This window comes from Arsenicibacter rosenii (assembly GCF_001870735.1).
GTDB classification, from domain to species: domain Bacteria; phylum Bacteroidota; class Bacteroidia; order Cytophagales; family Spirosomataceae; genus Arsenicibacter; species Arsenicibacter rosenii.
This window is the reverse complement of record NZ_MORL01000027.1, coordinates 1-57,671: the sequence shown is the minus strand read 5'-3', so window position 1 is coordinate 57,671 and position 57,671 is coordinate 1. Positions and strand designations below refer to the sequence as shown.

Genomic DNA, 57,671 nt, shown 5'->3' with positions numbered 1-57,671 from the left:
TCCGGATTCCGGTGAAATACATTGGCGTCGGCGAAAAAATCGAAGATTTACAAACATTCAACAAGATGGAGTTTGTGGATTCGTTTTTTAAGAAGTGATGTAAACAGACTGATTATGGCGACTGTAGTGGATATTAATTCCATCAATAGCGACGTGACTCATATGCTGAAACAACTCTACGGAGACCGGTTAGCCAGCATCATACTGTATGGTTCGTACGCAAGGGGCGATTTTCAGGAAGACTCAGATGTAGATTATCTGGTTCTTCTGGAAGATCACACTGTCTCTCCTCATAAAGAAGTCAGCCGATACTCCTCTGTACTTAGCCATTATGTCGAAAACACGTCGGTTGATGTATCCATTGTCGTTATGGCCTATACCCAATTCATGAATACAAACCGGCTTTTTCATCGTCAGGTAAAAAAAGACGGGCTGGCAATCTATGAGCGAAGACCTCATTTTCAGCATACGTAAGGCCGAGGGATATCTTGAAAACGCCAAAGTCCTTGCGGCAACGCCATTTCCGAATGGTGCAATAAGCTCCAGTTACTATTGCTTCTTCTGGCTGGTTCGTGGTTTGCTGGCAGACAAGAACATTGTTACCAAAAGACATTCCTCTGCGCGTGAGATGTTTTCGCTTCACTTCATAAAGACCCGTGAAATCGCTGAGCGTTACAAAGATGACTTCAATGAGCTGTTTAACCACCGGCAAATTGTTGACTATGATGTAGATGGTGAATTTCCGCAAGAAGAGATCAATATGTGCATTCAAAAAGCTGAGGATTTTCTGAACTTCGTTAAAAGCAACTATGCATAACACCTGCCCGTCCCGTTGGGCCTGCAATCTGTCGGCCTGGCTTATTTTATTGGGTTTACTGGCAGGACTGGCCTGGACGGCCTCTGCTCAGACAACCGCCAAACCAACACGCAAACCGCTACAGGGTATTTGCGGTACAGTTACCGAACTGACCGGCAACCAGATGCCACGGATTACGGAAGACGGAAAAGATCCGAAAACCGGCAACGGCAAACGGGTAGTCCGTGACGTACTGATCTATCCGGTGCTGACTATACAACAGGCTCCAGCCAACAGCGAGGGGTTTATTGATTCGGTGCCCGGCATTAAACCGGTCAAAACCATAAAATCCGACGGTAGCGGTACATTCTGCGCCTATGGCTTAGCGCCTGGCCTCTACTCCCTCCTGGTCCGTGAACCAAAGGGCTTATACGCCAATCAGTTCGATGATAAAAACCGGATTTTTCCTGTACGCGTAACGAAACGCAAGGTCACGCAAACAGAGATTACCATTTCACATCAGGCGGCCTTCTGAAAATAACTCCAGGAAGCCTGAAACTTCCTGGAGTTATTTTTCAGAAGCTACGCGTTCAGTTTCTTCACATTCTCAATACTGATTGCAATCGACTCCAGCGGCGGGCGTTTGCACACATCCTGTTCCACAAAGAAGTGCTTCATACCAGCCAGCTTGCTGTTATTCAGGATACGCTGAAAATCAATTGAGCCGGTACCGACTTCGGCAAATTCCCGCTTTTCGGTTTTCGCAACGTCTTTGAAGTGCAGCAACGGGAAACGGCCCGGATTCTGCTTAAACAGCTCAACCGGATCTTTACCGGCATATACTACCCAATACAGGTCCAGCTCCATTTGTACCAGCTTCTTGTCGGTGCTCAGCAGAATATCATACGGCATCTGCCCCTCAAGCGGCATGAACTCAAAATCGTGGTTGTGGTACCCGAACTGGATACCATGCTTTTTGCAGACTTCACCGGCTTTGTTGAACAACTCCGCGTAGCCCTTATAGTCATCCAGCTTCTTGCGTTCGTCGGGGAACAGATAGGCACACATCATGTACTTCTGGCCTAATTCAGCAGCATCGGCGACGGCACGCTCCCAGTCGTTTTTCAGGGTGCCTTTCATATTCGGCATCTGTACACCAGCCAGGTAATGACCGCTGACCGCCTTCAGGCCCAGACCGCTCAGAATCGTCTTAAATTCTTTAGGGCTCTTGTTAAAAAATTTCCCGTCGGAATAACCAAACGTTTCGACTTCTTTATACCCCAGGTCAGCCACTTTTCTGAGCGTTCCTTCCAGGTCTTTCGGCAGCTGGTCGCGCAGTGTATAGAGCTGCAAGCCAATATTCTCAGGCGCTTTGGCCTGCGCATCCAGCTTAAAAAGCAAAGGAGAAGCCAGGGCCAGGGCACCGGCTTTCAGGAAACTCTGTCGTGAAATTTTTTCTGTCAGCATCATAGTATGTTAAGGAATTTGATAATCGGGTCAAAAAAATCCTTGCAAGGTACAAAAAACAGCTTTACGTACTAGTAACGGTTTGCCGTAAACTGATATTTTCCGGACCCTACCTGCACAATCACATATCCTTTTTCCTGACCGATCTGCCTGACGCCTTCTGCCGCACTCAGGGGCTTGCCTCCCTCCTGCACGCCCTCGGCACCGGCGGCCGGTATGTATACCTTCGCCGTGGTATTTGCCGGAATGTCGATGTCCAGTGTCAGTTTGCCATTTTCCGTTTTCCAGCCTGAACTCGCCGGACCGTAAGGTGTCTGCAAGTCGGCTTTAGCGGCCGTGAGCTTGCCGCCGATATGCGGCTGAATCCGGATTTTGTGGTAGCCGGGGCCGTCGTCTTCTGTATCCAGACCGGCTACAACCCGATACATCCAGTCGCCGATGGCACCGTATGCATAGTGATTATACGAGTTCATGCTCGGTGTCTGGAACGTACTGTCCGGTTTGATACCGTCCCAGCGTTCCCAAATGGTGGTTGCGCCCATCTTTACCGGATACAGCCACGACGGGTAGCTTTCCTGCATCAGCAGGGCATACGCCACATCGTCGTGTCCGAACCGGCTCAGCACATGGCAGAGGTAAGGCGTCCCCAGAAAGCCTGTCGTCAGGTGATTGCCATAACTCTTTACGTTATCAACGAGGCGTTGTGCCGTCGACGCCCGTAGCTCTTCGGGCAGCATGTCAAAATTCAGGGCCAGCACATAGGCTGTCTGCGTACTGGATACCAGCCGGCCATTCGATGTCATGTATTCGCGCCGGAACGCATCTTTCACCTCCTGTAACAGCCGGGAGTAGGTCTGTACATCGTCTGTTTTGCCCAGCACTTTTGCCGTATTAATCAGCAACTGCGTTGAATGAGCAAAAAAGCATTGTGCGATCAGGTATTTATCCGTCACCGCCGCCCGGCCATCGTTATCATCGAACGGGCGGTAGAAAAGCCAGTCACCGAAATGGAAGCCGGAGGCCCAGACCGGCGCACCGGCCGCATCTTTTTTACTTTCTTTCTGCATGTAGCCGACCCATGCCTTCATACTGGGGTACTGTTGTTCCAGTATCCGTTTGTCGCCGTAAGCCAGATACATATTCCACGGTGCAATCGTGGCCACATCGGCCCAGCCGGTACTGCCCACGGCACCTTTACCCAGTACATTGGGCACCACAAACGGCACCGATCCGTTCGGCAGCTGATCGGCGGCAACGTCTTTCAGCCACTTGGCAAAGAAGTTTTCTACGCCAAAGTTGAACGCAGCCGTCCGTGAAAAGGCCTGAGCATCGCCTGTCCAGCCCAGCCGCTCATCACGCTGCGGACAGTCGGTTGGTACATCAAGGAAGTTGCCACGCTGCCCCCACTGGATATTTTTCTGCAACTGATTAATCAGCGGATTTGATGATGTAAACTGCCCCGTCAGGTTCATGTCGGAATACAGCACGACTGCCAGAAAGTTTTCCGGTTTCAGGTCGCCCATCCCTTCGACTTTGATATACCGGAAACCCTGCCACGTAAAGTGCGGCTCAAACTTTTCAAAACCATCAGCGGCTGGTTTTCCTTTCAGCACGTATTTGTTCTGACAAACGGCCGCCCGCAGGTTCTCGGTGTAGAAATTACCTTTTTTATCGAGCACTTCGGCATGCGAGAGCGTAATCGTATCACCCGCCTTCCCATTGACACGGACAACAACCCAGCCCACCAGATTCTGGCCGAAATCAACGACCTGTTCACCCTTTGGTGTGCGTATGATGTTAACCGGCTGGAACGTTTCGCGTTTCCGGACCGGCTCGTTATAGGTAGCGACCAGGTGATTTTTAGCATAGTCATGCACCCGTACGCCCGACCAGTCTGCATCTTTATAGCCCGCGCGGTTCCAGCCATCCTTCTCCATCCGGGCATCATAAATTTCTCCGTTATAGATTTCCGACGACCGGATTGGCCCCGCCGAGGTTGATTTCCAGCTGTTGTCGGATACAATGCGCTCGGTTGTACCATCGGAATAGGTTATCTCTAGCTGACACAGCAAGGCCACATCGTTACCGAAGTAGTTTTTCTGGCCGCTAAATCCGATAAACCCGCGATACCAGCCATTACCCAGCGTTACCCCAATGGCGTTCGCCCCCTGTTTCAGCAGTTTTGTCACGTCGTAAACCTGATATTGCAGCCGTTTGCCGTAGGTTGTCCAGCCAGGTGTCAGAAACGCATCGCCGACCCGTTCGCCGTTGAGCTGGGCCCAGTACATGCCGTGAGCGGTCAGGTAGGCTGTGGCCTTCCGGATGGGCTTGCGGGCTGTAAACTCCTTGCGGAACATCGGACTCGGGCGCAGCGTACTGTCTTCGACATAGCCCGGCCCGATCCAGCTCGCTTTCCAGTCGGTTTCCTTCAGCAGTGCCATCTGAAACCAGGCCGGTGCGCTCCAGGCCGATGCCTGTCCGGTGTTGTCATAGACCCGTACCTGCCAATAGTACCGTTCGCCCGATTGCAGGGGCTTCCCGGCATAGGCAACGTGTACGGATGAATCCGAAGCCACCTTGCCTGTATTCCAGACGGCACCCTTCGCCAGCGCTTTGTCATCAGTACTTACCCGGATTTCATAGGCGGTTTGCAGTACATTACGGCGGGTCGACGTCAGCTGCCAGCTAAATCGCGGCTGTACCACATCCAGGCCGAGCGGATTAGACAGGTTTTCGCAGCGCAGGTTTTGTACGCCTGTTTGCGCCCATACGACCGTATGGACCACATAAAATAAAAGGGTGAAAAGGGATACTTTTTTCATTGGGGCTCGATTTAGGAAATCAATGAGAAAAGAACCATTTATTTCGCTCCTACTGCAAGCAAGAAAACCACGAAGACAGGAAGGCAGGAAGGAGCACGAAGTTTTCTTGATGCCCCCCTCCGGCTTATCCTTTGTGCTACTTACCGGCTTACCGGCTTCGTGGTTTACCGCTGAATCACAGCTTAAATTCTTCCGTAAAAGGCTGACTGTTAAAAAAAATCTGTACTTTTGCGGTCAATTTCTTAAATAAGTAACTGAAAAATTATGAAAATCGCAGTCGTAGGGGCTACCGGCCTGGTCGGTGGCGAGATGCTGAAGGTGTTGGAAGAACGTAACTTCCCCGTAACAGAACTTATTCCGGTCGCTTCGGAGCGGTCAGTAGGTAAACAGGTTACGTTTAAGGGTAAACAGTTTACGGTCGTTAGCTTTGAAGATGCCATCGCTGCCAAACCCGCGATTGCCATTTTTTCAGCCGGTGGCGGTACTTCACTGGCCCTGGCACCCAAATTTGCCGAAGCCGGTATTACCGTAATCGACAACTCATCGGCGTGGCGTATGGACCCGACCAAAAAACTGGTAGTGCCTGAAGTAAACGCCGACACGCTTACTGCCGAAGACAAAATCATTGCGAACCCCAACTGTTCGACCATTCAGATGGTAGTGGTCCTGAAACCACTCCACGAACAATATAAAATCAAGCGTGTTGTTGTATCAACCTACCAGTCGGTAACCGGTACCGGTAAGGCTGCCGTTGATCAGCTGTACGCTGAGCGTACAGGCGACGAAAGCGTGGCAAAAGTATATCCGCACCCGATCGACCTGAACGTGTTGCCGCACATCGACGTATTCCTCGACAATGGCTATACCAAAGAGGAAATGAAGATGGTGAAGGAAACCAACAAAATTATGGGCGACGATTCCATCCGCGTAACGGCGACAACGGTTCGTATCCCGACCATCGGCGGTCACTCAGAATCGGTGAATATCGAATTTGAAAACGATTTCGAACTGGATGAGGTACGTTCATTGCTGAGCTCAGCTGAAGGCGTAGTGTTGCAGGATGATCCGCAGAACAAAATTTACCCGATGCCGCTGACGGCTCATGGTAAAGATGAGGTTTTCGTAGGCCGTATCCGCCGCGATGAGAGCCAGCCAAACACCCTGAATCTGTGGATTGTAGCCGACAACCTCCGCAAAGGGGCCGCAACCAATGCCGTTCAGATTGCTGAATATCTGGTTAAACATGATCTGGTTAACTCAGCCGAAGCAGTGGCCTAAGTAAGCATGGTTCCGTATAGAAACGGCCCGTTACCGGATTGGTAACGGGCCGTTTTAGTTGTGCGTTTGGGTTTATTTCAGTTTTACCCGTACCGTGGCGCGGTTATAGCCGGCAAAACAGCCCAGACCACCATCAATATTTGATGGTATCGATACGGGTTCGGCAAAGGGATTACCGCTCGTAGCCGCTGCCAGATTAACCGCCTTCTGAAACCGGTAATAGGTCTCATCAATATGCAGCAGTACGGCCGTTAGCTGCGCCTGCCGGAAAGCCTTTGAGAACGTATTCATCTCCCCGCTGCCGGTCTGCGCCGGTTCGGTACTGATAAGTCCGTCTGCAGATTGCATCGCAGCAACTTTACCGGTCTGCCCACTCAGCAAATCGGCCGGACTTGCCTGCGTACCAAACTGCACCGGAACGCTTTCCCAGCTGGTGGCCGAAGCCGTGCTCTTGATGTACTGAAAAGCCCCGGCCGTCAGGTAGTAATGGGGTTGATCACCGGCATCCTGCCATTGATACCGGACCATGTACTGTTTTTGGCCGCCACTGGCTGCAGAGTCCAGCTGTACAGCCGATAAGGCAACCGGTTGCGGAATGGTGCAGGTACTCTGTACGCGTTGTCCCTCGGTGCTTGTTACGGTTACCGTATAAGTGCTTCCGGCTTTGACCGGCAGCTTGCGGGCACTTAGCTCATAATACATTTCTTTGCTGTTGTAGGTCAGTTTCGCCGATGTTTTTCCATCTGAAAGCATCACGGTAGCATTCGTCAGAATACTGCCGTTGAAGGTGCCACCCAACGGCGCCGAACGGCTCACCTTTACCGTTAACACCGAGTCCTGCGGCGACAAAAATCCGGTCACCACCAGCTTTGACGTCTGCTGATCCAGATTGCCCAGTACAACCTCTTCCTCAACCTGCGGCCGGCATCCGGTCAGAAACATGAATATACTGATGACAGAAATGATAACTCTCATTGGTCTTTTTTCATTTGCCACATAGATAAACTGATTTTCTCTTTGTGCTCTTATGCGGCTATGTGGTAAAAAATCAAAACTTAACCGAATAGCTCAGCGATGGCACAGCAGGAAACAATGAATACCGCCGGAGCACGGTTCTGGATACTTTGGTAACGGGATCTTTCTCGCTTTCCATGGCGTAGTAGAATGGATTTGCGCGGTTATAGGCATTGTACACCCCGATTTCCCAGGTCGATGTAAACCGTCGCCCCTGCCGCTGATACTGTAAACTCAGGTCGAGGCGATGATACGGCTCTGTCCGGAAGCTGTTCAGATCGCCGTAATCGCGGACAGTCACGTTTTTACTTAACCGGCTGGTCGATGATTCTGTACCAGTCGTTGGGCTCGGCACTACCTTGTTCGTATTCACGATGTAACGCGAAAGCGGTAAGGTCAGCGCCTGCCCGGTGCCATAAACCCAGATGGCCGATATCCGCAGGTGTTTGCTCAGATCGTACATACCTACTACCGACAGATTATGCCGGCGGTCGTAACGCGGGAAAAAGACGTTCCCGTTATTCAGCTCGTCAAACTGCCATTTCGTCCACGACAATGTGTAGCCCAGCCATCCCGACAACCGTCCGGTTTGCTTTTGCAGCATTACTTCGGTGCCATACGCCCAGCCCCGTCCAGGCGTCACATTTTGCTCCCAGTTGGCATTACCACTCAGGGGGTTCATAAATGTGGCTCCCTGACGCAGGCTGATGATCTGGTTCATGCGTTTATAATAGCCTTCAACGGTCAGCGTGAAGCCCCGCTGCCCCGATCTGGTACTGATGTCTTTGGCAAGGCCGGCCGCCACCTGCTCCGACTGCTGCGGGCTTACCTGTCTGGTGGTCGGTACCCAAAGGTCTGTCGGCAGGCCCGGACCGGTGTTCGACAGGATATGCACGTACTGATTCATGCGCGCATACGATGCCTTCAATGACCATTGGCGCGGCAACACATAGGCGACCGACAGCCGCGGTTCCGGCCGCAGATACCGTACGTCAGGATGGGCATAATGACTCAACCGCAACCCGGCCTGCACCCGCCATCGGGCATTGGGCGACCAGTTGTCTTCGGCATAAATACCGCTCTCCACGGCATTTGTCAGCTGCACGCCCCCCATAGCTTCATCGCCGGATGCATCCTGCACAACCGCCCCCGGCTTAAACCGATGCCAGGTACTTGCCGCCCCGAACCGGAGCTGATGCGTTGTTCCGGCCGACCAGTTCCAGTCGTATTTAAGCGTAATATCACGGATTGCCGAAAGATACTTCAGTTGAAACACCCGGCTGAGCGAGTCAAAGGCAACGCTCTCCTGATTAGCAACCTGCAATTGATAACTGCTGTAGGCCAGTGAAGCCGTTGACATAAGGCGCGCGGTATATTGGTGCTGCCACCGCAAGCTCCCAACTTTATTCCCCCAGTTGAGGGCCGATTTATAGGTGGTTGTATTCTGGAAACGGCTGCTGCTGAAATCATCATAGCCCGTATAGCCGCTCAGGCTTAGTTTGTCACGGTCTGTCAGTTGCCAGGTTAGCCTGGTGTTAATGTCGTAGAAATACGTTTTTGACACCATATTGCCCGGCTTTTGCTGCTGAATCAGGGACGACAGCAGACCATAGTAACTCCGGCGACCGGAGACCAGAAAAGTAGCGTTGCCCTTCGCAATCGGTCCGTCGAGCGTGAACCGCGAGGCAATCGCACCCACACTGCCCTGACCATGTATCCGGTCTTTGCTGCCCTCTTTCATGGTTGTTTCGATGACCGACGACAGCCGGCCGCCATAATTAGCCGGAAAGCCGCCTTTGGTCAGCGATACATGGCGGAGCACATCGCCATTAAATACGGAAAAAAAGCCGAACAGGTGACTGGGATTGTAGACAATGGCATCGTCGAGGAGAAACAGGTTCTGATCCGGTCCGCCACCTCTGACATACATATTGGTACTGCCTTCTGAGCTTTTCTGCACACCCGGCATGAGCTGAACCACCTTCAGTACATCCCGTTCGCCCAGTAACGCCGGAATTTTCGACAACTGATCGACCGGAACACTCAGCTGGCTCATGCCGGCCAGGTCACTGATTTTCGGAGCTGACACTGAACTTTTGACCACAATTTCCTGAAGCGTTTGCCCCGCCGTCAGCCAGACGTCTATAGCGGTTGTTCCAGAAACAGCCCTTGCCTGTGGTTCATAGCCTACTAAAGAAAACAGCAGCGTCAGCTCAGGACTCGTTGCCGGCTGGCTTTGTTTCAGATTGGCTTCGGCAAGCAGATCGGGCAGGTTGATACGGTAGTGGCCGTCGGCATCGGTCGTGGTTGCGTATTGCCGGCCACCCTTCGGCCGTCCATCCGGCTGCCGGGTGGCGGTTGTGTACACATTTACATTCGCCAGCGGCTTGTTGCTTTCGCGGTCGCGCACATACCCGCTCACGGTGCGGGGTGATTGCGCCATCGTTAATACACTGTAAAAGAGTATAATTACGGCAAAGAGCGTAGATTTTACACCCATTGTGTTTCTATTCTATATAGGACAAGTTACGTTTAGTAAAAATAATGAAAGATTTTGGAAACTAAATGCGCAAGTTCCGAACGGGTTACACTTTTTTATTCAACACTATATCAGCATATTAATATAATTCAGCAAGACTATTATATCAAGTCATTGGCCACGCGTAGAGACGCAATATATTGCGTCTCAGCCAGAGCAAACACAAAACCGTATGTAAAACGCAAGATGTTGCGTCTCTACGCGGGTATATCGAAAACAGAAGCCATATTTGTGCTTTATAACGTTCTACACGAGACGCAAAATTTTGCGTCTTTACACGCATCGCATCATGAATCCTGTTATTGAACTTCAGCAGCTTGAAAAATACTACGGTACCACCCATATTCTGAAAGGAATCGACCTGAGTGTGTCGGCCGGGCAGGTGATCGGCTATATCGGGCCAAACGGTGCCGGTAAATCAACAACCATCAAAATCCTGATCGGTCTTATCCCTGATTTTCTGGGGCAAGCCTCGGTGTTGGGCATGGACGTACGCAAGGATACGCTGGAGATCAAACGACGGATTGGCTACGTACCCGAACTGGCTTCTCTATACGACTCACTGACCCCGCTGGAATATTTACAGTTTATCGGTAAACTGCATAAGCTGGAACCAGCTATGGTCGAACGCCGGACCATGGATTTGCTGCGGCTTTTTAATCTGGAAGGCAATGCCAACGACCGTATGACAACGTTCTCAAAAGGAATGCGGCAGAAGGTACTGCTCATTTCGGGGCTGTTTCATAATCCCGATGTCGTCTTCCTCGATGAACCGCTTTCCGGCCTTGATGCCAATGCAGTGGTGCTCGTCAAGGAAATCATCCGGCAATTGGCCGATAGCGGAAAAACCATTTTCTACAGTTCTCACATCATGGACGTTGTGGAGCGGATTTCCGACCGTATTGTCATCATTAACCAGGGACAGGTTATTGCCAACGGCAGCTTCGAAGAGCTCAAGGAGCTGCGCGCCAGCGGCTCGCTCGAACAACTATTTACCCAACTGACCGGCAACGACGAACAGGTATCCATTGCCGGTGCGTTTGTACAGACCATCAACCAATAACCCGCCATTCCGACCTATGCAAGGTTTACTACTCATGATCCTGTCCTGGATGCGCCCCCTTTTCCGCAAGTTTGGCGCCGACCCGGATCAGGTGGAGGCCATCGTCGCCCTGAAAATTACCCTCGACAACCGCCGGACATATACGGCGTTCAGTCAGCAGCAGTATAAACAAAAAGACCGTTCGAACAGCTTCTGGCTGATGTTGCTGCTCTATGCGTTTATGGGTTCATTCGGTTGTGTGGTCCTGATCGGTGTCTACAATCAGGCTCCCATCTACGCGCTCAGCTTTTCGTTTGCTATTCCGATGCTGTTAGTCGGTATGGCCCTGATCAGTGATTTCTCCTCTGTGCTACTCGATTCGTCCGATAACGCGATCATTCTGCCATGCCCGGTCAATGGCCGTACACTGCTGATTGCCCGGATCACGCACATTTGCCTGTATCTGCTGCTGATGTCGATGGCATCCTCCATTGCCAGCGCCATAGTCATTGCCATCCGGTTCGGGGCAGGCTACAGCTTACTGTATATGGTCTTTGTGATGCTGAGCTCCCTGCTGGTTATCTTCCTGACTAACCTGCTTTATCTGCTGCTGATGCGGTTTACAAGCGAAGAAAAGCTACGGGAAGCCATCATGTATGTCCAGATCATTGTAGCCATTTTTTTCTACGCGGGTTATCAGGTACTACCGCGCATGATCAGCACCACGGATAATCTGATTCAGCTTAACGTGAAGTGGTGGCATTATCTGCTGCCTCCGGTATGGTTTGGGGGCAGTATGGAAGCGTTTCTGACGCCCGCTTTCGACCCGCTTCATCTTTCGCTGCTGGCTCTGGCCGTGCTGACTCCTTTTGCCGGCATCTGGGTGACCATTTCTTACCTGACACCGCTCTACAACCAGCGCATTGCCTCTATCGACGTTGACGCCCGCCCCACGCAAACCGGAACGCTGCCACAACACACAACCAGCCGAAGCGATGAGCTTGCCCGATGGCTCACCGGCAGCCCGCTCGAAGCCGCCGGTTTTGCGCTGACATGGCGCATTATGCTGCGCGACCGTCAGTTTAAGCTGCGGGCCTATCCGGCTATCGGCTATATGATCGTCTTGTTTTTCATGTTTGTCTGGCGTACAGGCAACAGCCTCGACGATAGCGACACCGGCAATTCGTTTGCCTCCATTCTGCCGCTGTATTTCTGTACCTTACTATTGGGAAATGCAATCAGTCTGCTTCGCTACTCTGAGCAGCATAAGGCCGCCTGGGTCTTTGTGAGCACTCCCCTGGAAGAGCCCGGCGAAGTAATGCTGGGGGCGGTCAAAGCGGCTATTGTTCAGCTGTTGTTACCGGTCCAGGTAGTGGTATCGGCCTACGTTCTGTACGTTGGCGGAATAAAATCCCTCGATGACGTGCTGCTAACCACCTTTGTTAACATCAGCATCGCGTTTCTGTATGCCATCGGCAATGGCTATTTTCTGCCCTTCTCATCGCCCATTGGTGAAATGACAAAGGGTGCGAACGTGGCCCGCACCCTGATCATTATGATGATGGTTGGCTTGCTTGGCCTGATGCACTGGGGCCTAAGCAAAGTACCTTACGGCGTCTGGGCCGGTATTCCGGTCATGGCTGGTATTGCCTACGCGCTGCTGGTACGCATCCGCAAGGCAGAATGGGCAAAATTTACGGTGTCGTAACGGGTTTGTACGAGACAAAGAACGTCAGCCAGGTCCGGCGGGCCAAACGGAAGAAATAAGGCGTCAATACAATCAGCGCGGGCACTAAGCCTGTCAGATAGTAATCGAGGTCCAGATTCAGCCAAAGGACAAACACGAAGAAGGTAGCGATGGTGAAAGCGGTATAAAACGCATAGCTCACAAACATTGATCCCCAGTAAAAGCCGGGTTCCGGTATTAACGACTGGTGGCAGTGCGGACAATGCGTGTGCATTTCGTCAAACTTACGGGTAAAGGCACTGGACTTTACAAAGAAGTCGCCTTCGTGACAACGAGGACACTTGTTGTACAAAACGCTATATAAAGGGCTATCTTTCAGCATGGCATTCAAGGATTAATGGTCTTCAGGAATCCGGTCAACCGGTGGCCGGATCGCTGAGACAAAGGTACTTCCCCCCTGTTGCGGCAGCAAGGACAGACCAACGGCCTCATGGTACAAATCAACGATTCGTCTGGAGCGACGCCCGGAATTCGGCCGGGGTTTGTCCGGCCTGCTTCCGGAAGAAGCGGACGAAATAGGACGGATCCTCAAAACCCAGCTGATAGCCGATTTCCTTGACCGAACGGGTTGTATGGGTCAGTAGCCGCTGTGCTTCAATCAACACCCGTTCGTATAGCAACTGGCTGGCTGTTTTTCCGACTATTTTTTTACAGATCTGGTTCAGGTAATTGGGGCTCAGGCTCATCTGTTCAGCATAGGTCTGCACATCCCGGACGGTCAGAAACTGATCTTCAAGTAATTCTTCATACTGCCTTACGCGATCATACAGATGAGTATCCGGCCCGATCCAGCGTTCAGTATAAAGCCGGTTGGCCGTTTCGAGCAGAATATGAATAAAGGACAGAAATACCTCCGCCCGGTTAGGCAGTTGCTGCTCATACTCCCGATGGGCATAGGCATACAAATCACGGAGAAATGCCTGCTGCCCTGTAGCATCAATCAAAGGCTCATGCTGATGGGAATGGTAGAAGGGATACTGATAGAGCCGGTTGCCGAAACGCGTCCGGAAAAAGCTGGCATCAAAAAACAGGTTATAGCCTTTCGTATCCGGCGATAGTACCCAGCTATGTACCTGCCCGGGCGTCAGGAAGTACAGCTGAAACGGCGCAATGTCGTAGGTTTTAAAATCAATGGTGTGTGTGCCGCTCCCTTCACTAATCCACATGACCAGGTAGAAGGTATGGGAGTGCGGCTTGTCGATGCCTTTAAACTCCTGCACCAGTTTTTCGAGGCGGGTCATGTAAAAAGGCGTTTCAACCGTTGGGGGCTGAAACGCCTGAAGCGAATATACGGGAACTGACATAGGAGTTATTCAACGCCTTTGACCTTCATCGGCACGGTATATACCGCATCGGAGGCCGTAATAAATAAGGTTTTCCGGTCTTTACCGCCAAAACAGACATTGGCTGTCCAACCGGCAGGCACGGGAATATTCATAATCTTTTTACCCGTCGGATCATAGATGGTCACTCCACGGCCGGTAATGTATAAATTACCAGACTTGTCGAGCGTCATACCGTCTGAGCCCTGCGAAATAAACAGTTGCTTGTTCGTCAGCGTGCCGTCGGGCTGAATGTCGTATTTATAGGTTTTGTTGGCCCGGATATCGGCCACATACAGGTGCTTGCCGTCGGGCGTACCGACAATCCCGTTGGGCTGCATCAGCTGGTCATCCAGCAAGACCGGTTGTTGCGCACCTTTGGGCAGGTAATACACTTTCTGACCATCAATTTCCGGCTTTTTGTGCGACCAGTAATCACGCGGGTAAAATGGGTCGGTAAAGTAGATCCCGCCTTTCGGATCAATCCAGAGGTCGTTCGGGCCGTTCATACGCTGTCCTTTGATGTCTTTCAGCAGAATCGTCACCTTACCGTCCGGACTGATTGCGCGCAGGTCGCCGCTTTCGTCGGCACAAGCCACGATATTACCTTTCTTATCGACAAACAAGCCGTTTGAGCGACCGGTTTTCTCCATAAACAGCGAGACGCTTCCGTCAGTACCGTATTTCCAGATCCGGTCATTGGGCTGATCAGTAAAATAGATATTGCCCTTTTTATCAACGGCAGGCCCTTCCGTAAACTTAAATTGTTTGGCCACCTGGGTTGGCCGCGTATTCGCTGCGACCAGATCCGTCGAATCGGTCAATGCCCGCGCAGCGGCAAACGCATTTACCTGGCCGGCCCAGAGTGCCGCCGCCACAAAGCATGTTTTCAGAGTTGTATACATCAAAGGTTCTGGTTAAGGTATTCTTAGCAGCATCGTGTTGGCACGATTTCCCAGAATAAGGCATTCACCATCCTGTTCTACTGCCTTTACGACCTATGATACCATTCGTACGAATCCACTTGTATGACTGATAGTCAGCTTGTATCTTCGATCTATAAACAAGTACTAATACGTATGAACAGGAAGCGCTACATCCGACACCTGTTAAGCATAGCAGGATTAACAACTGTATTGAGCAGTTGTGCCCCCGGGATTACCCAATACCGCCTTGAACCGGTCTCCGGCGATGTGGCCCGGATCGATGGCCGCTCAACCACCAAAGCCGAACAAAACGGTATCGGCGTGGTGGCTTCGTTTGAACACGAAGATATGGAGTTTGTTGTCTTTGACATTGAAGTTAAAAACAAAACCGACCATGCCATTATGGTCAACCCATCTGATTTTCAGTACACCCTGCTGAATGTGGCTCAGGACACGTTACGGATGCAGCAGCAAAACGAGTTTCTGGCCGTTCAACACGCCGTTGATCCCGACTATGCAGCCAGCCAGGTTGCCTTCCGGCAGAAAAAAGAGGAAAAACGCCTGAAAACAGCCAAGGTTATCAACACCGTTTTGTTTGCCGCTATCCTGATCAGCGACGCCTCGTCGTCCGGCAAAAGCCGTAACTATGGTGAGTGGCGCCAGAAGCGCATCAATCATGACCTGGCCTGGCAGGCACTGAACGTGAAACGGGCGGTCGATTACGGTACACACGCCAACCGGATGCAGAAATATGATCAGGAATCGTACCGCTGGCAGGCCATGGCCTTAAAATCAACGCAGGTTGCGGCCGGTGAATCGGTACGGGGCTTTATTTATGTCCGTAAAAACCCCGAAGCCCGTTATCTGAATCTGGTGTATACATTACCCGAAGAGGCTGCCGTACCGATCACGTTTCAGCAGGAACTCGTTACGACAAGAGGAAATAAAGCCAGACACCGTTAGGTAACTCCGGTTGGTAAAAAGTTCTGCCGCAGTGCCACCCTTTTGGCATAAATCTTGTCTATACAGAGCAGAAACCCATAAATCTGCTGAAATGAACAACTTTCTCTACCTTTTACTAATGATTGGATCAGGAATTACGGGATCGATTCTGGGGTTCTTAGCAGCGACGGCGTTGCTGATAGCCGTTATTATTCTGATTATCCCTTACATGGCAATTAGCCTGCTGGCGAAATATACGCCCTTTGGTGATATACAAGTCAAGCTGTCACCGACATGGGACCACTAAACCGGAGCGGGGGAGCGTGATCGAAACGCTCCCCCGCTCCTTTCGTTATTTAGCCCGGATCGTGGCCGGCCCGACAACCACTTTCCGCGTCCTGACGGCCGAAGTCACAAAGAAGCCGGTGGCCTCCTTCCCTCCCGTTTTTGCATTAATAATATTCGTCGGTACATTGGCAGGGGGTGTCGCAAACAAGCCACCGTTTGTAATCTGCTGATTCAGGAGTTCCAGAAAATAATACGCCTCTGCCGGAACCGACTGTAACTCAACCCGTACCGTATCGTTCATCACGTATAACCCTGCCGGATTGATTGACTGCCGGATCGGCCGGATAAATGCCAGCCCGTCGGTATTACCGCTGCCACTGAATGCCCCGTCATAGGCCAGAATCAAATCCTGCGGCCGGTTTTGCAACTGGCTGTTCCGAAAGTAGCGCACCCGGTAGTAGTCTGTCGCGTTGGGCAGGTCATTGGCATAAAATTCCGCCTGATAACCTTCTTCCGCCGACAGCGGGTTTACCTTCTCCTTCCGGAAAATCAGTGAGTCTATCGGTGGCACACGATTCATTTTCGACTGCGAATAGTACTCTTCACCCTGAAAACGAATGCCTAAGTAATAGGTACGGCCGATGCGGGCCAGCGTATCAGTCGTTGTTGGCGGTGTCCAGACATAGGTTCCGTCGTTGTCAGGATCGGTAAAGAAATACAGCTTCTGCGCTTCGTCCATCACAACTACCGTAGCGTTTGTCGCCGGGGTAGCCACGCCGTTGTTGAAATAAGCCGTTGTCTGCGTGAGACGGACAGACTGCGGTCCCGGCTGATCCGTGATCCAGGCATCCACCGACAGCTGCGACGGGCCTTCGTCTAACTTAGCATCGATTACCGTTTCGCAACCCGTCAGCGCCACGGTCAGCAGGCATAGCAGCCCGATTCCTGAAAATAAACGGTTCATGGTTTGTTTTGCGTGGTGGGTGTTCATCAGAATTTGAAGTTATAGGTTACCGACGGAATCAGCGTCGCAAAAATGGAATAGCGTACGGCTTCGGTTTTGTTGCTGCCCTGAAGCGCTTTGGTCTCAAAGGTGACCTTCCCGTCGGCACTAGTCAGCACCTTATCCACATACTCAGGAACGGCCTGCCGGAAATACACGGAGAACGGGTTTTTACGGCTGTAGACGTTGTAGACCGAGAACACCCAGTTATCCTGATTTTTCCGTGGCTTACCATTCGACCGCAGGCGCTTACCCTGCAAGGTAGCGGCCACATCGAGGCGGTGATAGACCGGAATCCGGTAGTTGTTGCGGGCATTATCGGCGTTGTGCGGCACCACATAGCCCTGATACTGAAACTGGTTCGTCGGGAAGGTAGCCGGCGTACCGGTACTCAGCACAAACGTTCCGGAAAAACTCCACCGCGATGGGTTACCATTGGCTTTAACCGGATCATACAGTAACACGGTATTGAGGGTATGCCGGCGGTCGAACCGCGACGGGAACCACTTATCCTTATTGATGCCGTTGACCTGCCGCTCGGTTTTGGCCAGTGTGTAGCTGATCCAGCCGTGGAGAGCCCCCGTGTTCTTTTTCACAAAGAACTCTGCCCCATACGCGCGCCCTTTGCCGCTCAGGAGATCGCCTTCCAGGTATTTGTTCAGCAGCAGATTGGCTCCGTCGATGTAATCCAGCTGATTCTGCATCCATTTATAATACACCTCCACCGAGGCTTCATAAGCGTTCCCCGACGGGCCGAAGTTTTTGAAATAGCCACCGGCCAGCTGATCGGCCAGCTGCGGCCGGATGTTGTTGGTCGATGGTGTCCAGACATCCAGCGGGGTCGATGCCGTCGTATTTGACACCAGATGGATATACTGCGCGAGCCGGTTGTAGCTTAGCTTAAACGAGCTGTTATCGCTCAGCTCATATTTAGCCGAGAACCGTGGTTCCCAGTTACCGTAGGTCTGAATGCTCTCTCCGCGCCCGTATGTTTTCGTCTGGTTCAGTACCGGAAAACGCCGCTGCCCGACCGGCACATCTGTCTGAAACGAATAAGCTTCGCCCGGGCCGATGTAGTTGAAATACGAGTACCGAAGGCCATATTGTAGTTGCAGGCGGCTGCCGATCTGCTGTTCATTGCCCACATACAAGGCCGCTTCAACCGCGTATTTGCTTTCCAGCCCAAACGTCCTTACATCGCCCGAACTGGCAGCAGTGGCCGTTCCCGGCTTAAAGTCATAGACAATGGCCTGTCCGCCGAAACTCAGCGTATTGTTTTTAAGGAATAAGGTAAAATCCGGTTTCAGGCTGTAATTGATAATTTTTGATTTCCAGCGGAAATAATCGTTTTTGTTTTCCTCCTTCTTCTTCAGATCCGAATCGAGCAGGTAGTCATAGTTGCTGTAGAAGGCGGTGGTATTAAGGAACAGCTTGTCGCTGAATACGTGATTCCACCGCAGCGATGTTGTGGTATTGCCCCAGTTAAAACCGAAATCGGAACCAAAGACATCCCGTCCCAGATAACCCGACAGGTAAATGGTGTTGTTGGCGTTAATCTTGTAATTGCCTTTAGCCGTCAGATCATAAAAATAAAACTTCGACCCGCGCAGATCGCTGTTCAGGAAAGGTTGCGCCAGAATATCGGCATACGACCGGCGGGCGGCCACGATAAATGAGCCCCGGGCGGTGCCATCTTCTTTTTTCAGGAAAGGGCGCTCATACGCCAACCGGCTGAAAATCAACCCAATACCCCCCGTCAGCTCGGGCTTTTTGGCGTTTCCCTCTTTCATCCGGACGTCCAGAATCGACGAGATCCGTCCGCCATAGAGCGCCGGAATACCACCTTTGATCAGTTTCACGTCTTTGACGGCATCCGGGTTAAAGACCGAAAAGAAGCCGAATAAATGCGAAGAGTTATAGACCGGTGCTTCATCGAGCAGGACCAGATTCTGGTCAATGTTGCCGCCACGCACATTAAATCCTGTAGCCCCCTCCCCGACCGTTGTAACCCCTGGCAGCAACTGAATACTGCGGATTACGTCTACTTCACCCAACAAGGCCGGAATCCGCTGAATGGTCTTTACGTCAATCTTATTGACACTCATTTCAATATTCCTGACATTGTCTTCCTCGCGTTCGGCCTTTACGGTCACTTCTGCCAGTTCCTTGCCTTCTTGTTCCAGCTCAATATTGAGTTTCACATTCTGATCGGTCAGCGTGACGGGCAGTTGCCGTTTCGCAAATCCGACGTAGGTGACGGTTACGGTATACTGCCCTTTCGGTAATGGAATGGCATAATATCCATAGTTATTAGTGACCGCTCCCGTATTTGCTTCCTTTACATAAACTGAAACACCGATTAACCCTTCTCCGTTGGCTTTATCTTTAACATAGCCGCTGACAGTAAGCTGCCCCTGCGCCCGGACTCTATCCGTTCCCACCAATGCTGACAATACTGTCAGCAGCCCTAAAATTAACCTGTACTTCATCATTTACCGTTGGGTTTACTGCATAAAAACCAGTTCACGAATCTGTTGTTTGAACAGCTACAAAGGTAATGTCATATATAAGGTACTTGACCAAAATTTAGACGAAGCTGAAAAATCAGAGTGGGAACGGCATTATTTGTAGGATAAAACAAAGACGTATATACGTTTCACCTGGCTAGTCAACAACCGGCATATTCTTTAGCGTAACAACGAGCAACTGAAGCTCCTCCACTTTCCAGGTATTATAGTTAGCCCGGCGGCGGTGCATTTTGGTCGCATTGATACTAATCCGGCGCATCAGGTAAAACTTTTGCGAAGAAGGCATAAGATCAATAAATACCGCCAGCTTCCGCATATGAAAACAGATCGTATTATCAAGGTGAAGATACGTAGCCAGCCGTGTCAGTTCATCATTAGTCCATGTTTCCGGTTTACGACGCCGGTTCAGCAACTGCTGTCCTGATAAATTTACCACATCCATTACCTCCTGCCGGTTCACGTTTATATTTTCCAGTACACGCAACAGTTTAGTTCTAAAGCGAAGGTATTCTTCAACAAGGTGTATTAGTGGTTCCATAATCTGCTTTGTTTAGTGCTTGTCTATCAACAAATTTGCTAAACCAGTCAAGCACACCTAAAAAGGTACAGATTCGGGCATTTAAGGGTGATTTCAGGAAGTTACTTTTTATGAAATGGCAGTCTAATGAATACCAAAGCAAGTCAAACCATGAACATGTTTATCTATTTACCTACAATAGTAGTGGAAGACTATGAAAATTTTGCTTTTAGAGAGCGACATAGTGTGTGCAGCAGAAATGAAACAGATTCTGACTGAAAACGCACTCACCTTGATTAGTACAGTATCATCCATTGAACAGGCAGAAAAGTGGTTGCATCCCGGTAAGGTTGATCTGGTCATTTCGGAATTATTTCAGGATGACGGTAAAAGTACGCTCGTTCTGCTGAACCGAACGCAAGCGTTATCATTACCGATTATTTTTTCGACCGCTCACCCGTTCAAACTTGCTTATGAGAGAATCCGGCAGTTTGCACATGCAGCACTACTGATTAAACCTTTTCACCGGTTAACGCTTCAACGGACAATTGATCTTTTATATCCGGCAGCCGAACATCTCCGGAACTCGCCGATTCAATCCGTATTTGTCCGTAATAATCAAAGTAAAATGGAACGCATTGACCTTCAGTCTATTCACTGGGTTGAATCTGAGGGCAACTACGCTATAATACAAACCGCGACGAAACGATATGCAGTTAAACGGTCTTTACAGAAAATGGCATATTTACTGGATAGCCGTTTTCTGAGGGTACACAAAAGCTTTATTGTCAACCTCAACCATATTAATGACATTAGTCTGTTAACCATGCAGATTACTATTCAAGAGCAGGTTATTCCCATCGGTCGTACCTATCGTAAAGATATTACAGACAGTGTGCCGATCGCTTAGGCTTAGTATCTAGTCCAGAAGGCAAAAAGCGGCATCAGGTTTCCTGAGCCGCTTTTTTGTTAATTATTCTTTATCCTGTTCACGTATCATCTGCGCCATTTCTTTGAGCGACGCCAGATGTTCTTCGGTCGGCTCGGGATAAGTACACTTTAAGGCAGACAATTCGTTTACCAATAGCTGAGCCACAATCAACCGCATGTTTTTCTTGTCATCGGCAGGTATGACATACCAGGGCGCCTTATCAGTTGCCGTGGCATTGATCGCCTCTTCATAGGCATTCATGTATTTCTTCCAGAAACCGCGCTCAACAACGTCCTGCTTCTCGAATTTCCAGTTTTTCTCCGGTTCGTCGATGCGTTTCAGCAGTCGTTTGCCCTGTTCCTTTTTCGAAACATTCAGGAAAAACTTAATCACCCGGAAGCCGTTGCGGTAAAAATAGGTTTCGACGTGGCGGATGTCTTTATACCGGTTTTCCCAGAGTTTGTCCATGTCGTCGGTCAGCTCCTCCGGTAAACGCTGGCTGGTTTTGATAATCTCAGGGTGAACTTTTACAACCAGCACCTCTTCGTAGTAGGAGCGGTTGAAAATCGTAATGGTCCCGCGTTCAGGCATATCGAGAAAATTACGCCACATGAAATCATGGTCCAGTTCCTTGTCAGACGGACGTTTGTAGGAATTAACGCGCACACCCAGCGGGTTAACTCCTGCAAACACATGCTGAATCGTGCTGTCTTTCCCCGCCGCATCCATCGCCTGAAAAATGACAACGACCCCATAGCGGTTATGAGCATACATCCGCTCCTGCAACTCGTTGATTTCCTGCACTAACGTCTGTAGCTTACTTTCGTAATCCGCTTCGTTCTCGTACAGGTCATCAATTTTAGTCGGTGCATCCCGGTGCCAGAACTCATCCGATCCATCGGCCAGAAAATCTTTATTTTTGATGGGCAAAAACTTGTCAGCCATAAGCATTCGGTAAACTTTATGAAAATCGGGAATGTTATCTCTTCAGAACAGCTTCTGTGCACTAAGCTACACAGAAAACAATCCCTTTTGTTTTGAAAATCGTAGGTTTAATTACCTTTTAAACAACTGTTAACATTTAACGTATGTTTGCTAACGCTTTTGCAAAGAAGTATGTTGCAGGATGGCTGCTGGCTTTGTTTTCGGCCTTGTCGATGACCTCTTGTGCTCAGACAGCCAGCCAATCTAATCAGCAAAAAACCAAAACCATGAATACAGAAAACACGGCCTCGGCATCAACTACGGATAAGCTGGAAAAGGCGACATTTGGTACCGGATGTTTTTGGTGTACCGAAGCTATGTATGAGTCTCTTGATGGCGTTATTTCTGCCGTTTCGGGCTACGAGGGCGGACAAAAGGCCAATCCAACGTATAAAGAAGTCTGCACCGGTACAACCGGCCATGCCGAATGCGTGGAAGTAACCTATGACCCGGCTAAAATTACGTATGCCCAACTCCTGGAAGCTTTCTTCCGCAGCCACGACCCGACCTCACTCAACCGCCAGGGCGCCGACGTCGGAACGCAGTACCGCTCTGTGGTCTTTTACCACAACGAAGAACAGAAAAAACTGGCCGAAACGGCAAAAAATGAGCTGAATAAGGAAAATGCATACGGCAAACCGGTCGTAACGGAGATCAGTCCGGCATCGACATTCTACGTGGCGGAAGATTACCACCAGAATTATTTCGCCCAAAACCCGGATCAGGGCTACTGTGCCTTCGTCATCGCCCCTAAGCTTGATAAATTCAAGAAGGTCTTCAAAGAAAAACTGAAGAAGGACGCACTGGCAAATCACTGATTTCCGGATGCCTGACAGGCCTTATATGCAACTGACCAAAACAGCCGGGAAGCTCAGAACTTCCCGGCTGTTTTGGCTTTGACAGTATGTTGTCTTTAAAAAACATAATAAAATAAGTACCAGAAAATGGCAACCAGCACACCTTCTACAATCCACATCGTCCGGAGATTACGGAGCGAGGCCCGCCACACTACCCAATGAGCCCCAAGCGCACCCAGTAGTACCGGAACACCGAAAATAAATTGCAGGGCGTTGTTTTCGCGCCCCATATGCATGAATCCCTCAACAATCATCAGCACCCCGAGCAGGGCTACAAACATAAACGGGGTCAGGAATTCGGCAATCGTTACCGGTTTCGTCTGCATCAGGCTGCTTTTCTGGCGGCTTCATTCCGTTTCCGCGTAGCAGCCGCTTTCTTCGCCGAAGCAGAACGCTCCTCAGGTGAACGCGCTGCCGATGCGGCACCACCTTTCCGGCCACCGGTTTCAGCAGGTTCCTTATCGACGGCATGCCCGCGGCCGGCACCACTTTTTTTGCCGCCACCCGACATTTTATTTACCGTTGCCCACGCACGACGTTCTGCTTCTTCGCCCGAAAGGCCCTGCTCCTCATAACTCTCCTCAATGTGCTCCGCCTGCCGAATCTGCTTGTCGGTGTAGGCCGATTTATCTCCTCTAGGCATCGTTTTGGTATGTTAAATGAAACAAGGAGTGCCATCCGGAACAGTCTATACCGCCCCGGCAGCATCTTTTTAATGGGGTAAACAGGAGACCTTTTATTATGTTTTCAAATATTAATCATCGGTTACAGTTACCTACCGGCTAACCCTTTTAAGACAAAAAATCGGCGACATTCTATTACTTTTACACTCTTCTTAATCACAAGTGACGTTCATTACCACCGATGACCTTTTGTTTTCAATTACGTTGCCGCACGTTGCTGGCCGCGTTTCTTTTATACAGTGCTGCCGCACAAAGTCAGTCTCTCGAAAAACTCTCAGCGAGTGTTGTTACCCGTCAGGTGCAACAGGGCAAATCCGTTACCATCAAAGGTGATATGTACTACCAGCGTAACGGGAACATGGTGACCCACTTTACCTATCCGCGTGAAGTGATCATTCTGGCAAATAAACTTGGCGAAACCCGTATTTATGACCCGAAACAAAACGCAGTCCTGCGCTATCAGAACGCGATGTTCAGCACCCAGACAACCCAGCTGGCTTACTTCCTCAACGGCAACACAACTGACATGGGTCTGACGCAGATCGGCTATGTACAGGATAAAACCTATTACGTACAAAAGCTCCTCGTTACCGAATGGAAGCTCAAGGTTGCGGACCCGAAGGCGCAGATTCAGCGGATAAAAATTGTGTATGACAAGATGAATCCGGTTTATATGCACTATGCCGGCGGCGACGGAAAGCTCATCCGCAAGGTATTTTATTATAATTACCAGCCTATTGAAGGACGCCCCTTCCCGACCACATCGACCGAAATCGTGTATGCTGACAAAGATTCGTCGGTTTCCAAAACGACCTATGGAGGTTTTCTGCTGAACGGATCGGCCAACAGCCCGTATTTTAACTACACCATTCCGGCCAATGCCAAAGTTCACTAAGTTTCTGCCAGGCTTTCTGGCGGCGCTGCTGATCGTTACCGGCACCATGGCACAAAGCCGCCGCCAGCAGGACCTGGACCTGATTGCGGGCCGTAATTTCCGGACCGGTCAGGAGTTTGCGCAGTACAGGCTGCCCGGCAACAACACCAATGCCGTACAGTTCCGGCAACGTAGCTGGGTGGCAAAATACAATCCGGTATCGCTGGCGCTGAAAGGGGCTATGCTGGGCTATCAGCGCCTGATGTCGCAGCAGCTGGCCCGCTCGTGCCCGTATCAGCTTTCCTGTTCTAATTTCAGCAAACAGGCCATTGAGCAGTACGGTGTGCTGAAAGGTGTTTTCCTGAGCGCCGACCGCATTATGCGCTGCAACCGCATCGGGTTGCTGGACATTCACGCGATTGATCTCGATCCCGATACGGGCATGATCATTGATTCTCTCAGCCGCTACCGCTAATGTCACTGCCTGTTCGCCTCCGCTTTGTATTGCTGTGTATGCTGAGCATAGCCGGTTCATCGATATGGGCCCAAACCCGTCCTGACTTTACGCAGGAATGGCGTTTCGCCCAGTATTTGTCAGATAAAGACGCCTTTGACGAAGCGGCCTACGTGCTCGGAAACATTAAACCTGACGGCCTGACACCGGCTCAACTCGACTCCCTGCTGTTTTTCCGTGGCTGGATTGCCTACAGTACCAAATCCCTCGACGAGGCTAGCCGGCAGTTGCTGCAGGTATCGCCCACCTCTGCTTTTTACCTTAAGTCGCAATACTTCGGGGCCTATTGTCTGGCCTTTCAGGGGCAACGGCAGCAAGCCGCTGACATATTACAGAAAGCACCGGCAACCGACTCGTCCCTGCATGAGCTGAAGGCCTTGCAGCTCGGGGGCATTGCGCTGCTACAGCGGCAATATGAACAGTATGACCGGCAACGGCAGGCATTCAGCTACGGCTCCTATGCGATGGCCAACGAAGAAAAACGCATGGACGACTACCGGAAACAGCTGCAATCGGCCAGGCGCCGGTCGCCGGTGGTGGCCGGGCTATACAGTGCCCTTGTGCCGGGTTTAGGCAAGGTATACGCCGGAAAAACCAAACAGGGTATTGCTTCGTTTCTGCCCGTGCTGACGCTGGGCCTCCTCACTTACGAAGGGCTCCGGAAAGACGGACCACTGAGTGCCCGCTTTATTGGTTTCGGGTCCTTGTTTACGGTCTTTTACGTCGGCAATATCTGGGGCAGTGTCTTATCGGTTAACATCAAACGCAGTGAATTCAATCGGGTGTATGATAACAAGATTTTGTTTGATATGCATATTCCTATCCGGAACTTGCTCAATTAAGGCACAATCGTTTTTACAGAAAGCGGATTCGCTCCTGACTGCCGGTCAGTATCTGGAGGCCGGTGTGGCCTACGAACGGGTTCTTTTCACCGAAACAAGTCCGGCGCTCCGTTTTGCGGCAGCGTCGGGTAAAACGCAGAGCCTCAAACTACGGGGCCGCTATACGCAGGCCATCGACTTTCTGAACACGCAGATTCAGCAGACAAGTACCGACAGCCTGTTGTTTCAGCTCCGGCAGGAACAAATCCTGTGCGCCTATCTGGCCGGTCAGTTCGAAAACGCCATTTCGCTAACCGACCGCATCGCTTACCTGCATCCCGATCTGTCTCTTTCACCGGTTACACAGGCCGTACGGATTCTGTCACTGAACGAATTACAGCGCTGGCCGGAAGCGGCGGCGTATTTTAAACAACTGGCGCACGGAGCCGGTCAGGATACAACACTGATTACGGTCTATAACCAGTTGCCTAAGCTGAAAAGTGTAAAGAAAGCCCAGTGGTTATCGACGTTTATTCCGGGTGGCGGGCAATTTTACGCCGGTCGGCCAGGCGAGGCTCTGCTGAGCATTCTCGTGCAGTCGGCAGGCCTTTATTTTGGTGTCGTTAGTTTCATGCACCATTATTACCTGTCGGCATGGGGCGTGGGGGCGGCTTTATTCGGGTCATTCCACGCCGGTGGGGTTCGCCGCGCTGAAGTACTGGTTAATCAGTATAATGCAAAGAAAGTTAACGCTTTTAACGAAAAACTAAAGGCGCAGACGTTACAGCTGGCGGGCCAACAAAAGGAATAAAAAAAGTGGTGGCACTCCTTGTGCCACCACTAATCCATTCAGTATAAGTCAGTGCGCTTATTTAGCCCACATGAAGAACTTAGGGTTATCAACAAACTGAGACAGGTTCTCGTTGTTGATGATAATCACAATAAGGTCAACCAGCGGAACGATACCGAAGATACCACCGCACGTCAGGATATAACCAATCCATGTTAATGGCTTAGTACCCAGGTACAGACGGTGAATACCAAAGCCACCCAGGAACAGGTTCAGCAACAGAGCCGGTACGAATTTCTGGTCTGATGCTTTAACCTTAGCAGGCTGAGCCAGGGACGTAGCAGCCTCAGTCGTCTGCATCAGGTCGGCCTGGGCAACCATCATGCTCATGTCTTCGCTCTGAGCAATCAGTTGTTCGACCTGCTGATCGTCAACCATATACATGTCAGCCGTTTCGGCAGCCATGGCATTATTTGAGAGGATAAACGTTACGGCAGCAAAAAACGTAAGGAATAGTTTTTTCATAGAATGAATGATGGTTTTAATTGTTTACTGTTCAAAGCAACAGTTTTATCCATCACGATGCAACTTCTGGTAAACATTTTTCTGAACCGGTAAACATCTGTGAATGAAACCACAAACGCCTTAACCCGCCTGACGCTTATAAAGAAAAAACTTATTATCTGGTAATCAGGGACTTTTCCTGTTACATCTAATTGATCATTATCCGGCTATTACTTTTGTCCTGAAACACTCATATGGCCCGCTGATACAGATCATTCAAACTTTTTCAGAGTACCGCTAGTTTGGAAGTCACTTGCAAAAGGATACTTATACGCATCAAAACACACATATAGTGACGCTGGGAACGCATGAATTAGCCACTTATTAGCCCAAAATCACATTTTGTTAACTGATTTCGACCGAATAATAAGTCATCGTTACCAATAGTTGTTCCGTTGCTTTTGATGTCCTTTTCTTTGCACTGTGTTTTCACTCAAAACTCTGATTAACATGAAAAAAATTCTCGCGACTGTTCTTTTCATATTTGCCCTGGCAGCAAGCCAGCAGGCGTTTGCACAGTACCAAAAAGGCGATAAATTGCTGAACCTTGGCCTTGGTTTAGGGTCATACTATGGCGGCGGTGTTCCAATCGGGGCTTCTTTAGAATTTGGTGTTACAGATAATATCAGTGTAGGCCCGCAGATCGACTATTACTCATGGAGCTATGGCTATGTAGGTTACAAATGGCGTTATACATTTATTCCTATTGGTGTTCGTGGCTCATATCACGCGAATGAATTGTTAAATCTAAACAATGATAAGCTTGACGTGTACGGTGGTGTTAGCCTTGGCTACTACATTTCAAAATATAGCGATAACTCAGGTTATACCGGTGTGTACGATAACGCTTACGGCGGACGCGCTTTCTTAGGGGTACATGTGGGTGGCCGTTATTATTTCAAACCAAACCTTGGTGGTTTTGCTGAATTAGGTTACGGTGTATCAACTCTGAAAGTTGGGGTAGCCTTTAAATTCTGATAACAGATAACGCTACATAAATCTTAAGCGAAAGGGCCGTCGGAATCATCCGGCGGCCCTTTCGCTTAAACACCTGTGTTAATTACTTAGCCGCGATTTCGCGCAGGCTCTTTACCCCCATGTTCCAGAGCGTAAAAGCGTAAATATCAGCCATGGTTTCAATGTTCTTCTTCGTATTGCTGGCCCCGTGGCCTGAGTTTACGTCGATCCGGATCAGCATCGGGTTATTGCCCTTGTATTTCTCCTGCAACGTCGCCGCATACTTAAACGAGTGGGCCGGTACAACCCGGTCGTCATGGTCGGCGGTGGTAATCAGCGTCGCCGGATAGTTTACCCCTTCGCGGATGTTATGAATCGGCGAATAGCCCGCCAGCACCTTAAACTCTTCCGGATTATCGCTGCTGCCATAATCGGCAATCCAGTTCCAGCCGATGGTAAACTTGTGGAAACGCAGCATATCCATAACGCCCACCTGCGGAATGGCTACGCGGAACAGGTCAGGCCGCTGATTCATGACAGCGCCCACCAGCAGACCGCCGTTAGAACCACCACGGATCGCCAGTTTGGCCGGACTGGTGTATTTCTGAGCAATCAGGTACTCACCGGCGGCAATAAAGTCGTCGAATACGTTTTGCTTTTTAAGCTTCATGCCCTGCTCATGCCATTTTTCGCCGTACTCACCACCACCGCGCAGGTTGGCCTGGGCATATACGCCCCCCTGTTCCAGGAACGGGATCAGCAGTGAGTTGAAGGATGGCGGCAGGCTGATGTTAAACCCGCCGTAGCCATACAACAGGGTCGGGTTGGTACCGTCCAGCTTAACGCCCTTGCGGTAGGTAATAAACATCGGGACTTTAGTACCGTCCTTGCTGGTATAAAATACCTGCTTTGTTTCGTAGTCTGTCGGGCGGAAATCAACCTCCGGCTCACGGAACACCGTACTTTTCTTCGTGGCGATATCGTAGCGGTAAATCGTTGGCGGGAACGTAAAGGACGTAAACGTGTAGAACACAAACCTATCGTCTTTCTCGCCGCCGAAGCCACTGGCGGTTCCGATACCCGGCAACTGAATTTCGTTTTCAAGCTTCCCGTTCAGGTCATACACATATACCCGCGACGTAACGTCTTTCGAATACTGCACAAACAGTTTGCCACCGGCCGTTCCGGAGCTTGTCAGCGGTTCCGGCTTCTCCGGCAGAATCACCGTCCATTTCTTCGTGGCCGGACTGTATTTCATCACCTTGCTGTTGGGGGCATCGGCATTGGTTTCGATCAGGAAATCACCGCCGACATTATCCAGTATCCCGTAACTAAAATCGGTGATGTCGGCCACAATCGGTATAAAGGACTGAGCCGGTTTAGTTGCGTCGATGTAAAACAGGGCGTTGCCGTCTTTCCCTTTTCCGCGGTCACTCACGTTCAGGATAGCAAACCGCTCGTCTTCGGTCGTACCGAGGGTATGAAACCGCTGCGGATTGCCTTTATCTTCGTACACCAGCCGGTCGGCCGACTGCGGTGTATTGAGCTTGTGATAAAACACCTGGTGGTTTTCGTTCTTAGCAGCCAGTGCGCTGCCTTCCGGCTTCGGATAACGGCTGTAGTAGAAGCCATCGCCCTGCCATGATGCCCCCGATACCTTCACCCATTCGATTTTATCGCTCAGGTACTGTTTGGTGGTCATGTCCATCACCCGGTATTCGTTCCAGTCAGAACCACCTTGTGACGTTCCGACCACCGCGTATTTACCGTTTTTCGACAAAGCGAATGTTGTCAGGCGGGTTGTGCCGTCGGTAGAGAGTTTATTCGGGTCAATAACGACTTCCGGTGTGCCGTCGAGGCCTTTCTGCCGGTAGAGCACCGACTGATTTTGCAGGCCGTCGTTCTTGTAGAAGTAATACCACTCGCCCTTCCGCGACGGTGCCGAATACTTAGGGTAATTGTAGACCTTTTCCAGGCGCTCCTGTAGCTGCCTGCGGTACGGAATCTGGTCGAGATAGGCGAAGGTAACCTTGTTCTCTGCCTTCACCCATTCAGCAGTCTCCGCCGAACGGTCGTCTTCCATCCAGCGGTAAGGGTCTGCGATTTTGGTGCCGTGGTAATCGTCGGTCTGGTCGGTTTTACGCGCTTGCGGATACGTAAGCGGGCCCTGCTGGGCCAATGTTGCAGAAGTGGTTAACATCAACGAATAAGCGATGAATTTTGAAGTACGCATCGATGAAGCGAGTTGAGGGTAAAAATAAATTCCCCTCTAAATTAGCCAGATTTATGATCAGGAGCGAAATCTGTACCTAAGTTTGTCATTTTCTGGCACTTTTGTTACTTTTCATGGCACTGAAGGTCACAGAAGAGTCACCGAACTTAGCTTTACTCCGTATGCCGGTACATCGACATCATATCCTGCGTTATCTTATGATGGTACTCTGGTTAACCGGATTGGCACGGCTAACCTGTGCGCAGGCATTTCGTATCGATCATATCGGGGTTGCCGAAGGGCTGACACAAGGGTCGGTTTACTACATCTACAAAGACAGCCGCGGTTTTCTCTGGCTGGGTACGCAGGACGGACTGAACCGCTACGACGGCCAGCATTTCAAAACGTTCCGGCCCGACGCCCGTTTCCCGAAACAGGTAACCACCGAAGGGTCCAGAAATCACGGACGCCGGAGCACCCAAACCCGTAATGGTGCTATCCTGGGCGTTAATATTTTCGGGATCGTTGAATCACCGGACGGGAACCTCTGGATCGGAACCGAAGAGGGACTTAACCGGTACGACCGCCTGAGCAACCGGTTCGACTGTATTCAGGCTATTGCCCCCAACGGCACCAGTCTCTCAAACCGCACGTTACCTTTTTACAGTGATCAGAAGGAAGTGCTTTATCTGAGCGACCTCGAAGGCCTTGTGTCTATCGACTGGCATACCCTCCGGAAAACAGTACTCAATCCCGCACTACGGCCCACGCGGGAATATGACCTGCAAAGTTCCACCACCCGCACGGCCTCCGGCGATATCTGGCTACACGCTCCCAAAGGGGTGCTCCGGTATAATCTGGCCGAACGGAAAACCTACACTTATTTCAGCGACCGGCCCGACAACCAGGTTGGTGACCCACAGGCCATTTTTTCGTTTTTACTGGAGAAAGATCAGCAAACCGCCTGGCTCGGCACCTCTAATGGCCTGATCCGGCTCAATTATAACCAGTGTCAGTATGAGACCTATCATGCCTTTGCAAACCGGCCGATGAGCCCGGTCTTCAGCATGGACGAAGACCATAGCGGCGGACTCTGGCTGGGCACGCAGTCGGACGGGTTGCTGCTCTTCGACAAACGGGCACAGATTTTCCGGCAGTTTACCCGATTTACCAACAATAGCCGGCGGCTCTCCGATTTTGAGATTAACAAAGTCTTTGTCGACGACCATAACGTGGTCTGGGCCAACGTTGACCCTGACGGGCTGGCTAAAGTTATTCCGAATGCGTTTTTGTTTGGCGGCTTTACCCGGCAGAGTCAGAACGACATGGTGCCTGCCGAACAACAGCTGACCAACTATACCGTCCGGAGTTTTCTGGAAGAAACGCCCCGGCGCATCTGGATTGCCAATGAGGGAGGAATTGATGTGTTCGATCCCATGAGCTACCGGATTGTTGACCGGTTTAAACTCAACGCCCAGCGTCAGAACCTACCTACCTATAACCCTGTCAAAAGCCTCCTCCGCGACGATTGGGGGCGTATCTGGGTTGGCAGCATTGGTGGGGTACTGAAGTACTCGACAACCGCCAAAAGCTTCACCCGTATCGATTTCCCCGACAACTACAACAGCCTGGTGGCGGCAAACTACGTCCGGAACCTGTGTAGTCTCGACTCGGCCACGTTGCTGGCCGCCACCGAAGATGGCCTTTATCTGCTGGATGTGATCCACAACAGCTGGTCGAGGGCGCCGGTACTGGCCGGTAAAAACATTTTTTCGATTTGTCTGGACCCGCGAAACCGGCAATTATGGGCAGGCACCTACCTGAACGGCTTCCTGGTTTACCAGCTTCCGCCGGCCGGGCAGGCCGGCCCCTGGAAACTGCTGCGGCTCGGCTTAAAGGGCTTCACCGTGCTGAACATGCTCAACGATACCACGCGACACACCACCTGGATTGCCACCGATCGCGGGCTCGGGGCCTACAACCAGCAGACCAAACGCATCAGGCTTTTTACCGAATCCAGCGGACTGGCCAATGCCTTCATCTACGGCATTCTGATGGACGACCACAAATGCCTCTGGATGAGCACAAACCGCGGCATCGCCCGGTTTGATCCGGGCACGGAGACCTTTACCAACTTCACGCTGACCGACGGTCTTCAGGGCTATGAATACAACGGGAACGCGTACCTGAAAACCACCGACGGTAAACTTTACTTTGGCGGGGTCAACGGGTTCAATTACTTCCGGCCCACTCATTACCGGAGCAGCCTGTTCAACCCCAAAGTGCATATCTATGACCTGAAGGTCAACGAGGAACCGTACATGACCGACCGCTACGTAGGGGAAGTGCCGTCGATTGAACTGTCCTATGCCGAAAATACCTTTTCGATGGAATTTGCTGCCATCGACTACTTCAGCAACGGGCAGAATGTGTATCAGTACCAGCTCTCGGGCTATGACGACTGGTGGGTACAGGCCGGTAACAAAAACTATGTCCGGTATGCCAACATCCCGCCCGGTGATTACACCTTTATGGTCCGCGCCGCCAACAAAGACAAGCACTGGAGCGGTCATGTCCGGCAACTGCATATTCATGTGCGGCCACCGTTCTGGTTAAGAGCACCGTTTATAGTAACCATGCTGGTGGTGATCGGTACGCTGATTTACAGCATTTTTCGCGGACGGGTTAATGCTCTGCGTAAAAAACAGGCCGAACGCCTGCAACTGGCCTATGATATCCAGGAACAGGTCAAAAAAGACATTGCCCGCGACCTGCACGACGAGATCGGCACCCGGCTGGCGACGCTGAAGCTGTATGCATCGCAGTTGGTGCAGCACCTGCAGCAATCGCCGGATGTGCTGGGTATTAAGGCCAATATGTTCGGATTGATCAATGATACGATCAGCGATGTGCGCAACCTGCTCCGGAAACTCGACCCCCGGACGCTGGAACAGTATGGCTATGTGGCCGCGGTCGAAGAGTTGTTCGGACGGGTCAATGCCGTAGAAGCGGTACAGGCGCATTTAACCCTCAATCAGGCCCCCGAAAACCTGCCCCACCGGACGGCGTTGATGCTCTACCGAATTACCCAGGAGCTGCTGAACAACTCCCTGAAACATGCCGCACCAACACAGATTGACCTGCTCATTAAGGGGCAGGATACAAGCGTACTGCTCGAATACCAGGACGACGGGACCGGCTTCGATTATGATCTCTGCCAGCGCGGTTTAGGTATCGGCAATATTGAAGCACGGGTAGCCATGCTGCGCGGAAAAATCATCTGGATTACCGAGCCGGGCAAAGGAACACGGGTCATCATCGATATTCCGACACGCGATGGGCAACCGGCACCGGTTCAGAATTCAATGACGACATCGTCGCTTTCCGGATAGCCCGTACAGGTCAGCACCCATCCTTGCTGCAGGTCCCGTTCGGTCAAGACATCGTTGATCGTCATGTGCACCTGCCCCGACGTGCAACGGCCCGCACAGGTCGAGCAACGACCGCCCCGGCAACTGTACGGCAACGAAACCCCCTCGTCTAAGGCCGCCTGCAGAATTGATTTATAGGCTGGTACCAGAATGGAAAGCTCTTTTTCGGCAAACAGCAGCCGAACGATCCGGTCGGCTGACTGAACCGGCGGCGCACTGACAAAAACCGGTTCTACCACAAAATTTTCGCGGTGAATCTGTTCGGCCCGCATTCCGCTGAATACCAGGGTAAACTGTACCATCCGCATGTAATCGCCCGGCCCACAGACGAAGCAGGCAGCCGCGGCGAGCGGGCCGTGCAACAACGTCGGTAACAAGGTTTCCAGCAACACATTATTGAGCCGGCCTGTCCGGACGGTGCCTTTCAGGCCTTCCCCGTCCTGCGTGGGGTGGCTGAGCAGATGGACCAGCTGCAAACGGTCGGGAAATAAATCGGCCAGGTTATTGAGTTCCTCCCGGAAAATGATGCCCCGCTCCCGGGTATTGCTGTAGAGCAGGGTTAATTTCGCCGTTGTCGTCGTCAGGGCCGCTTTGATCAGGCTTAAGACCGGTGTGATGCCACTGCCGGCCGCGATAAATAACAGGTCCTGCGGCTCCTTATCTTCTATCCGGTTCAGGGTAAACCGGCCGGCCGGTGCGAGGCACTCAATCACATCGCCCGGCCGCAGTGTATTGAGCAGGTAACGGGAAATCGCTCCGTTTTCGACCCGTTTGATGGTCATCCGCAAGGGTTCGCCAGGTACCGAACTAATCGAATATGACCGGCGCACCTCCTGTTCAACGGCCTCCTCGCCGCCTTTCGGATGCAGGATAACCGTCAGAAACTGTCCCGGCAGATAGGCCACCGGCTGCCCGTCGACTGATTCAAGGTAATAACTGTTTGTATCGGCCGTTTCGGCCTGAATGTGTGTGATACGAAGGTGAAGCGTATTGGTCATATCGGTAAACAGCGGTTCACTAAAGCAACTGAATTTCGTCCGGAGATAAGGCAGTGTATTTCACGATGAGGTCAACCGGCATACCGTCCTGTTTCATCTGACGAGCGATCTCGCGGGATTTCTGCAACTGACCTTCTCCCCTTGCCGTCTCTATAACATCCTTTTCAATGCTCTTATTTTCCAGTGTCCTGATGTAGGCTGTTTTTTCATCGGGAGTAAGCGCATCAAAATCGAGCCGCTGCCGGACGCCTTCAAGCCCCTTGGCATTGAATTCATCCCTTACCTGATTATTTTTCAGATAATAGATCCATTGGTCGAGGGTATCCTTAGCTACATCATCAAACCGATTCACTTTAATGATGTAATATTCAGGATAAATCTGGTAGATGTGTTCATGGCCAAACGACGATTTTTGTTTAGCCGAAAGCCCCAGCACATCACCTCGATGAATGCCGACAAATTCATTTCTACCATGATACACATAATCCTCACCCTGCCCCAGATCAAAGTAGACAATGTTGATTGAGTACACTTTCCGTACGCTCTTGTAAGAATCGCCCAGCCGGAAATAATCGGTCAGGGCCTTAGACGTACCAAACAACATCCGCTGAAAATAATCAGCCTCACTATTATCCTGAAGTTCTATGATTACCAGCTCTTTCCGGCTATTCAGGGCCAGCATGTCCACCCGGTTAAACTTCGTCATTTCATCATCCTGATTACCTTCACTTTCCAGAATTTGTTCAATCAGAATGTCTTCCCGCAGCAGTTCCGATAAAAAGCCTTCCAGGACTACGTAATTAGCCTTATTACGCAGTAACCGCTTCATTGCCCAATCGAACCGAACCAGATTTTTAGCCATGGTACTTTTTTTTCAAAGATACATCAATTCTCTTCGCCCGAAAATCGGGCATATCCTGCCGAAAGCTCTTCTTCCTCCTGCATCGCGGGTTGGGTTAACGCGGCCAAACGTGTAACTTTGCCGATTCTATGGCAAGACTCTTAGCAATTGACTATGGCACCAAACGCACGGGGATCGCGGTTACCGACCCGATGCAGATTATTGCTACCGCACTCGAAACCGTCCCGACCCATCAGTTGCTCGATTTCCTGAAAAAATATACCGGAGCCGAAGCCGTTGAGGCCTTTGTGGTCGGGATGCCCACCCGGCTGGATGGCACCGATACCGATAACACACAGCGGGTCCGCCAGTTTGTAAGCCGGCTGGAGAACGCTTTGCCGCAAATTCCCGTTTATCTTCACGATGAGCGGTTTACGTCGTCAATGGCTTTGCAGGCAATGATTGCCGGAGGCACCAAAAAGAAAGACCGGCGTGAAAAAGGCAACATCGACAAGGTGTCTGCCACCATTATTTTACAGTCGTTCATGGAAAGCAAAAAATAGTGCGCCCGATAGAACCTCTTCACTGACTGCTATCAGACGACACTCATTGTCTAATTATGATTCTTCCAATTGTTGCGTACGGCGATCCTGTTTTACGGAAGCCGGCAAAAGACATCGAGCCCGGCACGATCGATGTAAAAAAATTCAGTGACGATATGTTTGAGACGATGTACGCATCGTCGGGAATCGGGTTGGCGGCCCCGCAGGTCGGACAAGGTATCCGGCTGTTTGTCGTCGATGGTACACAAATCGACGCCGATGAGCCCGAAGAGGAGAAAGACCCGAGTCTGATCAACTTTAAAAAGGTATTTATCAATCCGGAAATTATCGAAGAAGACGGCGAGGACTGGGGATTTGAAGAAGGATGCCTGAGTATTCCGGGCATCCGGGCCGAAGTGTACCGCCCTGAAATCATCCGGATCCGCTACGTTGACCTCGACTGGAACGAACACGAAGAAGAGTATGACGGCATGGCGGCCCGTATCATCCAGCACGAATATGATCACCTGGAAGGCAAGCTGTTTACCGACTACCTGTCCCCGCTGAAGCGTCAGCTGATCAAAAAGAAACTCTCCGACATCACGAAAGGCAAGGTTGATGTCGATTACCGTATGCGGTTCCCTAAATAACGGGCCAAACAGCGATGCCTGAGGTCAGGCATCGCTTTCGATTCCTGCTATGCACATTACTCTCATTCAAACCGATCTCTACTGGCAGGACCCTGTTGCCAACCGGGCCATGCTCGAAGAACGCATCTTTGGCTTACCCGAAGCCACGGATCTGATTGTACTGCCTGAAATGTTTACGACTGGTTTCACGATGCAGGCTGCTTCGGTGGCCGAGCGGATGAACCTGACTACATTCCGGTGGATGAAACAAATGGCGGCCCAGACGGGGGCGGTTGTCACGGGGAGTTATGTGGTGCAGGAAGACGGTCGTTTTTACAACCGGCTGGTCTGGATGGAGCCCGACGGGACCTTTGACACCTACGACAAGCGACACCTGTTCCGCATGGCCGGCGAAGACAAAACCTATACGGCCGGCAAACGGCGGCTGGTGAAAGAATGGAAAGGCTGGCGCATTTGCCCGCTGATATGCTACGACCTGCGGTTTCCGGTCTGGAGCCGCAACCGGGTGCCTGAATCCGGCCCACCAGCTCTGCTCGATTACGACCTCTTGCTGTATGTAGCCAACTGGCCGGAAGTACGCCGTGAGCCGTGGAATACCCTGCTCCAGGCGCGGGCCATTGAGAACCTGAGCTATGTCGTTGGGGTGAACCGTGTCGGCGCCGACGGAAACGGCATTCCTCACAGCGGTGACTCAGCGGTTATTAATTACAGAGGGGAGGTACTGGTCCGGCACACGCATACGGAAATCTGCCACCAGCAAACGCTGTCGCTGGACGAACTCCGCGACTTCCGCGCTAAGTTTCCGGCCTATCTGGATGCAGACGGGTTTGGATTGACCTAACCGTAGAGACGCAATATCTTGCGTCTCCCTCTCTCCGGATAATGCACTACTCACCGGTCTCTTGATAGCCCCGCCGGTAAGCAGAGACGCCATTGTACTGAGACTGAGACGCAAAATATTGCGTCTCTACTCGAGGACTTTGGGAACCTGGAAAAACTGCTCGTCGTGTTGCGGGGCGTTGGCCAGGGCGCGCTCACGGCTGAGGTGTTCGCCGACCGCATCTTCCCGGACTACGTTTAGTTCTTCCGAAATATGCATCAACGGTTCCACACCTGTGGTATCCACTTCGTTCAGTTGTTCCATCCAGGTCAGCACCTCGTTCAGGCTGCTCAGCATACCCGCTTCTTCTTCCGGACGGACTTCCAGACGCGCCAGATGCGCAATCTTATGTAAGGTTTCTTTATCTACTTTCATATGTCTGTACGCAATTGAGTCACTCTGTCTGCGGCGGTACTACCTACCAACGGACTGAGTCAGCCATTACACACTGGTTACTTTTTCAGACTTCATCAGTTCGGCATCAATGACCCGGAACGTTTGCTCCTTCAGGCGCTCCACATCTTCCTGGGTCATGCCCTGCGTAGAAATCGGTTCGTGGACCACTACCCGGATTGCCATGTGATGCATCCGCATCTTTTTCTTGTCCGGCAAAATCTTATAGTTATTCAGCAACGAAATCGGTACAATCGGCACTTGCTGCTGAATGGCCATCGTAAACGCACCGTCCTTAAACGGGTAGGCCATCTTCGGCGGCTGTTTGGCGCGGATGCCTCCCTCCGGAAAAATCACAATACTGCGGCCTCTGGCCAGCGTCCGGATGCATTTGTTCAGCGAATAGGCGCGGCTTTTGGCTTCCTCCCGCGTTACCTGAATGTGCAGTTTGGCAAACATATACCCCAGCAACGGGATTTTCTTTACCTCACTCTTACCGACAAAAGCGTAATAGTTTTCAATCACTACCCCCATCATGGCAATGTCGAGGTACGAAAAGTGATTGGCGCAGAAAACATAGGCCCGCTTCGGATCCGGCCGGAACCGGTACTCTACCCGCACAGGCATACCAATGCCAAAGAAAAACAGCTTTCCCCAAATGTAATTAATCCGGTGGGCGGCCGGTTTCCATGCTTCCCGCTGCAAACAGATGTATTGTACCGGAAATAAAATCAGATACAGCACGCTGATCCAGACAGCACACCAGATTGAGTAGAGGAGATTCATATCGCTTAAACCAGCGACAGAGCCGGCGGCTACCTCTCCGGCAGTTTCCGGCTCCGTCGCCCTACTGTATTAGTGTTTAAAATGCCGGACGCCCGTGGTCACCATGGCCAGGCCGTTCTGATTGCAGTAATCAATCGAATCCTGATCGCGGATTGAACCGCCGGGCTGGACCACGGCAGTGATACCGGCCTGATGGGCGATTTCAACGCAGTCAGGGAACGGGAAAAACGCATCAGATGCCATTACCGCGCCCGTCAGATCAAAACCGAACGATTTTGCCTTTTCGATGGCCTGTTTCAGGGCATCAACGCGGCTGGTCTGGCCGACACCGCTTGCCAGCAGCTGACCTTCCTTAGCCAGTACAATCGTGTTTGACTTCGTGTGCTTGCACACTTTCAGAGCAAACTCCAGCGCCGATAGTTCGCTGTCGGTCGGTGCTTTGTCGGTAACGGTCTTAAACTGAGCCGCTACTTCTGTCTGACGGTCCTGATCCTGTTCCAGTACCCCGTTCAGGATAGTTTTGATCATTTTCGACGGCAGCGTTACTGGTTTGCGGGTCAGCAGAATCCGGTTTTTCTTCGACTTCAGCAGGTCGAGGGCTTCCGGTGCATAGTCAGGCGCAATCAGGATTTCCATGAACAGCTTATTCAGCTCTTCGGCCGTTGCCAGATCAACCGGCACGTTGGAGATGATTACCCCGCCAAAGGCCGATACCGGATCACAGGCCAGGGCATTCAGGTAGGCCTGTTGCGGCGTGGCTGCCGTAGCAATACCACAGGCATTGGTGTGCTTGATAATGGCAAACGTAGCGCCTTCGGAGGCCGAAAACTCGTCGATCAGGTTGACGCAGGCGTCTACGTCAACGAGGTTGTTATACGACAGTTCTTTGCCGTGCAGCTTGTCGAACATCGCCTCCAGATCGCCGTAGAACGTAGCTTGCTGATGCGGGTTTTCGCCATAGCGCAGCGGGTTGGCCGGTAATTGTTTGTACGACGACTGGTCGTCGGCCGTAATACCGGCAAAATAACCGTGGATGGCGGTGTCGTAGTGCGATGTAACGCCAAATGCGGCTTGGGCAAACTGCTTGCGGTCGGCGAGTTCAGTACCGCCGTCTTTTTCCGTCAGCAGATCAACTACAGCACCGTACTGGCTCCGCGACGATACGATCAGCACATCCTTATAGTTTTTGGCGGCTGCCCGGATCAGCGAGATACCGCCGATATCAATTTTCTCAATAATATCTTCCTCTGACGCACCTGATGCAACCGTTTCTTCGAACGGATACAGATCAACCACCACCATGTCGATGTTCGGAATCTGGTGGCGTTCGGCCTGGGCTACGTCCTGATCCAGATCACGGCGGTAAAGGATGCCACCAAAAACGGCAGGGTGCAGTGTTTTCACCCGGCCACCAAAGATCGACGGATAGCCAGTCAGGTCTTCGACGGCCGTAACCGGAATGCCTAACTCTTCAATAAATGTCTGGGTACCACCTGTTGAATACAGTTTTACATTGTGCTGGTGCAACAACTTCACCAGGGGTTCGAGACCGTCTTTGTAATAAACGGAGATTAAAGCGGAGGAGATTTTCATGATTCTTCCTGAACAGCATCCCTGCTGTTTCCAGCCTTTTGATTGATTTGATTGCCGGATTTGACGTTCGATGGAGCTTCGGCACGATACCGTTTGCCCTCAATGAAGCCGCAAAGATAACCAAAAGCCTGCATACCACACGCGTTCGTAGAGGCTTCCTCACGAATGCCGGTAAATTTCCGTTATTTTTGCCCTGTAGCACGGACCGGGTCGCCGACCGGGCGCCGGACGATGATCTTCCGGGCGAATGAAACACAACAATGAGTACATTCAAAAAACTGGCCGGAGACACGGCCTTATACGGTGTCAGCACCATTCTGGCGCGATCCATCAACTTTGCGCTGGCCCCTATCCAGACCTATGCCTTTGAAAATCCCGCTGATCTTTCGTCTAATGTAACGCTGTATGCCTGGATCGGCATGCTGATGTCGGTCTATACGCTGGGGCTCGAAACGGCGTTTTTCCGGTTTGCGGCCCGGGCAAAAGGCCCTGAACTGGCCGGCGAGCGGCAGTTGATTTTCAACCGCAGCACAAGCCTGCTCATCTTGTCGGGCCTGGTTCCGGCCATCCTGACCACACTTTTTGCCGAGCAGATTGCCAGCTACCTCGGCTATCCGGGCGAAACAACCGCCGTGATGTGGTCCGGTCTGATTCTGGCGGTTGATACCATCGTGGCCATCCCGTTTGCCCGCCTGCGGGTCGAAAACAAAGCCCGCCGGTTTGTTAAGGCGAAGGTGGTTAACATTCTGATTAATGTCGCTCTGAACATTTTCTTTATCGTACTCTGCAAGGATATTTCGGAAGGCGACTATCTGACCGCCCTGCAACCGGTTGCGGCCTGGATTTACCGGCCGGAGATTGGCCCGGCCTATATTCTGCTGGCCAACCTGCTGGCCAATGCCCTGTATTTTGTCTTCATGCGGGATGCCTTTGCCGGTTTCCGCTTTACCTTTGAGTGGGCCGTTGTCCGGACCTTGCTCGCGTACTCCCTGCCCATTATGCTCACTAACATGTCGGGGGTGCTCAACTCGCTGACAGACCGCTTGTTGCTCCGCCGTTTTCTACCCGACAATTTCTATCCGGGCCTGACGTCGGAGGATGCTCTGGGTATCTACGGCAACTGCCTGAAGCTGTCTATTTTTATGGCGCTCGCCATCAACTCCTTCAAGTTTGCGGCAGACCCCTTCTTTTTCAGCCGGGCCGAAGACAAAAACTCGCCCAAACTCCTGGCCGACGTGACCAAATGGTTTATCATTGTATGTGTGGTGCTTTGGCTCGGCGTGAGTCTGAACCTCGATCTGGTTGGCCTTTTGCTTTCACCCAAATACCGCGTCGGGCTGGTTGTGGTGCCTGTATTGCTGCTGGCCAACCTGTTTCTGGGCGTTTATTACAACATCTCGTTCTGGTTTAAGCTTAGCGACAAAACAAAGTTCGGCACCCTGATTACCGTTATCGGCGCCATCACGACCATTGTGCTGAACATGGCACTGATCCCGCGCATGGGCTATATGGGGTGCGCCATTGCCTTCCTGGCCTCCAGCCTGGTCATGATGGTCTTGTGCTATGTGCTCGGAGAGAAGTATTATCCGGTGCCGTACCACCTCAAATCAGCTGTGTGGTACATCGGCAGCGCAGGGATACTGATTTATTTTTCGGGGCAGATTACCATCAGCAATCTGTGGATTTCCGTGCCGTATCACCTGGCGTTGTTTCTGGCCTATCTCGGCACGATTGCCATTATTGAGCGGGATACGGTTAAGCTGGCACTGGCCCGTTTCCGGAAATAACCGGGCGACCACACTTAAGGCAGTCATTGGGGCGACCACACTCAAGGCAGTTATTGGGGCGACCACACCCAAGGCAGTTATTGGGGCGACCACGTGGGGTCGCCCGTACGGGGAAAGGGAAAAGGTTATTTAATATCCCGTAGTAGTTTGTTGGCGTAAATGAATTCGTTCAGTTCCGGAACGGTCGAACGGGTAATGGTGGAATTATCACCTTCCCACATTTTCAGGCCTTTGTAGAGGAACATGATTTTTTCGCCAATCTCCAGCATCGAATTCATGTCGTGGGTAATTACGACCGTTGTAATGTTAAACTCGTCGGTAATTTCCTTAATCAGCTGATCGATCTTGATGGATGTCAGCGGATCGAGGCCCGAGTTTGGTTCGTCGCAGAAGAGGTATTTCGGGTTCATGACGATGGCGCGGGCAATCCCTACCCGTTTTTTCATCCCGCCCGACAGCTCCGAAGGCATCCGTTCGGCAGCGGCCTCCAGCCCGACACGCTGCAAACAGAACATAGCCCGTTCTTCTTTCTCGGCCGAAGGCGTTTCTGTCAGCATATCAAGCGGAAACTGTACATTTTCCAGCACCGTCTTCGAATCAAATAAGGCCGATCCCTGAAACAGCACCCCCATCTCACGACGGATTTCCTTCTGCACCTCCTCATCGCCCGTCAGAAAATTCCGGCCATTATACAACACCTCACCCTGATCGGGTTTCACGAGGCCGATCATGCATTTCAGCAAAACACTTTTACCGGTACCGCTGCCACCAATAATCAGGCTGGTTTCGCCGGGTCTGAAGGTTCCGCTGATGCCGGCCAGCACCTGCCGGTCGCCGAAGGTTTTGGCAATATTTTTTATCTCAATCATTGTCTGAATCCTTATGAAATGGTGGTGCGTTTAGAGCAGCAACTGCGCCAGTAAGAAATCGGCGGCCAGCACGGCAATACAACTGTTGGTAACGGCCGTTGTGGAGGCGGCTCCGACCTCCAGCGCCCCGCCCCGTACGTTATACCCCTGATAGGCCGAAATCGACGAAATCAGGATCGCAAAAACCACGGACTTGATGAGGGCAAAGGTCACGCTGAACGGTTTGAAATCAGACCGGAGTCCGTAAATATAGTCCTGCGGGGTAATAATGTCGGTCAGCGTACCGGCTACATAGCCACCCCAGATCGACAGAAAACCAGCCAGGATAATCAGGAGCGGAAACATCACCATGGAGGCGATCATTTTGGGCAGGACCAGATACGAACTCGAATTGATCCCGATCACTTCCAGGGCATCAATCTGTTCGGTAATCCGCATCGTTCCGAGCTGACTGGCGATATTCGACCCGACCTTACCCGCCAGTACGACACTCGTAATGGTCGGTGCCAGTTCCAGAATTGTACTGTCCCGGACAATCACCGCAATGATAGACAACGGAATGAGCGGGCTGACGAGGTTATAGGCCGTTTGTACGCACGTAACCGCCCCGATAAACGTCGAGACAATCGAAACAATAAACACAGATTTAATACCAATGGAAATGCACTCTTCCATCACTAAGCGGTAATAGACCCTGAACTTCTCCCGGTTTGTAAAGAGCGTACCTAAAAAAATAAAATACTTACCTATATGTGACATGTCTGGTAATTTATGCTGCTGCCCTGGCAAAATTGCCGTTGTTTACCTCAAAAACGAGACCGGTATAGCCCACAAATGACAATTTGCAGTAGACTCAATTAGAAACGCCGGTAAAGATAGAATGGTTTGTTGCGTAAATTGCCGCTTCGAAAAAAATTGATAGCTGTACGGGACGATTCCGGCTGCCGGCAGGCACGGCATTACCCGGCCACTTTACCAACAAAGACTTACTATGAATCCATTACTTGTTGTGACGGGCGGGACCAAGGGAATCGGGCGGGCCATTGCCGACCGTTTTATCAGCGAAGGGTTCGATGCCGTCATCTGCGCCCGTACCGTAACCGGCGTCGAAGGGCAGAACTACCTGCCGGTCGCCGCTGATCTGTCGACCCGCGACGGGGTAAACCAACTGATTGATTACCTGCAGGCGCTGAACCGGCCGGTTGCCGTACTGGTCAACAACACCGGTGTGTTTCAGCCCGGACAGATTCATACCGAGGCCGAGGGTGTTTTTGAACAGCTCATGGCCACCAATGTCGCCAGCGCCTACCACCTGACCCGCGGCCTGGTCGGGGATATGATTGCCCGGCGCGAGGGCCATATCGTTATGATGTGTTCAACGGCCAGTATTACGGCCTACACAAACGGCGGTTCTTATTGTATTTCCAAATATGCCCTGCTGGGCATGAGCCGCGTATTGCGCGAGGAGTTAAAACCACACGGCGTGAAGGTAACGGCCGTTATGCCGGGTGCCACACTCACAGCCAGTTGGGAAGGTACGGAGCTGCCCGAAGACCGCTTCATGAAAGCGGAAGATGTGGCCGACACCGTATGGGCGGCCTATAGCCTTTCCCGAAGTGCGGTCGTTGAAGAGGTGCTGATTCGGCCACAATTAGGCGATATTTAGTAAAGATGTTTGTATCTTGCACGCCACTTCATCCATTAACTCCCAACTGTAAACTGCAAACAGCAAACTGTATATTCATAAAATGTCTTCTATTCAGTATCTAGGCATTGATGTCGGCGGCACAAATGTTAAAATGGGCATCGTAGACGCCCAAACCGGCAAAATTTCTAACTTCTATAGTCACGATACGTCCTCATGGCGCGAATCGGGCCATTTCATGGAGCGCTTCGGCGACGCCATTGCCATTCAGCTGGCCGATCATAAGGACATCACCAAAGTTGGAATCGGTTTGCCCGGTATGATTAACCGTAAACGTACGGTGCCGCTCGAAATCACCGCCATCCCTGAATTGAATGGCGTTCCGATGGTTGATATTCTGACCAAACGTTTTCCGAATGTTGAGTTCTTCCTGGAGAATGATGCCAATGCCGCCGCGCTTGGGGAGTTCTACTTCGTGGAAGACATGAACGACGAGAATTATATTTTCATTACGCTGGGGACCGGCGTTGGTGGTGCCGCCATCATCGACAAGAAGGTGTTTAAAGGCGGTGATGGCAATGCCATGGAGCCGGGCCATATTCCTTCCCGTAACGGCAAGGTTCTGGAGCGCAACATCGGCAAGAAAGAACTGCTGGACCTGGCTAACCTGCGCCGTTCGGAGTATACCGGTGCCACCCAATTGCCGGACGATGGTGAAATCTCAACGACTGGTCTGGTCGCCGCTGCGGCCGAAGGCGATAAGCTCGCCCTGCAAATCTGGACAGAAGTAGGCGAAATGCTGGGCGAAGGCCTGGTATCACTGATCCGTATTCTGGATATCCGCAATATCCTCATTGGCGGTGGCCTGTCTGCTTCCTTTGAATATATCCTGCCGGCGGTACAAAAAGAGCTGGATTTCTGGCTCACGCCTTACTACAAAGACGGTTTGTCGATCAAGCGCGCAACACTTGGTAATGATGCGGGGCTGTTAGGAGCAGCTTCACTCTGCTTCGAATAAACACGCCTTAAGTACATAAAGCCCTGATTATCCATGCATTAACGGATGATCAGGGCTTTCTTTTTTTGTATAGCCCCAATCAAACCAATAATCGGCCGACCCGGACGTGCATAAATCAAGCAAATTACCCGTCAACGTTACCGTTAAATAACTAGTTACCATTATTTACCATTAAGTTCACATAAAAAGACACAAATAGCCTTGACTTATTATTAAGTGACTTTTGCTAATTACAGAACTTCAATACATTTGGCGGTACAATTACTGGTTTTTATAGTATTCACCCAATCAGACGGACTATGGCAAAACCTCAACTTAATTATTTCCTTTAACATGTACAGTGATCAGCCGGCCCACACCCGCTGATTGGTTTACGGCAGAGGTAATGTCTCCCCGGACATTACTCGCTTCGGGCGCTTCACTTACCCGAAGAACGTTCTCTGTTGCTCATTGCTGCGAGGGCAGAGTCATGTAGCGTATCTGGGATGCCTTCAGACAAGGCACTGGTAACTCCGGAAAAAACGGAGACCGGTATTACTTTGTCTGAATCGTCCGGTCAACTATCTCTTAGTCAACGTTTATGAAACAAAAACTACCTTGTATCCTCAGGGCCGGATTTCTGGTTTTGATGGTACTCGCCATGTCTCTCAGCGGGGCACTGGCACAAAACGGCCTACAGGTTTTAGGCATCAATGTACCGATCGGGACAACCCCGACCAGTCTGACACAAAACTTCAATTCGCTCAGCAGCGGCCTGACAGTCAGCGCCGCCGGATTAGTAGGGAACGTAGACGGCACCTATACCAACCGACTGACGGTATTTGCCTCCACGGGCGCCCCGGATCTGGTCAATGCCATTGTACCGGCAACGGGAGCCTATAGTTTCGGGAATACAACCGACCGCGCGCTCGGGGCTAACCCGAGCAGTTTAAATTCTACCGCTGGTATTACGCCAATCACGTTGGGTGTTCTGATCCGGAACAATTCGGGTTTGCGTATATCATCCATGTCTGTTTCGTATCGGGGCGAGCAATGGTATACCGACGCATCGGGCCAGTCGCAAAGCCTGACTTTTGATTATGCCCGCGTTGCCGGAACGAGTCTGATTACGACCGTTTTAGGAAATACATTATTATTACTGAACGATGCCATTACGACCGTTCCGTTTACGGCGGTTCCGGCACTGGATTTTACCAGTATCAGAAATACAAACCTGGCTGGTTTTCCGGTAGCGCTCCCGACCCCGACAGAACTGGATGGCAACCTGGCAGCAAACAGCGCTGCCATCAACGGGGTCATTACGTTTTCCACACCCGTTGAAAACGGCGAACTTATTCTGCTGCGCTGGAAAGCGGTTGTACCGGCCCTGCTTGACCTGCAAAGTCATAGTCTGGCAATCGACGATCTGGTTATTACGCCGACTCTCATTAATAATCCGCCGCAGGTAACGGGCACGATACCGGCGCAAACGGCAACGGTGGGCGTAGCCGTAAACATACCTACCGCTACCGCCTTTACAGAACCGGACGGACAGTTGCTCAGCTTTTCGGCAACCGGATTACCCACCGGTCTTGTCATTAATCCGTCAACAGGGGTCATTACGGGGACACCATCCGTTAGCGGTACGTCGACGGTAACGGTCGCCGTATCCGATCCGCAAGGGAATTCGGCAGCTACGTCTTTTAGCCTGCAGGTCAACCAGCCATCGGCCACGGTCACTCCTACCGGTCAGCTTTGCCTGGGGCAACCGCTTTCGCTAAGTATTCTGCCCTTGAACCTGCCCCCGTTAGCGGTGCTGACAATCAGCGGGCCCAATGGCGTGAGCGCCGTTGTCGGCGGCAACGGAACCGCTACGCTGGCCACCGGCCCCGGGGGGTTACCGGCGGGAACAAACAGCCTTACCCTGACAGCAACCCTGCTTGGTCAAACGATCCTGACTGTTCCGGTAGCCGTTACCGTGCCCAATGCCGTTCAGTCTGTGATTAACCTTGTCACCTCTCAGACCGTCCTTCAGGGCAATACCCTGACGCTGACCGGCAGCTGCCCGACAGGTGTACTGAACTATACCTCAACCAACGGTACGGGAACCGGTAATCCGACAATTCCAACCGGCGCAACCGGCATACAGTCCTACACCGTTGTCTGTATCGACGGAAACGGCTGTATCAGCCCCATCTCGGTGGCCAATGTAACGGTGGTCGGCGGCGGGCTGAGTCTGCTGCCCGGCACGCCGCCGCAAATTTGTCTGGGCCAGCCCCTCAACCTCAGCCTGCTGGGCAGCGGTATTCTGAGCGGACTGACCGGCGGCGCCAACAGCGGCCTCATCAGTCTGTCGGTGACCGGCCCTGTCGGTGTGTCGGCTACGGTTCTGGGACCGGGCCTGCTACAGGTAACCGGACTGCCAACCGGCACCAATAACCTGACGGTAACCGCCTTCCTGTCGGGCACACCCGTGGCGAATGTCGCCCTGACGACCAATGTCATCAGTCTGCCTGCGGTACAGAATCTGGTATCGGTCAGCGGCCTGACCGGCTCGACACTCAACCTGGCGGGTACCTGCCCGACGGGTGTGCTGAACTATACCTCAACCAGCGGTACTTCCGGCTCAACCGCGACGGGCATTATTCCGGTGCTGACCGGCAGTGCAGGCGTACAATCCTATACGGTTGTCTGTCTGGATGCCAATGGCTGTATCAGCCCGATCTCGGTCGTGAACGTGACGCTGGTAAACGGAACCCTTACGCCGGCGGGCGTCATCAATCCGATTTGCCTCGGCAACGTACTGAACGTAACGCTGTTAGGCGGCAATGGTCTTGATCTGAATCTGGTAAGTCTGTCGGTAACGGGCGTATCCAACCTGAACGTAGTAGCAGGTGGTCCGGGCGTTCTGACCATAAGCGGTTTGCCGGCGGGCTCCAACAACCTGACGGTAACCGCTTACCTGCTGGGAGCACCGGTGGCAAGCGTTGTCTTACCGGTTACGGTACTCAGCGTTCAGCCGCCATCCGTGGCGTCGAGCCCGACCGTTGGCCAGACGTATCCGGCCGGACAAACATCCGTCTCTGTCACGCAAGGCACTAATAATCCGGTTGTCTTTACGGCCAGCTGTTCAGGTGGCGGCTCTTTAAGCTATGTGGGATCAAACGGGCTGAGCGGAACCAGCAGCCCGATCAACGTACCAACCACAACGGCCGGTACTGTCTCCTACACAGCTGTCTGTGTTAACGGGGGCTGCGTCAGTCAGGCTACCGTCATCAGTGTCATCATTGCCTCGCCAACCAATCAGTCACCGGTTTTAATAGGGAGCGGTATTCCGTCGCCGCAATCAGGTACGGTCGGCACCGGCTTCAGTTCGAATGTGGCAGCGGCCTTTAATGACCCTGATGGCAATACACTCACATTCAGCAGCACCCCGTTACCTGCCGGATTAAGCATTTCACCAGCCGGTACGATCTCCGGCACGCCAACGGTGGCCGGTACAACTACGGTGATCGTTACGGCCAATGATGGCCAGGGCGGCTCGGTATCCGATGACCTGGTGCTGATTATCTCTCCGGCCCCCAATCAGCCACCGGTTCTGGTAGGTGGTGGTATTCCGACACCACAATCGGCGACCGTTACAGTACCGTTCGCATTCAGCCTTGCGCCTTATTTCGCTGATCCGGAAGGCGGCGCGCTGATCTTTACGGTAACCGGTACTCTGCCTCCGGGTCTGTCCATTTCACCGACGGGTGGGGTGATCTCCGGCACACCGTCAACCAGCGGAACCTATGCGTTTACGGTAACCGCAGCCGACAGCCAGAGTGGTTCGGTATCCGATGATCTGACCATTATTGTTTCACCGGCACCGAACCGGCCGCCGGTAATCGTCGGGACGGGTATTCCGTCGCCGCAGTCCGGAACAGTCGGTATCGGATTCAGTACAGATGTGACCCCGGCGTTCTCTGATCCGGACGGGAATCCGTTGACCTTTACAAGCACCGGCTTACCGGCAGGACTGACAACCTCAGCCGCCGGGATCATCTCCGGCACGCCGACACAAGCCGGTACGTTTACAGTACTGGTAACGGCCGATGATGGTCGGGGTGGTTTGGTATCCGATGATTTCGTTCTTGTCATTTCACCGGCCAACCAGTCACCGGCCATTGTTGGCAGTGGTATTGCCAGCCCGCAGACAGCCACGGTCAACACGCCGTTCAGCACCCCGACAGCCTACGCGTTTAATGATCCGGATGGCGGCCCGCTGAGCTACTCGGCAACCGGCTTACCAACCGGCCTGGCCATTAACTCTACGAATGGGATCATCTCCGGCGTTCCGTCGGTAACCGGTACCTTTATCGTTGCAGTCACCGCCCGCGATCCGCAGGGAGCCAGTGCGACGTCTTTCTTTACGCTGAATGTGGTGCCGCAGACGGTGCCGAACCAGGCGCCTCAGCTAACCAGCACCACGCTTGTTTCACCGCAATCGGCCACGGTTGGCGTAGCCTTCAGTACAACCACAGCGGGGGCCTTTACCGATCCGGATGGCGGACCGTTGAGCTACTCGGCAACAGGACTGCCAACCGGTGTCGGCATCAATCCGGCCACCGGGGTCATTTCGGGTACACCAACGCAGTCGGGCAGTTTCCCGATTATTGTGTCGGCCACTGATCCGCAGGGCAGCTCAGTGTCTACAGGCTTTACGCTGGTGGTCACACCGGCCAACCAGCCGCCGGTGGTCAACGGGACCCTGACTTCGCCTCAGTTTGCGACCGTTAATACCACATTCCTGACAAACACGTCGGGGGTATTTACCGATCCCGACGGCGGACCGCTGAGCTACTCGGCAACGGGGCTGCCAACCGGCCTGAGCATCGGCAATACGAACGGGATCATTTCCGGTGCACCTTCGGTAAGCGGTACCTTCCCGATCACGGTAACCGCCAGTGATCCGCAGGGCGCTAATGCCTCGGCGAGCTTCACACTGGTGGTAGCGCCACAAACGACGCCAAACCAGGCACCGGTATTAACCGGTACGCCACTGGCCAATCCGCAATCGGGTACCGTCGGCGTCGCGTTCAGTACGACAACCGCCGGGGCCTTTACCGATCCGGACGGCGGACCACTGAGCTTTACGGCAACAGGCCTGCCAAACGGCGTCAGCATTAACCCGGCCACCGGCGTCATTTCGGGTACACCAACGCAGTCGGGCAGCTTCCCGGTAGTGGTAATTGCCTCTGATCCGCAGGGAGGGGCCGCATCGACCGGCTTTACGCTCAATATTGCACCGTCTAATCAGGCACCGGTATTGGTCGGCGGCGGCATTAATTCACCGCAATCAGCCACCGTTGCACAGGCGTTTGTCACCCCAACGGCTTATGCGTTCAACGATCCGGATGGCGGCCCGCTGAGTTTTACCGCAACCGGCTTACCGGCGGGTCTGGGCATCAACTCAACCAACGGCATTATTTCGGGTGTACCGTCGGTAAGCGGGGTATTTGCGGTTACTGTGACGGCAACGGATCCGGCAAGTGCAAGCGTTTCCTCTGTCTTTATCCTGAATGTCTCGCCACAGGCAGCCACCAACCAGGCGCCGGTGTTAAGCGGTACGCCACTGGCTAATCCGCAATCGGGTACGGTCGGCGTCGCGTTCAGTACGACAACAGCCGGGGCCTTTACCGATCCGGATGGCGGACCGCTGAGCTTCACGGCAACCGGCTTACCAACGGGTCTGAGTATCAATCCGACAACGGGTGTGATCTCCGGATCGCCGACACAATCGGGCAGCTTCCCGATCGTGGTAACGGCAATGGATCCTCAGGGGGGGATGGCGTCAACCGGCTTTACGCTCAACATTGCTCCGGCGAATCAGCCGCCTGTGCTGGCGAACGGTGGTATTATATCACCACAGACCGCGACCGTTAACGTTGGCTTTGTTACGCCAACGGCTTATGCCTTTAGTGATCCGGACGGCGGACCGCTGAGTTATTCGGCAACAGGCCTGCCAACCGGTCTGGCGATCAACCCGTCAAGCGGCATAATCAGCGGAGCGGCATCGGTAACCGGCACCTTCCTCGTGACCGTCACCGCCCGTGATCCGCAGGGAGCCGGCGTATCGTCTGTCTTCACCCTGAATGTCTCGCCACAGGCAGCCACCAACCAGTCGCCTGTGCTGAGCGGTACGCCACTGGCCAATCCGCAATCGGCCACGGTTGGGGTAGCGTTTAGTACAACAACCGCCGGCGCGTTTACCGATCCGGACGGCGGACCGCTGAGCTTCACGGCAACCGGCTTACCAACGGGTCTGAGCATCAATCCGACAACGGGTGTGATCTCCGGATCGCCGACACAATCGGGCAGTTTCCCGATCATTGTGACGGCTACGGATCCGCAGGGAGCTAACGTGTCAGCTGGCTTTATTCTGAACGTAACTCCTTCCAATCAGACACCGGTACTGGTTGGCGGCGGTCTGGCTTCCCCGCAAACGGCAACGGTTAACACAGCGTTTGTAACGCCAACCGCCTATGCGTTCAATGATCCGGACGGCGGGCCGCTGAGCTACTCGGCAACGGGGCTGCCAACGGGCATCACGATCAACAGCACCAACGGAATCATCAGTGGCAGCACATCGGTTTCCGGGGTCTATGCCGTTACGGTGACAGCCCGCGATCCGCAGGGAGCATCGGTATCGTCAAGCTTCGTGCTGAACGTAGTTCCGCAAGCCGTCAGCAATCTGGCACCGCAGGTAGTCGGCAATCTGACGTCTCCGCAGTTTGCCACGGTTAACGCCGCCTTCAGCACGACCACAGCAGGAGCCTTCTTTGATGTTGATCCGCTGATGTACACGGCCATTGGCCTGCCGGCAGGGTTGAATATCAACCCGGCTACCGGTGTTATTTCAGGGGTACCATCCGTGACGGGTAACTTCCCGATCACGATTACAGCTACTGACCCTCAGAATGCATCGGCCGCGACTGCCTTTACGCTGATTGTAAATCCGGCATTTGTCGTCACCACACCGTTGGGTGTAACCGTGATCAGTTACAACTGTGCAACCGGAGATATTGTCTTCGGACGCACGGGCGGGGATCCGAACCGGCCGGTTGAGTATCTGGCGATCGGGGTAAAAGGCTGGAGTACCTCACCATCCGGACGCATCGAATCCGAACTGCGGTCTGATCCGAACCAGTCAGCGATCACGGTATTTATCCGGTATGTAGGAGAAGGCAGTGCAAGCGCAAATTATGCCTTTAATTTCCGTACCTTCTGTTCCGGTCAGGGCAACCAGCCACCGGTATACAATGGTACGCTGGCCAATCAGACCGGAACCGTTGGGGTGCCGTTTACGTATACTTTCCCGGCTAATGCCTTTACCGATCCCGAAGGGCAGGCGCTGACCTATACGGCCACGGGTTTACCAGCGGGTCTGTCGCTTTCCGGACAGACCATCAGCGGTACGCCAGGACTACAGGGCGCATATGGGGTAACCATTATGGCCATGGATCCGCAGGGGGCTTCACAAACCGGTACATTTACCATTACGATTAACCCGGCACCGGTTGTCGGTGGCCCGCTGACAGCCACTGTCCTGAGTTACAACTGCCAGACCGGTGATATTGTCTTTGGCCGTACAGGCGGCGATCCGAACCGGCCGGTTGAGTACATGGCCATCGGGGTACGCGGGTATAGCACCAATCCGAACGCCCGTATCGAAAGTGAACTGCGCAATGACCAGAATCAGTCAACCATTACGGTCATGGCACGGTATACCGGCGATCCGGCCTCGGCTGTAACCTACGTGTTTAACTTCCGGACGTTCTGCTCGGGGCAGGCCAATCAGCCACCGGTTTATAATGGCGGGTTGCCGAATCTGACCGGAACCGTTGGCGTACCGTTTAGCTATACGCTGCCGGCAGGTGTCTTTACCGATCCCGAAGGGCAGTCCGTTACGTTTGGTGCCGCCGGCTTACCGGCCGGTATTGCCCTGGTTGGCCGTGTGATTACCGGTACACCGACACAGCAAGGTGTTTACACCCCTGTTTACATTTTTGCGCAGGATCCACAGGGTAGTACCGGTCAGGCAACCATCACCTTCACGGTTAATCCGGCAAGCAGCGGGAATCAGGCACCGGTTGTTACCGGAACAATTCCTTCGCAGACGGCTACGGTAGGTATTTTCTTTACCTACACGATTCCGGGCAATATCTTTACCGATCCGGAAGGCCAGCCGCTGACCTATACCCTCTCAGGCGCACCACGCCGGTTAGAGGTTAACGGCAACGTCATCAGTGGCTTCCCGCTCCTGAACGGAAACTATCCGATTACGGTAACGGCTACCGACCCACAGGGAGGAACCGCAAGCACCAGCTTCCTGCTGACGGTTTTGCCAAACAATACCTGTGGCAGTGCGGCCAATACCATCGGGCAGCCGCTACAACTCCTGCAACCTGATTATAACTGCCAGACAGGGGTAATCAAGTTTAATACGGCGGGTGGCAATGGCAGTACCATTACTTATTCGGCAATCGGTATTACTGTTCCAACCACAGATTGTTTCGATCAGATGGATACCGAGGTAGCACAGGACGTACGGAATGATAAACCAAACGTTGAACCCTTTATCATCCGGGCTCAGCAAAACGGCGTGATTGCCCAATATGCCTTTGATGCAAGAGGGTATTGCCGCAGCCTGCGCACAGGCCGTGAAGCTATCGACGCAACAACAGCGCTTGAGGTAACGGTACTCGGCAACCCGACGCTGGATGAGTGGGTTGATGTTGACGTGCGGGGTGCTGAAGGTCAGCTGCTGCGCTTACGGGTAGCGAATCCGGACGGCACCGCCCAGGGTGAGCAATGGGTTGAAAAAGCCCAATCGGTACAGCGCGTCCGGGTAAAACTCGGCCGCCCGGCAGGGGCATATCTGTTGCAGGTAAATACACCGGTGAAAGCAAAAACGGTGAAAGTTATCCGGCAATAGCCTGTACTGCTATCATAAAAAAAACCGGCCGGAGAGCAGTTGCTCTCCGGCCGGTTTTTTTTATGATAGTCAAATAATTACAGCAACATATTAAACTATACGACAATTACAATTAAACTATATTTACTTTTTTGTCAGCTTGTTTTACTTCAAAATAAAAAAACGGAAAAAATCATAGAATTAATAAATCTAAACATACTACAATTACGTAATCCTGAGTAATATTCCGCGCTAAATCATGTTAATTTTTTTATTGGAAAATTAACAGCTCCAGCCAACTTTTAAATTTATCGTTTATGGTTACACGTTTATTCCCTTACATCAGGTCATGGTTATTGCTATGTCTGGTGCTGCTGGCGCCTTTAGGTAAGGTGTTGGCTCAAAATGGTCTACAAGTTTTAGGCCTTCAGGTCCCTCTTGGAAGCACTCCAAGCAGCTTTACCCAAAACTTTGATGCCTTAAACAGCGGCATTACCGTAAACCTGGCCGGATTGGTTGGTAATGTAGACGGTATTTACAGTAACCGAACCCTGATTCTGGCTTCGTCAGGCGCTCCGGACCTTGTCAGTGCTATTGTACCCACTGCCGGTGGCTACAGCTTTGGTACGACCAGCGAACGGGCCCTGGGCTCAAACGCCAACCTGCTCAACTCAGCAGTTGGTCTGGTCCCGATCCGTTATGGTGCCATGATTCAGAACAACACCGGTCTGCCGATTACATCGCTCACCGTAACCTACACGGGAGAGCAATGGTATCGGGACGGGGACGGGGCTGCGCAAACGCTTTTTTTCGAGTATGTTCCTCTGGGAACAGTAGGGTCTGGTCTGCTGGGCTCTCTGTTGAATTCGACGTTCCTGTTGGCAGGCGGTATTGGTGAAGCCCTTAATCTGGGGGGGATCACCTACACGCCTGTTTCTGTTTCTGCTCTAAATTTCGTTAGCCCGAACTTTACTGGCGGAGCCACTACGCTAAACGGAAATACCGCCGGTAATCGTACAACCCGGACGGCAACGATCACTGTCAATATTCCGGCCGGAGGGTATATTCTGCTTCGCTGGACCGATCCTGATGATCCGGAAGGCTTTCTGGATCTGATTGATACTGACCACAGCCTATCGGTTGACGATCTGGTTGTATCGGCGACCACGCTTAATTCTCCGCCAACCGTTACGGGAACCATCCCAGGTCAGTCGGTGGCGATTGGCAGCACGGTAAACATACCAACATCCGGCGCGTTTACGGAACCGGATGGTCAGACCCTGGCTTATTCAGCGACTGGCTTACCCACAGGATTGGCCATCAACACAACCTCGGGGGCGATTACGGGCACACCATCTGTAACCGGTGTTTATCCGGTTACAGTCCGCGTGTCGGATCCACAAGGGCTTTCGACATCGACAACATTCTCGCTCACGGTCAATCAGCCGACGACGAACGTCAGTACCAGTGGTCCGGTTTGTGCCGGTCAGACACTCACTTTGTCCGGCCTGCTACCGCTTAACCTGCCTGTAGGGGCCATGGTAGTGCTGAAAGGACCAAACAACTTCAGCGTTGTTGTCGGTGGCACCGGGGTGGTCAGTATCCCGACCGGAGCCGGTGGCTTACCATCCGGCAACTATAACCTGACGCTGGTCGCTTCGGCATCCCTGCCTTTAGTCGGCACGGTAGAACTGCTGAACTTACCGGTTCCGGTGTCTATTCTTCCGTTACCGGCGCTACCAACCGGTCTGGCTTCACAAACAGCTGCAGTAGGTTCTCTGCTGAGCCTTACAGGTGTCTGCGAAGCTGGCAGTGTGCTTAATTATGTCACCTCGACCGGCCTCAGCGGCAGCTCCGCAGCAGGTATCATTCCGATTAATACCGTTTCGTCGGGCATTCAGACAGTGACTGCGCTCTGCGTAAACCTGACCAATGGCTGTGCGGGTCCATCTCAGTTACTGAATATCAATGTGCTGAATCTGATTGGCGATGCACTAAACGCCTTACCAACAGCGCCGGTTTGTCTGGGGCAACCGCTTAATCTGAGCTTATTGGGTACAGGAACTGTTGCAAACCTGCTTAACCCCCTGCTAAGTATCAGCATTGCGGGACCCAATGGCTTTCTGGTTACAACCTCTCAGCCGGGTTCTGTTTTATCGCTGACGGGTCTGCCGGCCGGTACCTATAATTTAACCGTAACAGCCTCAGTTGCCGGCGTACCGGTCCCTGCCATTCAGGTTCCCGTTACGGTCATTAGCCTGGCACCGGTTACGGGCTTGCTGGCGTCAAATACGGTAGTCCAAAATGGTCTGCTGACTCTGGTTGGCAGTTGCCCGACGGGAATTCTGAGCTATTCAAGTTCGACGGGTACCTCCGGAACAGCCATTAGCGGGATTGGGTTACCGATTAATACCGGTATTGCCGGTGCACAATCGCTGACCGTTGTCTGTCTGGATCCCAACGGCTGTCTGAGCGTGCCGACGGTAGCCAATATCAATGTGCTGGCACCGGTTCTTAATATCGTTCAGGGCACGCTGGGCTGCGTGGGTCAGGCCACGTCGCTGACCTTGCTGCCAACTAACTTCCTGCTGAATGATCCGCTGGTGAACGTGTCTATCACCGGCCCGGCCGGTGTAACGGTCGGTGCTCTTGGATCGAACGGCGTCGTATCCATCGGCGGATTGAGCACGACGGCCACGTCGCTGACAGTAAGTGTCAGCATTGCCGGTACCCCGCTCATCAATTTGCCGGTATCGGTATCAGCCCTGCCGCTGCCTGCCCTGCCAAACCTGCCGACCACCCTGACGGCCCTGGCAGGAGCGCCACTTTCGCTGTCGGGTCTGTGTCCGACCGGTATACTGGCGCCGCTCACCAACCTGACGGCC

47 protein-coding genes (1 of these 47 running past the window's edge) are annotated in these 57,671 nt (G+C 52.2%); 25 read left to right on the top strand and 22 right to left on the bottom strand.

The annotated features are described in order from the left end of the window. The 4 genes in view from ftsY to BLX24_RS26290 are tightly spaced (at most 16 nt apart) and all read left to right on the top strand, a layout consistent with a single transcriptional unit that may run on beyond the window. Positions 1–98, top strand: partial view of a signal recognition particle-docking protein FtsY gene (ftsY, locus tag BLX24_RS26300; RefSeq protein WP_071506205.1) — the end only. It extends 868 nt beyond the left edge of the window; 98 of the gene's 966 nt are visible here — the last part of the coding sequence; the start codon falls outside the window, past its left edge; its stop codon occupies positions 96–98. Between the two features lie 16 nt (positions 99–114). Then, entirely contained in the window at positions 115–474 is a 360-nt protein-coding gene (locus tag BLX24_RS31840) for a nucleotidyltransferase domain-containing protein (RefSeq protein ID WP_083422193.1), read from the top strand. Beyond that, on the top strand, positions 443–817 hold the full coding sequence (locus BLX24_RS26295) for a HEPN domain-containing protein (protein WP_071506204.1): 375 nt from the start codon (positions 443–445) through the stop codon (positions 815–817). The genes BLX24_RS31840 and BLX24_RS26295 overlap by 32 nt, the downstream gene beginning before the upstream one ends. Beyond that, the gene (locus tag BLX24_RS26290; RefSeq protein WP_071506203.1) at positions 810–1,331 is read left to right on the top strand and encodes a hypothetical protein; all 522 of its coding nucleotides are present in this window, start codon (positions 810–812) and stop codon (positions 1,329–1,331) included. Before BLX24_RS26295 ends, BLX24_RS26290 begins: the two co-directional genes overlap by 8 nt. A gap of 47 nt (positions 1,332–1,378) precedes the next feature. Here BLX24_RS26290 and BLX24_RS26285 read toward each other — a convergent pair whose 3' ends face one another. Further along, positions 1,379–2,266, bottom strand: coding sequence for a sugar phosphate isomerase/epimerase family protein (locus tag BLX24_RS26285; protein ID WP_071506202.1), 888 nt, complete (start codon positions 2,264–2,266; stop codon positions 1,379–1,381). A gap of 68 nt (positions 2,267–2,334) precedes the next feature. Then, positions 2,335–5,085: a family 78 glycoside hydrolase catalytic domain gene (locus BLX24_RS26280; RefSeq protein WP_071506201.1), complete on the bottom strand. Its 2,751-nt coding sequence runs from the start codon at positions 5,083–5,085 to the stop codon at positions 2,335–2,337. Positions 5,086–5,349: 264 nt separating this feature from the next. Here BLX24_RS26280 and BLX24_RS26275 point away from each other — a divergent pair, with 264 nt between their 5' ends. Next, entirely contained in the window at positions 5,350–6,363 is a 1,014-nt protein-coding gene (locus BLX24_RS26275; protein WP_071506200.1) for an aspartate-semialdehyde dehydrogenase, read from the top strand. 72 nt (positions 6,364–6,435) lie between these two features. Here the strand turns inward: BLX24_RS26275 and BLX24_RS26270 are convergent, their stop codons facing one another. Continuing rightward, positions 6,436–7,338, bottom strand: a complete 903-nt coding sequence (locus BLX24_RS26270) for a DUF4249 domain-containing protein (protein ID WP_083422192.1) — start codon at positions 7,336–7,338, stop codon at positions 6,436–6,438. 73 nt (positions 7,339–7,411) lie between these two features. Beyond that, complete coding sequence (locus tag BLX24_RS26265) at positions 7,412–9,820, bottom strand: TonB-dependent receptor (RefSeq protein ID WP_071506223.1); 2,409 nt, start codon at positions 9,818–9,820, stop codon at positions 7,412–7,414. A gap of 385 nt (positions 9,821–10,205) precedes the next feature. Between BLX24_RS26265 and BLX24_RS26260 the strand changes: the two genes are divergently transcribed. Both BLX24_RS26260 and BLX24_RS26255 read left to right on the top strand, forming a co-directional pair. Beyond that, the gene (locus tag BLX24_RS26260) at positions 10,206–10,979 is read left to right on the top strand and encodes an ABC transporter ATP-binding protein (protein WP_071506199.1); all 774 of its coding nucleotides are present in this window, start codon (positions 10,206–10,208) and stop codon (positions 10,977–10,979) included. Positions 10,980–10,995: 16 nt separating this feature from the next. After that, complete coding sequence (locus tag BLX24_RS26255) at positions 10,996–12,666, top strand: hypothetical protein (protein ID WP_071506198.1); 1,671 nt, start codon at positions 10,996–10,998, stop codon at positions 12,664–12,666. Here BLX24_RS26255 and BLX24_RS26250 read toward each other — a convergent pair. The 3 genes from BLX24_RS26250 to BLX24_RS26240 form a co-directional block, all read right to left on the bottom strand. Further along, positions 12,653–12,919 (bottom strand): DUF983 domain-containing protein, encoded by a 267-nt coding sequence (locus BLX24_RS26250; RefSeq protein ID WP_310590804.1) that lies wholly within the window; start codon positions 12,917–12,919, stop codon positions 12,653–12,655. The genes BLX24_RS26255 and BLX24_RS26250 overlap by 14 nt on opposite strands. Before the next feature lie 226 nt (positions 12,920–13,145). After that, positions 13,146–14,009: a helix-turn-helix domain-containing protein gene (locus BLX24_RS26245; protein ID WP_071506196.1), complete on the bottom strand. Its 864-nt coding sequence runs from the start codon at positions 14,007–14,009 to the stop codon at positions 13,146–13,148. A gap of 5 nt (positions 14,010–14,014) precedes the next feature. Next, a complete protein-coding gene (locus BLX24_RS26240) occupies positions 14,015–14,932 on the bottom strand; it encodes an SMP-30/gluconolactonase/LRE family protein (RefSeq protein WP_071506195.1) in 918 nt (305 codons plus the stop codon). Between the two features lie 174 nt (positions 14,933–15,106). Between BLX24_RS26240 and BLX24_RS26235 the strand changes: the two genes are divergently transcribed. Beyond that, positions 15,107–15,916 carry a hypothetical protein gene (locus BLX24_RS26235; protein ID WP_071506194.1) on the top strand — a complete coding sequence of 270 codons (810 nt, stop codon included), beginning with the start codon at positions 15,107–15,109 and terminating at the stop codon, positions 15,914–15,916. Positions 15,917–16,007: 91 nt separating this feature from the next. Beyond that, positions 16,008–16,202: a hypothetical protein gene (locus BLX24_RS26230; RefSeq protein WP_071506193.1), complete on the top strand. Its 195-nt coding sequence runs from the start codon at positions 16,008–16,010 to the stop codon at positions 16,200–16,202. Between the two features lie 45 nt (positions 16,203–16,247). On the opposite strand, the gene BLX24_RS26225 is transcribed toward BLX24_RS26230, so the two are convergent. From BLX24_RS26225 to BLX24_RS26215, 3 genes are all read right to left on the bottom strand, one after another. Continuing rightward, a complete protein-coding gene (locus BLX24_RS26225; protein WP_071506222.1) occupies positions 16,248–17,147 on the bottom strand; it encodes a DUF4249 domain-containing protein in 900 nt (299 codons plus the stop codon). A gap of 26 nt (positions 17,148–17,173) precedes the next feature. After that, positions 17,174–19,675, bottom strand: coding sequence for a TonB-dependent receptor (locus BLX24_RS26220; protein WP_071506221.1), 2,502 nt, complete (start codon positions 19,673–19,675; stop codon positions 17,174–17,176). Between the two features lie 175 nt (positions 19,676–19,850). Beyond that, a complete protein-coding gene (locus BLX24_RS26215; RefSeq protein WP_143092816.1) occupies positions 19,851–20,252 on the bottom strand; it encodes a hypothetical protein in 402 nt (133 codons plus the stop codon). Positions 20,253–20,445: 193 nt separating this feature from the next. On the opposite strand from BLX24_RS26215, the gene BLX24_RS26210 reads away from it, so the two are divergent. Beyond that, positions 20,446–21,141 carry a LytR/AlgR family response regulator transcription factor gene (locus BLX24_RS26210; RefSeq protein ID WP_083422189.1) on the top strand — a complete coding sequence of 232 codons (696 nt, stop codon included), beginning with the start codon at positions 20,446–20,448 and terminating at the stop codon, positions 21,139–21,141. 63 nt (positions 21,142–21,204) lie between these two features. On the opposite strand, the gene BLX24_RS26205 is transcribed toward BLX24_RS26210, so the two are convergent. Beyond that, the gene (locus BLX24_RS26205) at positions 21,205–22,107 is read right to left on the bottom strand and encodes a PPK2 family polyphosphate kinase (protein ID WP_143092815.1); all 903 of its coding nucleotides are present in this window, start codon (positions 22,105–22,107) and stop codon (positions 21,205–21,207) included. Between the two features lie 266 nt (positions 22,108–22,373). Here BLX24_RS26205 and msrA point away from each other — a divergent pair, with 266 nt between their 5' ends. Then, on the top strand, positions 22,374–22,964 hold the full coding sequence (gene msrA, locus BLX24_RS26200) for a peptide-methionine (S)-S-oxide reductase MsrA (RefSeq protein ID WP_071506219.1): 591 nt from the start codon (positions 22,374–22,376) through the stop codon (positions 22,962–22,964). A 95-nt stretch (positions 22,965–23,059) separates the two neighbouring features. Here msrA and BLX24_RS26195 read toward each other — a convergent pair whose 3' ends face one another. Together BLX24_RS26195 and BLX24_RS26190 are read right to left on the bottom strand one after the other, a co-directional pair. Beyond that, on the bottom strand, positions 23,060–23,329 hold the full coding sequence (locus tag BLX24_RS26195) for a hypothetical protein (protein ID WP_071506190.1): 270 nt from the start codon (positions 23,327–23,329) through the stop codon (positions 23,060–23,062). Beyond that, positions 23,329–23,646, bottom strand: a complete 318-nt coding sequence (locus tag BLX24_RS26190; protein WP_071506189.1) for a plasmid stabilization protein — start codon at positions 23,644–23,646, stop codon at positions 23,329–23,331. The genes BLX24_RS26195 and BLX24_RS26190 overlap by 1 nt, the downstream gene beginning before the upstream one ends. Positions 23,647–23,867: 221 nt before the next feature. Here BLX24_RS26190 and BLX24_RS26185 point away from each other — a divergent pair, with 221 nt between their 5' ends. Genes BLX24_RS26185 through BLX24_RS26170 form a run of 4 tightly spaced genes read left to right on the top strand, consistent with a single transcriptional unit; the run spans position 23,868 to position 26,706 of the window. Beyond that, positions 23,868–24,581, top strand: coding sequence for a LolA family protein (locus BLX24_RS26185; RefSeq protein ID WP_071506188.1), 714 nt, complete (start codon positions 23,868–23,870; stop codon positions 24,579–24,581). After that, positions 24,565–25,035 carry a membrane protein insertion efficiency factor YidD gene (yidD, locus tag BLX24_RS26180; RefSeq protein WP_083422188.1) on the top strand — a complete coding sequence of 157 codons (471 nt, stop codon included), beginning with the start codon at positions 24,565–24,567 and terminating at the stop codon, positions 25,033–25,035. The genes BLX24_RS26185 and yidD overlap by 17 nt, the downstream gene beginning before the upstream one ends. Next, a complete protein-coding gene (locus BLX24_RS26175; protein ID WP_071506187.1) occupies positions 25,035–25,916 on the top strand; it encodes a tetratricopeptide repeat protein in 882 nt (293 codons plus the stop codon). The genes yidD and BLX24_RS26175 overlap by 1 nt, the downstream gene beginning before the upstream one ends. After that, entirely contained in the window at positions 25,879–26,706 is an 828-nt protein-coding gene (locus BLX24_RS26170) for a tetratricopeptide repeat protein (protein WP_229201897.1), read from the top strand. The genes BLX24_RS26175 and BLX24_RS26170 overlap by 38 nt, the downstream gene beginning before the upstream one ends. A 57-nt stretch (positions 26,707–26,763) precedes the next feature. Here BLX24_RS26170 and BLX24_RS31835 read toward each other — a convergent pair whose 3' ends face one another. Next, entirely contained in the window at positions 26,764–27,210 is a 447-nt protein-coding gene (locus BLX24_RS31835) for a TM2 domain-containing protein (RefSeq protein WP_083422187.1), read from the bottom strand. Between the two features lie 489 nt (positions 27,211–27,699). Between BLX24_RS31835 and BLX24_RS26160 the strand changes: the two genes are divergently transcribed. Beyond that, on the top strand, positions 27,700–28,227 hold the full coding sequence (locus tag BLX24_RS26160; protein ID WP_071506185.1) for a hypothetical protein: 528 nt from the start codon (positions 27,700–27,702) through the stop codon (positions 28,225–28,227). An 82-nt stretch (positions 28,228–28,309) separates the two neighbouring features. On the opposite strand, the gene BLX24_RS26155 is transcribed toward BLX24_RS26160, so the two are convergent. After that, complete coding sequence (locus BLX24_RS26155; RefSeq protein ID WP_071506216.1) at positions 28,310–30,406, bottom strand: prolyl oligopeptidase family serine peptidase; 2,097 nt, start codon at positions 30,404–30,406, stop codon at positions 28,310–28,312. 230 nt (positions 30,407–30,636) lie between these two features. Here BLX24_RS26155 and BLX24_RS26150 point away from each other — a divergent pair, with 230 nt between their 5' ends. After that, a complete protein-coding gene (locus tag BLX24_RS26150) occupies positions 30,637–33,810 on the top strand; it encodes a sensor histidine kinase (protein ID WP_229201896.1) in 3,174 nt (1,057 codons plus the stop codon). Here BLX24_RS26150 and BLX24_RS26145 read toward each other — a convergent pair. Continuing rightward, the gene (locus BLX24_RS26145; protein WP_071506184.1) at positions 33,774–34,847 is read right to left on the bottom strand and encodes a 2Fe-2S iron-sulfur cluster-binding protein; all 1,074 of its coding nucleotides are present in this window, start codon (positions 34,845–34,847) and stop codon (positions 33,774–33,776) included. The genes BLX24_RS26150 and BLX24_RS26145 overlap by 37 nt on opposite strands. 19 nt (positions 34,848–34,866) lie before the next feature. Further along, positions 34,867–35,709, bottom strand: a complete 843-nt coding sequence (locus BLX24_RS26140) for an Rpn family recombination-promoting nuclease/putative transposase (RefSeq protein ID WP_071506183.1) — start codon at positions 35,707–35,709, stop codon at positions 34,867–34,869. Between the two features lie 128 nt (positions 35,710–35,837). On the opposite strand from BLX24_RS26140, the gene ruvX reads away from it, so the two are divergent. From ruvX to BLX24_RS26125, 3 genes are read left to right on the top strand one after another with little or no spacing between them, the layout of a single operon-like run. Beyond that, entirely contained in the window at positions 35,838–36,251 is a 414-nt protein-coding gene (ruvX, locus tag BLX24_RS26135) for a Holliday junction resolvase RuvX (protein ID WP_071506182.1), read from the top strand. A 56-nt stretch (positions 36,252–36,307) separates the two neighbouring features. Continuing rightward, positions 36,308–36,880: a peptide deformylase gene (gene def / locus BLX24_RS26130; RefSeq protein ID WP_071506181.1), complete on the top strand. Its 573-nt coding sequence runs from the start codon at positions 36,308–36,310 to the stop codon at positions 36,878–36,880. Between the two features lie 49 nt (positions 36,881–36,929). Beyond that, positions 36,930–37,721: an amidohydrolase gene (locus tag BLX24_RS26125; RefSeq protein WP_071506180.1), complete on the top strand. Its 792-nt coding sequence runs from the start codon at positions 36,930–36,932 to the stop codon at positions 37,719–37,721. A 126-nt stretch (positions 37,722–37,847) separates the two neighbouring features. Here the strand turns inward: BLX24_RS26125 and gatC are convergent, their stop codons facing one another. The 3 genes from gatC to purH all read right to left on the bottom strand — a co-directional run bounded on the left by gatC (position 37,848) and on the right by purH (position 40,532). Continuing rightward, a complete protein-coding gene (gene gatC, locus BLX24_RS26120; RefSeq protein WP_071506179.1) occupies positions 37,848–38,135 on the bottom strand; it encodes an Asp-tRNA(Asn)/Glu-tRNA(Gln) amidotransferase subunit GatC in 288 nt (95 codons plus the stop codon). Positions 38,136–38,201: 66 nt separating this feature from the next. Further along, positions 38,202–38,939 (bottom strand): lysophospholipid acyltransferase family protein, encoded by a 738-nt coding sequence (locus BLX24_RS26115; RefSeq protein WP_071506178.1) that lies wholly within the window; start codon positions 38,937–38,939, stop codon positions 38,202–38,204. 69 nt (positions 38,940–39,008) lie between these two features. Next, on the bottom strand, positions 39,009–40,532 hold the full coding sequence (purH, locus tag BLX24_RS26110; RefSeq protein ID WP_071506177.1) for a bifunctional phosphoribosylaminoimidazolecarboxamide formyltransferase/IMP cyclohydrolase: 1,524 nt from the start codon (positions 40,530–40,532) through the stop codon (positions 39,009–39,011). Between the two features lie 260 nt (positions 40,533–40,792). Between purH and BLX24_RS26100 the strand changes: the two genes are divergently transcribed. Beyond that, positions 40,793–42,319 carry a polysaccharide biosynthesis C-terminal domain-containing protein gene (locus BLX24_RS26100; RefSeq protein ID WP_071506175.1) on the top strand — a complete coding sequence of 509 codons (1,527 nt, stop codon included), beginning with the start codon at positions 40,793–40,795 and terminating at the stop codon, positions 42,317–42,319. A 125-nt stretch (positions 42,320–42,444) separates the two neighbouring features. Here BLX24_RS26100 and BLX24_RS26095 read toward each other — a convergent pair whose 3' ends face one another. Together BLX24_RS26095 and BLX24_RS26090 are read right to left on the bottom strand one after the other, a co-directional pair. Beyond that, positions 42,445–43,188, bottom strand: coding sequence for an ABC transporter ATP-binding protein (locus BLX24_RS26095; RefSeq protein WP_071506174.1), 744 nt, complete (start codon positions 43,186–43,188; stop codon positions 42,445–42,447). 30 nt (positions 43,189–43,218) lie between these two features. Next, on the bottom strand, positions 43,219–43,947 hold the full coding sequence (locus BLX24_RS26090) for an MlaE family ABC transporter permease (protein ID WP_071506173.1): 729 nt from the start codon (positions 43,945–43,947) through the stop codon (positions 43,219–43,221). A gap of 232 nt (positions 43,948–44,179) precedes the next feature. On the opposite strand from BLX24_RS26090, the gene BLX24_RS26085 reads away from it, so the two are divergent. The 4 genes from BLX24_RS26085 to BLX24_RS26070 all read left to right on the top strand — a co-directional run. Next, positions 44,180–44,854, top strand: coding sequence for an SDR family oxidoreductase (locus tag BLX24_RS26085; protein WP_071506172.1), 675 nt, complete (start codon positions 44,180–44,182; stop codon positions 44,852–44,854). 82 nt (positions 44,855–44,936) lie between these two features. Further along, entirely contained in the window at positions 44,937–45,851 is a 915-nt protein-coding gene (locus BLX24_RS26080) for an ROK family protein (protein ID WP_071506171.1), read from the top strand. Between the two features lie 580 nt (positions 45,852–46,431). Further along, positions 46,432–54,807, top strand: a complete 8,376-nt coding sequence (locus BLX24_RS26075; RefSeq protein WP_083422185.1) for a putative Ig domain-containing protein — start codon at positions 46,432–46,434, stop codon at positions 54,805–54,807. 296 nt (positions 54,808–55,103) lie between these two features. After that, positions 55,104–57,671, top strand: a 2,568-nt coding sequence (locus BLX24_RS26070) for an Ig domain-containing protein (protein ID WP_143092814.1), incomplete at its 3' end; no start/stop codon positions are given.

Excerpts from the sequence above, each read along its gene's own strand:
- BLX24_RS31840 (WP_083422193.1), top strand. The coding sequence starts at position 115 with ATGGCGACTGTAGTGGATATTAATTCCATCAATAGCGACGTGACTCAT.
- BLX24_RS26295 (WP_071506204.1), top strand. The coding sequence starts at position 443 with ATGAGCGAAGACCTCATTTTCAGCATACGTAAGGCCGAGGGATATCTT.
- BLX24_RS26290 (WP_071506203.1), top strand. The coding sequence starts at position 810 with ATGCATAACACCTGCCCGTCCCGTTGGGCCTGCAATCTGTCGGCCTGG.
- BLX24_RS26285 (WP_071506202.1), bottom strand. The coding sequence starts at position 2,266 with ATGATGCTGACAGAAAAAATTTCACGACAGAGTTTCCTGAAAGCCGGT.
- BLX24_RS26280 (WP_071506201.1), bottom strand. The coding sequence starts at position 5,085 with ATGAAAAAAGTATCCCTTTTCACCCTTTTATTTTATGTGGTCCATACG.
- BLX24_RS26275 (WP_071506200.1), top strand. The coding sequence starts at position 5,350 with ATGAAAATCGCAGTCGTAGGGGCTACCGGCCTGGTCGGTGGCGAGATG.
- BLX24_RS26270 (WP_083422192.1), bottom strand. The coding sequence starts at position 7,338 with ATGAGAGTTATCATTTCTGTCATCAGTATATTCATGTTTCTGACCGGA.
- BLX24_RS26265 (WP_071506223.1), bottom strand. The coding sequence starts at position 9,820 with ATGGCGCAATCACCCCGCACCGTGAGCGGGTATGTGCGCGACCGCGAA.
- BLX24_RS26260 (WP_071506199.1), top strand. The coding sequence starts at position 10,206 with ATGAATCCTGTTATTGAACTTCAGCAGCTTGAAAAATACTACGGTACC.
- BLX24_RS26255 (WP_071506198.1), top strand. The coding sequence starts at position 10,996 with ATGCAAGGTTTACTACTCATGATCCTGTCCTGGATGCGCCCCCTTTTC.
- BLX24_RS26250 (WP_310590804.1), bottom strand. The coding sequence starts at position 12,919 with ATGCACACGCATTGTCCGCACTGCCACCAGTCGTTAATACCGGAACCC.
- BLX24_RS26245 (WP_071506196.1), bottom strand. The coding sequence starts at position 14,009 with ATGTCAGTTCCCGTATATTCGCTTCAGGCGTTTCAGCCCCCAACGGTT.
- BLX24_RS26240 (WP_071506195.1), bottom strand. The coding sequence starts at position 14,932 with ATGTATACAACTCTGAAAACATGCTTTGTGGCGGCGGCACTCTGGGCC.
- BLX24_RS26235 (WP_071506194.1), top strand. The coding sequence starts at position 15,107 with ATGAACAGGAAGCGCTACATCCGACACCTGTTAAGCATAGCAGGATTA.
- BLX24_RS26230 (WP_071506193.1), top strand. The coding sequence starts at position 16,008 with ATGAACAACTTTCTCTACCTTTTACTAATGATTGGATCAGGAATTACG.
- BLX24_RS26225 (WP_071506222.1), bottom strand. The coding sequence starts at position 17,147 with ATGAACCGTTTATTTTCAGGAATCGGGCTGCTATGCCTGCTGACCGTG.
- BLX24_RS26220 (WP_071506221.1), bottom strand. The coding sequence starts at position 19,675 with ATGAAGTACAGGTTAATTTTAGGGCTGCTGACAGTATTGTCAGCATTG.
- BLX24_RS26215 (WP_143092816.1), bottom strand. The coding sequence starts at position 20,252 with ATGGAACCACTAATACACCTTGTTGAAGAATACCTTCGCTTTAGAACT.
- BLX24_RS26210 (WP_083422189.1), top strand. The coding sequence starts at position 20,446 with ATGAAAATTTTGCTTTTAGAGAGCGACATAGTGTGTGCAGCAGAAATG.
- BLX24_RS26205 (WP_143092815.1), bottom strand. The coding sequence starts at position 22,107 with ATGGCTGACAAGTTTTTGCCCATCAAAAATAAAGATTTTCTGGCCGAT.
- msrA (WP_071506219.1), top strand. The coding sequence starts at position 22,374 with ATGAATACAGAAAACACGGCCTCGGCATCAACTACGGATAAGCTGGAA.
- BLX24_RS26195 (WP_071506190.1), bottom strand. The coding sequence starts at position 23,329 with ATGCAGACGAAACCGGTAACGATTGCCGAATTCCTGACCCCGTTTATG.
- BLX24_RS26190 (WP_071506189.1), bottom strand. The coding sequence starts at position 23,646 with ATGCCTAGAGGAGATAAATCGGCCTACACCGACAAGCAGATTCGGCAG.
- BLX24_RS26185 (WP_071506188.1), top strand. The coding sequence starts at position 23,868 with ATGACCTTTTGTTTTCAATTACGTTGCCGCACGTTGCTGGCCGCGTTT.
- yidD (WP_083422188.1), top strand. The coding sequence starts at position 24,565 with ATGCCAAAGTTCACTAAGTTTCTGCCAGGCTTTCTGGCGGCGCTGCTG.
- BLX24_RS26175 (WP_071506187.1), top strand. The coding sequence starts at position 25,035 with ATGTCACTGCCTGTTCGCCTCCGCTTTGTATTGCTGTGTATGCTGAGC.
- BLX24_RS31835 (WP_083422187.1), bottom strand. The coding sequence starts at position 27,210 with ATGAAAAAACTATTCCTTACGTTTTTTGCTGCCGTAACGTTTATCCTC.
- BLX24_RS26160 (WP_071506185.1), top strand. The coding sequence starts at position 27,700 with ATGAAAAAAATTCTCGCGACTGTTCTTTTCATATTTGCCCTGGCAGCA.
- BLX24_RS26155 (WP_071506216.1), bottom strand. The coding sequence starts at position 30,406 with ATGTTAACCACTTCTGCAACATTGGCCCAGCAGGGCCCGCTTACGTAT.
- BLX24_RS26150 (WP_229201896.1), top strand. The coding sequence starts at position 30,637 with ATGATGGTACTCTGGTTAACCGGATTGGCACGGCTAACCTGTGCGCAG.
- BLX24_RS26145 (WP_071506184.1), bottom strand. The coding sequence starts at position 34,847 with ATGACCAATACGCTTCACCTTCGTATCACACACATTCAGGCCGAAACG.
- BLX24_RS26140 (WP_071506183.1), bottom strand. The coding sequence starts at position 35,709 with ATGGCTAAAAATCTGGTTCGGTTCGATTGGGCAATGAAGCGGTTACTG.
- ruvX (WP_071506182.1), top strand. The coding sequence starts at position 35,838 with ATGGCAAGACTCTTAGCAATTGACTATGGCACCAAACGCACGGGGATC.
- def (WP_071506181.1), top strand. The coding sequence starts at position 36,308 with ATGATTCTTCCAATTGTTGCGTACGGCGATCCTGTTTTACGGAAGCCG.
- BLX24_RS26125 (WP_071506180.1), top strand. The coding sequence starts at position 36,930 with ATGCACATTACTCTCATTCAAACCGATCTCTACTGGCAGGACCCTGTT.
- gatC (WP_071506179.1), bottom strand. The coding sequence starts at position 38,135 with ATGAAAGTAGATAAAGAAACCTTACATAAGATTGCGCATCTGGCGCGT.
- BLX24_RS26115 (WP_071506178.1), bottom strand. The coding sequence starts at position 38,939 with ATGAATCTCCTCTACTCAATCTGGTGTGCTGTCTGGATCAGCGTGCTG.
- purH (WP_071506177.1), bottom strand. The coding sequence starts at position 40,532 with ATGAAAATCTCCTCCGCTTTAATCTCCGTTTATTACAAAGACGGTCTC.
- BLX24_RS26100 (WP_071506175.1), top strand. The coding sequence starts at position 40,793 with ATGAGTACATTCAAAAAACTGGCCGGAGACACGGCCTTATACGGTGTC.
- BLX24_RS26095 (WP_071506174.1), bottom strand. The coding sequence starts at position 43,188 with ATGATTGAGATAAAAAATATTGCCAAAACCTTCGGCGACCGGCAGGTG.
- BLX24_RS26090 (WP_071506173.1), bottom strand. The coding sequence starts at position 43,947 with ATGTCACATATAGGTAAGTATTTTATTTTTTTAGGTACGCTCTTTACA.
- BLX24_RS26085 (WP_071506172.1), top strand. The coding sequence starts at position 44,180 with ATGAATCCATTACTTGTTGTGACGGGCGGGACCAAGGGAATCGGGCGG.
- BLX24_RS26080 (WP_071506171.1), top strand. The coding sequence starts at position 44,937 with ATGTCTTCTATTCAGTATCTAGGCATTGATGTCGGCGGCACAAATGTT.
- BLX24_RS26075 (WP_083422185.1), top strand. The coding sequence starts at position 46,432 with ATGAAACAAAAACTACCTTGTATCCTCAGGGCCGGATTTCTGGTTTTG.